Annotated in this window: 26 protein-coding genes and 3 pseudogenes (1 of these 29 running past the window's edge); 21 read left to right on the top strand and 8 right to left on the bottom strand. The window is 41.6% G+C overall.

Features of this window, described 5'->3' with window-relative positions:
• The 8 genes from NF418_RS07385 to NF418_RS07350 form a co-directional block, all read left to right on the top strand.
• A protein-coding gene (locus NF418_RS07385; RefSeq protein ID WP_256779051.1) for a lysophospholipid acyltransferase family protein crosses the window boundary here: on the top strand, positions 1 to 694 show its 3' portion. 53 nt of this gene lie to the left of the window's left edge; 694 of the gene's 747 nt are visible here — the last part of the coding sequence; the start codon falls outside the window, past its left edge; it ends in the stop codon at positions 692 to 694.
• A 65-nt stretch (positions 695 to 759) separates the two neighbouring features.
• On the top strand, positions 760 to 1422 hold the full coding sequence (locus NF418_RS07380) for a helix-hairpin-helix domain-containing protein (protein WP_256779050.1): 663 nt from the start codon (positions 760 to 762) through the stop codon (positions 1420 to 1422).
• Positions 1406 to 3643 carry a DNA internalization-related competence protein ComEC/Rec2 gene (locus NF418_RS07375; protein WP_256779049.1) on the top strand — a complete coding sequence of 746 codons (2238 nt, stop codon included), beginning with the start codon at positions 1406 to 1408 and terminating at the stop codon, positions 3641 to 3643. The genes NF418_RS07380 and NF418_RS07375 overlap by 17 nt, the downstream gene beginning before the upstream one ends.
• 170 nt (positions 3644 to 3813) lie before the next feature.
• Entirely contained in the window at positions 3814 to 9591 is a 5778-nt protein-coding gene (locus NF418_RS07370; protein WP_256779048.1) for a ZmpA/ZmpB/ZmpC family metallo-endopeptidase, read from the top strand.
• 303 nt (positions 9592 to 9894) lie between these two features.
• Positions 9895 to 10815 (top strand): LysR family transcriptional regulator, encoded by a 921-nt coding sequence (locus NF418_RS07365; RefSeq protein ID WP_256779047.1) that lies wholly within the window; start codon positions 9895 to 9897, stop codon positions 10813 to 10815.
• A gap of 213 nt (positions 10816 to 11028) precedes the next feature.
• Positions 11029 to 12060 (top strand): DNA polymerase III subunit delta, encoded by a 1032-nt coding sequence (gene holA / locus NF418_RS07360; protein WP_256779046.1) that lies wholly within the window; start codon positions 11029 to 11031, stop codon positions 12058 to 12060.
• A 91-nt stretch (positions 12061 to 12151) separates the two neighbouring features.
• Positions 12152 to 12757, top strand: a complete 606-nt coding sequence (sodA, locus tag NF418_RS07355; protein ID WP_256779045.1) for a superoxide dismutase SodA — start codon at positions 12152 to 12154, stop codon at positions 12755 to 12757.
• A 308-nt stretch (positions 12758 to 13065) separates the two neighbouring features.
• Positions 13066 to 27852: a MucBP domain-containing protein gene (locus NF418_RS07350; RefSeq protein WP_306172692.1), complete on the top strand. Its 14787-nt coding sequence runs from the start codon at positions 13066 to 13068 to the stop codon at positions 27850 to 27852.
• Between the two features lie 492 nt (positions 27853 to 28344).
• Here the strand turns inward: NF418_RS07350 and NF418_RS07335 are convergent.
• A pseudogene (locus tag NF418_RS07335) lies at positions 28345 to 28589 on the bottom strand (IS3 family transposase); the annotation flags it as partial.
• 441 nt (positions 28590 to 29030) lie between these two features.
• On the opposite strand from NF418_RS07335, the gene rplS reads away from it, so the two are divergent.
• Positions 29031 to 29378, top strand: coding sequence for a 50S ribosomal protein L19 (gene rplS, locus NF418_RS07325; RefSeq protein WP_011921928.1), 348 nt, complete (start codon positions 29031 to 29033; stop codon positions 29376 to 29378).
• A 386-nt stretch (positions 29379 to 29764) separates the two neighbouring features.
• Here the strand turns inward: rplS and NF418_RS07320 are convergent, their stop codons facing one another.
• From NF418_RS07320 to NF418_RS07300, 5 genes are all read right to left on the bottom strand, one after another.
• Positions 29765 to 30628, bottom strand: a complete 864-nt coding sequence (locus tag NF418_RS07320) for an acyltransferase (RefSeq protein ID WP_256779044.1) — start codon at positions 30626 to 30628, stop codon at positions 29765 to 29767.
• Between the two features lie 10 nt (positions 30629 to 30638).
• Complete coding sequence (locus NF418_RS07315; RefSeq protein ID WP_256779043.1) at positions 30639 to 31643, bottom strand: sugar transferase; 1005 nt, start codon at positions 31641 to 31643, stop codon at positions 30639 to 30641.
• A gap of 762 nt (positions 31644 to 32405) precedes the next feature.
• Complete coding sequence (locus NF418_RS07310) at positions 32406 to 33359, bottom strand: polysaccharide pyruvyl transferase family protein (protein ID WP_256779042.1); 954 nt, start codon at positions 33357 to 33359, stop codon at positions 32406 to 32408.
• 33 nt (positions 33360 to 33392) lie between these two features.
• Positions 33393 to 35714 carry a glycosyltransferase gene (locus NF418_RS07305; RefSeq protein WP_256779041.1) on the bottom strand — a complete coding sequence of 774 codons (2322 nt, stop codon included), beginning with the start codon at positions 35712 to 35714 and terminating at the stop codon, positions 33393 to 33395.
• Positions 35715 to 35719: 5 nt separating this feature from the next.
• Positions 35720 to 38938, bottom strand: coding sequence for an SP_1767 family glycosyltransferase (locus NF418_RS07300; RefSeq protein ID WP_256779040.1), 3219 nt, complete (start codon positions 38936 to 38938; stop codon positions 35720 to 35722).
• A 91-nt stretch (positions 38939 to 39029) separates the two neighbouring features.
• Between NF418_RS07300 and secY2 the strand changes: the two genes are divergently transcribed.
• The 10 genes and pseudogenes from secY2 to NF418_RS10595 form a co-directional block, all read left to right on the top strand.
• A complete protein-coding gene (gene secY2, locus NF418_RS07295; protein ID WP_256779039.1) occupies positions 39030 to 40241 on the top strand; it encodes an accessory Sec system protein translocase subunit SecY2 in 1212 nt (403 codons plus the stop codon).
• A 6-nt stretch (positions 40242 to 40247) separates the two neighbouring features.
• Positions 40248 to 41792, top strand: coding sequence for an accessory Sec system protein Asp1 (asp1, locus tag NF418_RS07290; RefSeq protein ID WP_256779038.1), 1545 nt, complete (start codon positions 40248 to 40250; stop codon positions 41790 to 41792).
• A complete protein-coding gene (gene asp2 / locus NF418_RS07285) occupies positions 41793 to 43466 on the top strand; it encodes an accessory Sec system protein Asp2 (RefSeq protein ID WP_256779037.1) in 1674 nt (557 codons plus the stop codon). It abuts the gene before it with no gap.
• Entirely contained in the window at positions 43456 to 44358 is a 903-nt protein-coding gene (asp3, locus tag NF418_RS07280) for an accessory Sec system protein Asp3 (RefSeq protein ID WP_256779036.1), read from the top strand. The genes asp2 and asp3 overlap by 11 nt, the downstream gene beginning before the upstream one ends.
• A gap of 1 nt (position 44359) precedes the next feature.
• On the top strand, positions 44360 to 46732 hold the full coding sequence (secA2, locus tag NF418_RS07275) for an accessory Sec system translocase SecA2 (RefSeq protein ID WP_256779035.1): 2373 nt from the start codon (positions 44360 to 44362) through the stop codon (positions 46730 to 46732).
• Positions 46733 to 46747: 15 nt separating this feature from the next.
• On the top strand, positions 46748 to 48250 hold the full coding sequence (gene gtfA / locus NF418_RS07270) for an accessory Sec system glycosyltransferase GtfA (protein WP_256779034.1): 1503 nt from the start codon (positions 46748 to 46750) through the stop codon (positions 48248 to 48250).
• On the top strand, positions 48247 to 49572 hold the full coding sequence (gene gtfB / locus NF418_RS07265) for an accessory Sec system glycosylation chaperone GtfB (RefSeq protein WP_256779033.1): 1326 nt from the start codon (positions 48247 to 48249) through the stop codon (positions 49570 to 49572). Before gtfA ends, gtfB begins: the two co-directional genes overlap by 4 nt.
• Before the next feature lie 8 nt (positions 49573 to 49580).
• Positions 49581 to 49757: a hypothetical protein gene (locus NF418_RS07260; protein WP_256779032.1), complete on the top strand. Its 177-nt coding sequence runs from the start codon at positions 49581 to 49583 to the stop codon at positions 49755 to 49757.
• A gap of 35 nt (positions 49758 to 49792) precedes the next feature.
• Complete coding sequence (locus NF418_RS07255; RefSeq protein WP_256779031.1) at positions 49793 to 49993, top strand: hypothetical protein; 201 nt, start codon at positions 49793 to 49795, stop codon at positions 49991 to 49993.
• A gap of 345 nt (positions 49994 to 50338) precedes the next feature.
• Positions 50339 to 50578: pseudogene (locus tag NF418_RS10595) on the top strand (accessory Sec-dependent serine-rich glycoprotein adhesin); the annotation flags it as partial.
• 194 nt (positions 50579 to 50772) lie between these two features.
• Here NF418_RS10595 and NF418_RS10590 read toward each other — a convergent pair.
• Entirely contained in the window at positions 50773 to 51033 is a 261-nt protein-coding gene (locus NF418_RS10590) for a hypothetical protein (RefSeq protein WP_306172691.1), read from the bottom strand.
• 159 nt (positions 51034 to 51192) lie between these two features.
• A complete protein-coding gene (locus tag NF418_RS10585; protein ID WP_306172690.1) occupies positions 51193 to 51351 on the bottom strand; it encodes a hypothetical protein in 159 nt (52 codons plus the stop codon).
• A 1903-nt stretch (positions 51352 to 53254) separates the two neighbouring features.
• On the opposite strand from NF418_RS10585, the pseudogene NF418_RS10580 reads away from it, so the two are divergent.
• Positions 53255 to 56080 (top strand): annotated as a pseudogene (locus NF418_RS10580) (hypothetical protein); the annotation flags it as partial.
• 138 nt (positions 56081 to 56218) lie between these two features.
• Positions 56219 to 57343 (top strand): LPXTG cell wall anchor domain-containing protein, encoded by a 1125-nt coding sequence (locus NF418_RS10775; RefSeq protein ID WP_444861124.1) that lies wholly within the window; start codon positions 56219 to 56221, stop codon positions 57341 to 57343.
• The last annotated feature ends 328 nt before the right edge of the window (positions 57344 to 57671 follow it).

Genomic DNA, 57671 nt, shown 5'->3' with positions numbered 1-57671 from the left:
TGGCAATATTCACTATCATGATAGAGAAAAGATTTTGCCACAGGAGGAAAATTATATCCTCATCGCCCCGCACAAAACCTTCTGGGATCCAGTCTTTCTTGGCTACGCAGCTGCTCCCAAGCAGTTCATCTTTATGGCCAAAAAAGAACTCTTCAAGGACCGCGGTTTTGGCTGGTGGATTTCAAAATGTGGCGCCTTTCCAATTGACCGTGACAATCCTGGCATGGCAGCCATCAAGTATCCAGTCAACATGTTGAAAAAAAGTGATCGTTCGCTGGTCATGTTTCCTTCAGGAAGTCGTCATTCATCTGAACTCAAAGGTGGTGTGGCGGTCATTGCCAAGTCAGCCAAGGTCAAACTCATGCCTGCAACCTACGTAGGTCCCATGACTATTAAGGGGCTCTTAGCTGGTGAGCGAATCGATGTGGCTTTTGGAAATCCTATCGATGTTTCGGACATCAAGCGTGTGGATGATGCAGGTACGGCGGAAGTGACTAGTCGAATCGAAGCGGAATTCAAGCGATTGGATAACCACGCAGCTTCTTTCCAAACCAAGAAAAAACCAAATATCTTGACTTACATTTACCGTGTTCCTGTGCTCTTACTAGTTGCGCTTGTCCTAGGCTTGACCTATGTCTTTAGCTATATCGCCAGCTTTTTCTGGCAACCAAGCACTCAGTTGGATAAAAAATAGGATTAAAACTCGCAGAAAGCGGGTTTTTTTGTATTTTTTGCGAACTATATAGGTGGAGGTAACTTATGGATACGATTAAAACCTATATAGAAATGCTTAAAGGATACAAGTGGCAGATTGCCCTGCCCGCAGTGGCTGGCTTGCTAATGGCGACGTTCTTAATATTCAGCCAACCAGCCAAGTCTGATCAGACGGGTCTGACAGATTTTTCCCAGACTGAACAAACTTCGAGCAGTCAGGAGCAGCTTGAAGAAGTCAGTACAGAAGCAAGTGAAGAGCCCACCCAGCTAGTCATTGATGTCAAAGGAGCGGTGGAAAAACCAGGGCTGTATACCTTAGAAGCTGGTGCGCGTGTCAATGATGCAGTAGAGGCAGCTGGCGGCTTGACCAGTCAGGCAGATCCCAAGTCTATCAATCTGGCTCAGAAGCTCAGCGACGAAGCGGTAGTCTATGTGGCCAGCAAGGATGAAAATATCTCGGTGGTGGCCAGCACGACTGCCAGCTCTGCTATGTCCCAAGACGAAAAAAATACCAGTCTAGTCAATCTCAATACGGCGACCGAGGCGGACCTACAGACCATTTCGGGCATCGGTGCCAAGCGAGCGGCGGACATTATCGCCTATCGCGAGGCCAACGGCGGCTTCAAGTCGGTCGATGACCTCAACAATGTTTCGGGCATTGGCGACAAGACCATGGAAAGCATTCGACCTTATGTCACGGTCGATTAAGCCCCCCTGCCAGCCCATTCACCTGGCAATCTTGGCGGTGGCGGCCTATTTTGCAGTCCACTCTTTTTCCCTCTTGACAATGGGCCTGCTGAGTTTGTTGTTGCTGGTCTTTGGATTTAGGCAAGGTAAGGCAGTGTTCATCAAGACGCTGCCGCTTCTAGCCCTGTGCGGTCTGTTTTTCGGATGCCAAAAGGTCCAATGGGAGCGGGCAGACCAGTCAGCCCCAGAGCAACTCACAACTGTGCAGGTCATTCCAGATACCATAGACATCAATGGCGACAGCTTGTCTTTTCGTGGTCGGGCTGACGGACAAACCTATCAAGTTTTCTACAAATTAGCCAGTCAGGAGGAGCAAGCTTATTTTCAAAAGCTGGCAGACCTGGTCCAGCTAGAAGTGGAAGCAGAGGTCAGCCTGCCAGCTGGTCAGCGGAATTTCAAGGGCTTTGACTATCAGACCTATCTGAAAACACAGGGGATATATCGGACTGTCAAGCTAACGGCGATTAAGAAGATTGTTCCTATCCAGTCTTGGAATGTTTTTGACTGGCTATCAAGCTGGCGGAGGCAGGCCTTGGTCTATATCAAAACCAATTTTCCAGCACCTATGAGTCACTACATGACAGGGCTCTTGTTTGGGGACTTGGATAGTGAGTTTGACCAGATGAGTGACCTCTATTCCAGTCTAGGTATCATTCATCTCTTTGCCCTGTCTGGTATGCAGGTGGGCTTTTTCATCGACAAGTTTCGTTGGATTTTGCTGCGTCTGGGCTTGACCAAGGAAACAGTGGATAAGTTACAAATTCCCTTTTCCCTTGTCTATGCTGGTTTGACAGGCTTTTCTGTGTCGGTGGTACGGTCCTTGGTCCAAAAAATTCTGGGTAATCTAGGCTTGCGGAAGTTGGATAATTTTGCGGTGACGGTCTTTATCTGTCTGTTGATACTGCCCCGATTTTTACTGACAGCAGGAGGAGTGCTGACTTTTACTTATGCTTTCTTGCTGACGGTCTTTGATTTTGAGGATTTGGGGCAGGTCAAAAAGGCTGCGGTGGAGAGCCTCAGTATTTCACTGGGAATTTTGCCGGTGCTTATGACCTATTTCTATGCCTTTCAGCCTCTATCTATCCTCTTGACCTTTGTCTTTTCCTTTGTCTTTGATGTCCTACTCTTGCCAGGTTTGTCAGTCATTTTTCTCCTGTCGCCAGTTGTCAAGATGACCTGGGTCAACGGATTTTTTGTCTTTATGGAAAAAATCATTGTCTGGGTGGCGGATTTGGGATTGCGACCGTGGATACTGGGCCAGCCGTCTGGGATAATTCTTGTTCTCTTGCTGGTCTGTCTCTTCTTACTTTATGATTTTCACAGGAAGAAAAACTGGCTCCTGGGACTAAGCTTGGTCCTCGCTCTGCTATTTTTCATGACCAAACACCCGCTGGAAAACGAGGTGACGGTGGTGGACATCGGGCAGGGGGACAGCATCTTTTTGCGGGATTTGCGGGGGCGGACGGTTCTGATTGATGTGGGCGGACGAGTCGATTTCGCGGCCAAGGAAGCGTGGCAGGAGCGGTCTCGGCAGGCAAATGCAGAGCGGACTTTGATTCCCTATCTGCATAGTCGAGGTGTGGACAGGATTGATAGTCTAGTGCTGACCCACACAGACACAGACCATGTGGGCGATGTGCTGGAAGTGGCTAAGCAGGTACAAATTGGTCGGATTGTCGTGTCGCCGGGAAGTCTGACGGTGCCTGACTTTGTAGCAACCTTGAAAGAAATCAATGTGCCTGTCCATGTGGTAAAAGTGGGCGATCGCTTGCCAATTTTTGACTCCTATCTGGAAGTCCTCTATCCAGATGGGACAGGAGACGGTGGTAATAATGACTCTATTGTTCTTTACGGTCGCTTGCTGAAAACTAATTTTCTCTTTACAGGGGACTTGGAGCAGGGGGAGTTGGACTTGATAGATTCCTATCCCAACTTACCTGTTGATGTACTCAAGGCTGGTCACCACGGATCCAAAGGGTCTTCCTATCCTCAATTTCTAGACCATATCGGTGCCAAGATTGCTCTGGTATCTGCAGGAGAAAACAATCGTTACAAACACCCCCACCAAGAAACCTTGGACCGTTTTGACAGCCGGAATATCCAATTCTATCGCACCGATCAGCAAGGAGCTATTCGCTTTAGAGGTTGGAAGGAGTGGAAGATTGAGACGGTGAGGGAGTGAAGTTCGAACTGTTTACTACAATAAAATTATTTTTATAAGTTTCCTAACGCCATTTGTTGGGAAATTTTTTTTGTGCGGTAAAATTGACAGCGTATTCTTTGCATTTCATTCTTCTTACTTATATAATTGTAGTAGAGTTTTTATTTAGCTCAAAAGGAGACTATATTTTAATGAATTTGAATTTTTTACAAAAAAAGCAGCATTTTGGCATACGTAAGTTTTCTATAGGTGTCGTATCTGTTGCCTTAGCAATTAGCTTTAGTGTTGCTGGAGGGCAGGTTGCAGCTGCCCAAGAGGCAAGCCAAACTCCTGTTAGTAGCCAGCAAATGAGTCAGGCAGTAACAGATGATTCAGGTCAAGACCAAACAAGTAATCAGGTTTCAGAGATGGTGGGAACTCAGTTGACAGAACCAGTTCTCACAGAGACTTTGTCTCCAGTAGTTCAGTCTACTCAAACTGATTCTATCGTCTCACAGACCCCAGTTATCCAAGAAAATCAATCAACAACACTCAATCAAGAAAAGGCAAACTCAGTTCAATCCCTGTCGGAAGAGAATGTAAGTGAACCTAGTGTAGGGACAGAAAGTCCTCAAAAAGTTGTTGAAACCCCGATCCAATCTTCTGTAGAGCCAACTACAACAGATCGGGTAGCAGAAACGGCAGCAGTAGGCTCTGCTCCGACCGACCAGCTAGCAGAAGAAGTAGTCCAACCTGTACTTCGTTCAGTACCCATGGCTCGTAGTGTAGCTGCCAATGAAGTTGCTAAATTGCCACTAGATGACCAAGGGGAGCTTATGACCTCTGTCAATGGACAAACAGTTCAGCAGTTTCAAGTGGTTTATTCGGATGGTAGTAGTCAGATAGTCCCTGCGACGACTCAGCCAAGGACAAGTCAGACCAGCGAGGCAGTTACGCAGCAGGTTGCTTCGCTGAAGAATGACTTTGTGGCTGTGACCTACGAATCGCTCTATCCCCACTTGTCTCATCAGGAAAGTTTTCTTGAAAAAACTGCTCTAGAGACAGCCATTCGGAAGGAAAATGGGGGAAGTGCTCTGTCAGCTGACCAGCTGCAGTCTCTCAAGCAGACAGCCTATATGGATATGCTGGATATGAGAGAGAGTTTTGAGCGAGTAAAAGCTAAGATTGAAACGACTCTGACAGGTATTTTTGAGAAATCAAGTCAGGTCAATGTAGAGGATATCCGTCGTAATAAGGAGAAGATTTTAGCAGGTCTTTCCTATCTGGATCGTCAATATTCCTTTGAATTTGGTCAACATCAGGCCCAAGATTTAATCTTGTATCACCCTCAGTTTTTTGGTGGTGGAGGCACCCCCTTAAATACACTTAGTATTTTGAACACTTTAACCTATCGTGATTTGACCTTAGGACAGTCAGCGACTACTTACCAAACCAAACTAGCTCCAATTACAAATCAAGCTGATATTTTCTCCTTTGTGGAGAAGGGAGTAAGCTTGTTTGAACCAGGCAAAACAGGGGAGCAATGGTTTAAGGAGACTAGCAGGGCTCATCTGGCAGAGTCCCAATCTCCATATGGCAATTCCTCGCTCTATCAGAAATTAAAGAGCAATGTACGTCTGAACAACCATTTCATTCCTCTCCTGACCCTACCTACTGATCTTGTATATGCCATTAGCACTTCAAACACAGTCAACTACGGTTTAACGGAATCCTATGTCCGAGCAGGTGACCAGACAGGCTTGGCAACATTTAAAGCTAACTTACAATCCTATGCTGATGATCAGGAAAGCTTTTTGAAATTCTGGCATCGCATCAGTCAGAACAGGGATATTCTAGCCAATCACGAACCGATTATTGTGGTTGACAGTCCGCAGAAACTAGGGACAGCTGCTCAGCGTGTTCAAGAACTTTATTCACCAAAATATGGTTCAGGAGTTTTAGAAGGGGTCGAGAAATTCATTAGACCGCTCAACCTTTATGCCAACTTTTTACAAGCTGATGGTCAGGCCAATGGAAAGACTTCCATTAATCTCTTTTTGAAAAAATCCCTGTCTGAGGCAGGTCAGTCTGTCTATACCCATGAATTGACCCATATGTTTGATAAGAACGTTTGGTTAAATGGCTATGATAGACGAGCTGGCCAGTTACAAGAAGTTTTTGCCAGAGGAATGTTTGAGTCCATGGATGTTGCTAAAACACCCTATCAAGACCCAAGCTTTATTATCAATACAGCCTATCGTATGGGGGAGAATCGGACACAAAATGCTAGTCCAGACCGTTTCCAAACAAGTGATGACCTCAAGACCTATATGCAGGGTATCTTGGACGTCTTGTACACTTTAGACTACGCAGAAGCTCAGTCTATCTTGGGGCAGATACCTGAAGACAGGGCGGTCCTACTTAATCAGCTGAGCCTTGTCGCAAGTGCTAATGGTGGTCAGACAGATCAAGCTCAACCAATTTCGAGAGATTTAGCAGCAGGTTTGCAATCTGTCCATGATTTTGTAGATAAGCAATTGATTTCAGGTCGCTACAAGTTTGATGGTCTCAATACCACAGGAACAGCTCGGACTAATTCTTACTACACCATTCCTCTCTTTGAGCCTGTCTATGCAGGTCTGCAAAACAATGCAGGAACAGTAGGTGACATTAGTTTTAGAAGAAATGCCTATGATATTCTGGGAGAATATGGTTATGAAAAAGGAATGGTAGCCTATGTTTCTGGCCAATATGTCAATGATCAGGCAGCTTTGAATGCCATTATGCCAGAATATGGAGGAGACCTAGCAACCTTTAAGAAGGCCATGTTTGACCGTCGCATTGCCAAGGTTACTGAGCTAAAATCCACTAGTGTAGCCAGCGATTTCACTGCTATTCAGAGTTTGATGGATGTGGCCATTGCCAAAGATTTGCAACAGATGAAACTTAATGCAACCAACAGGGTAGCCTTGTCAACTAGAGTTTCAGCTGTTCAAGAATTGAAAAAGAGCATCTTCCAGGCTTATTTGAAGGATACAGATGACTTCCGTTCAAGTATTTATCAAGAAGTTCAGGCGCGTGACCTCTATGTTACTCAAGGGGATGAACAATCCAGAGACGGTCAAGGAACGGAAGCTAATCCATATCATAGCTTGACTTATGCACTTTCTCAAGCTAGGGATGGTGATACCATCAAATTGGTAAGTGATGTTCAACATCGTCAAGAAACGCCTTTCCTTATCAATAAGGCGGTCACAATTGATGGTCAAGGGCATCGCCTCACCTTCCGAGGTCCAAATGTAGAATTGGGTAATGATGTAACCTTTGCCAACATGACGCTGAATATGATTGTGGATGCCAGTCAACAAGCAACAATCTATGCCAATGGTTACCATTTGACCTTTGATAGAGTTTCTACAACCATAAGTCAAGCTCAAAGCAATCTCCGTCCAAGCCTGGTTGCCGGCTCTCGTACGGGCGATCCAGCAGGAAATCATGGGCAAATCACTATTACCAACGGAAGTTCAGATACACGATTTAACACAATCTACGCAGGAAATGCAGATTCAGCAAGCAACATTCCTGTGACGATTTCAATCCTGTCGGATTTTGTCAATGCCGATCAAGGTATTAAACTGTCAGGTGTTAATGGGGAGCTTGTTGAGGGACCAGTGTCTGTTATTTCAAAATCTAGTAGTTTGAAATCCATAGATGGAAGTGCGAGTTTAGACAATACTGTTACCATTGATACTGCACGTGTTTATGGTCTTAACTTACAAAATATCCAAAGTCTCTCACTAGTTAATCGGGCAGACGTGACCTTGTCTGAACAAGTAACTGAGATTTCAACTGGTGTAGAACTTGCATCTGGCACGCAGTTGAACATTGCCAATGATCCAGTAACGCTTGGAGAGCTATCTGGTCAAGGAAAGGTTATTGTCCCAGCTACAGCTAGCCTAGCAGTAACAGGTAGCATTGAAGGTACTGTTGAAGTACTTGTTAGAGGATTTGAGCATAATCTAAGTCCTCATGTGAATAAGGTATTCGTGACTGCTGAAGGTGGCTTTGCAGATACTGTTCGAATTGCCTTGGAAAACCAATCGGACCGTTTTAGCTTGAGCAATGAGGGAATCTCCTATCGTTTAACAGAGTCGACACAGACACCACAAGATATCCAAATCAACCTCCGTTTCAAAGATGGTGAAACGGTTGTCAAGGAAGAAAGCTTGACCTTGCCAGCCGGTTCCTCTGTGACAGATTTGGCTGCTCGTTTGCCTCAACCAGCCCAAGGACATTATGAAATTGCATCAAGTTTTGACCAGACTCAATTAAACAATATCCAAACTTCTAAGACAATTGAGATTCCATTGGAATTGGTCAAAGTATTCGATAAAACTGCTATTACTACTCTTGAATTGGTGACTTCACCGACCAAACTTGACTATCGCCCAGCAGACACGATAGACTTGTCAGGTCTTCAAGTGAGACTGGTGGACAATCAAGGTCTGTCCAAAACTATTACTCCAGACCAATTTGGTGAGTACGGTGTGGAATTGGTGCCTGTTAATCTGACACCACAAGTGACCGGTCTTCAAGTTCGTAAGGACAATCATGAGTTGGCTATCCCAATTCGGGTTAACCCATGGAAAGCAGATGTCTATGCAGTTACTGTTGGGGAGAAGCATGTTTATGAGACGGATGATAATCTGACTGCGGTAGAAACTGCTATTTTGGCCAAGGTTCAGGTTGATGCCCAAGCAGGTCCTGTTGAAAAGAGCTTTGTAAACCCTCTTCCAACTACTCTTGGCGAACACAGCATACCAGTCCTTGTCAAATATGATGATGGTAGTCAGAAGCGAGTATTTGTTCAGGTAGTTGTTCAACACACAGCTAATGGTGAAGGCGTAACACATGAATTGCCGCAAGGTGTTCTTCCACCGCTAGAAACAGCCAAAGGTGAAGGCGTTACACATGAATTGCCGCAAGGTGTTCTTCCACCGTTAGAAACAGCCAAAGGCGAAGGCGTAACACATGAATTGCCGCAAGGTGTCCTTCCACCATTAGAAACAGCCAAAGGCGAAGGTGTCACACATGAATTGCCGCAAGGTGTCCTTCCACCGTTAGAAACAGCTAAAGGCGAAGGCGTTACACATGAATTGCCAGAAGGAGTTCTTCCACCGTTAGAAACAGCTAAAGGTGAAGGCGTTACCCATGAATTGCCGCAAGGAGTTCTTCCACCGCTAGAAACAGCCAAAGGTGAAGGCGTTACACATGAATTGCCAGAAGGAGTTCTTCCACCGCTAGAAACAGCCAAAGGTGAAGGCTTTACCCATGAACTGCCAGAGGGAGTTCTTCCACCGCTAGAAACAGCTAAAGGCGAAGGCGTTACACATGAATTGCCGCAAGGTGTCCTTCCACCGTTAGAAACAGCCAAAGGCGAAAGCGTTACCCATGAATTGCCACAAGGTGTTCTTCCACTGCTAGAAACAGCTAAAGGCGAAGGTGTTACCCATGAATTGCCACAAGGTGTTCTTCCGCCGTTAGAAACAGCTAAAGGCGAAGGTGTTACCCATGAATTGCCGCAAGGTGTCCTCCCACCGCTAGAAACAGCCAAAGGCGAAGGTGTCACACACGAATTGCCACAAGGCGTTCTTCCACCGCTAGTAACAGCTAAAGGGGAATCATTACTCTTTGATAGACCGATACTGACGGTTGATGAGATGGTGAGACGATTGACTACAGGGCAGAGTTTGTCGAAAGGAATTCTGGTAGATATTGAGAATAGTTCAAATCCAGCTGCAAAAGAAAAGGTAGCCCCAGTATTTTCAGTAAGATCTAGAATAGGGACGAATGGACAGTTACCTGCTACGGGTGATAAAAATAATAATCTAGCCTTGCTTGGCATCCTGTCCGCAATCTGTCAAATCATATTTTTGAAGGTTCGAAGAAAGTCTGATCTAGCTATTTTTACAGATAGGAAGAAAAAGTAGGACTTGTTGCGAAATCTGATTTTAAAGTGAAATCTAGTTTTGACTAGGTTTCACTTTTTTTGTCGTATCGTACCTGGTACTATTCATTATGAGTACATCTATGGAAAATTTCTGCTGTACTGTCTAGTTTGGGAAGGGGTCTAATCTCAGGTATGTTCTCAAGGTAGGAGATTAGTTCCATACTGGTAAAAATAGTAATCTGATTCAATACATACAATACATCAATTTTTTGAAAAGTACGTTGATATATTATATAATTATTAGTAGTAATGAGTGATAGAAAAAATATTGGAGGAGAGTGCAATGGGAATGGATGTTGTTCAGATGAAATACTTTAAGGCAATTGTTGATTCCAATTGTAATCTTTCGTTAGCTGCACGAAAGATACATATTAGTCAATCAGCACTTAGCCAGTTCGTCACACAGTTCGAGCAAGCGGAAGGTGTGCAGTTGTTTACCAGAAAAAATGGTAGGTTAGTTTCTCTAACGGATATTGGAGAAACAGTTTTTCGCTATGCAACAGAAATTGTTTCACTTTATCAAAAAATGCAGGAACAGATTGAAAAAGCTTCGAGGAAAAATTGTCCGACCATTCGATTTGGTGTTCCTTCTGTATATTTACGAGCATATTTTTCATCGTCTTTTCTAAATTTTTTTAAGGATTATCCTGGTATAAATGTACAAATATCAGAGGGGAGTAGCTTAGTCCTGAGGGAACGTTTTTTAGAGAATGAGCTAGAGTTTGTTGTGTTGACTGAACCAGTTCAGCTGGATAAGAGATATTATGAAAAACAACATATCCTAGAGGATGAGTACATTGTAGTTGTTTCTTTAGACCACCCCTTAGCGGAATTAGGTCTGTTAGAATGGAAAGATTTGCTTCCGTATAACATTACCACTTTGGATCAACATTATTCATGTTATCAAGCAATCGTAAAGAAGGTAAAAAAAGAGCGATTGGATTTGACCATGTCCTGTCTATCCTCCTCGTGGGATTTTATTATCGAAATGACCAAGGCAGGAGGCATGGTTGCCATCCTGCCTAGACCGATTGAAAATTTTATTGATAAAGCTTTTCATAGAGTCATTCGTTTTAGAGATCCCTTAAAGTTTGGTATCAGTATTTGTAGATCGAAGACTTCTAAAAACAATCATTTTGAATCCCTGGTTTTTGATGAATTTTTGAGGGGCTACGAACTTATGAGTGAAGATAGTCAGGGATAGAGTTGAATTATAGCTGTTTTTTGAACATCTGGATGAATTGGCTCATGTATTATAGAGAATACATCAGGTGCTAGGTTTATTGGCACCTGTTTTTTATGGAAGGCACAAGAATATTGTGATTATTTGAAAAAAATCAAACAGTATATTTTTACAAATCTCTTGTTTTCTAATTCTATTTCAAATGGTATAATTTATTAAGAATTAGAGGTATACATGTTAGTTATTGGACAGATTGAGACATTAAAAAAAGATAAGTTAGGTCCCTTGACCGTTCTATGCGGTGAGGATGTTGGACAATATCAGATTGCAAAGGATCTATTGTTGCGACAGATTGATTTCGATCCTTCAGTTCTTGCATTTGCCTATTTTGACATGTCAGAAGCTGACTACCGTCAGGTAGATTTGGATTTGGTTTCTCTCCCATTTTTCTCAGACGAAAAAGTTGTCATACTGGATTATTTTTCTGATTTGACTACAGACAAGAAGCGACATTTGACGGACGAAGAGCTCAAGCAGTTTGAGGCCTATTTGGAAAAACCAGTTGACACAACACGTTTGATTATCCTAGCCCCAGGAAAGCTGGATAGCAAGCGTCGCTTGGTAAAACTCATCAAGCGAGATGGTCTGGTCTTGGAAGCTAATCCCTTGAAGGAAGCGGACTTGCGACAGTATTTCCAGAAGGAGCTTGGTCGACTAGGTTTGAATATGGATGGAGATGTCTTTCAATATCTCCTTGGAAAATCAAATTTTGAGTTTGCTGAAATCAGTAAAAATCTAGCCTTCTTGCAGTCTTATAAAGGACAAGAGTTGATTACTATGGCAGATATTGATGCTGCTATTCCAAAGACCTTACAGGATAATATTTTTGACTTGACACAAATGGTACTCCAGTCCAAAATGGATGAGGCCCGTCAGCTTGTGCGTGATTTACGATTACAGGGTGAAGATGAAATCAAACTAATCGCCATAATGTTGACCCAATTTCGGACGTATTTACAGGTCCAGATTCTTCATGAACAGGGCAAGAGTGAGTCGCAAATGGTGGCAGAATTGTCAGAAATCATGGGACGGAAAGTCAATCCTTATCAGATCAAATTTGCTCTGCGCGATTCACGCTATTTATCCATTGGATTTTTGAAAAAAGTTGTTCGATTATTGATAGAAACGGATTATCAAATCAAGACAGGACGGTTTGATAAGGATTACTTGTTTGATCTTACATTGTTAAAAATTGCAACGAGTTAAGTGTCTGTTTAGTAGTTTCAGACAAAAAAATTGAAAAGGCTCTCAAATTGGAGTAAAATAAGAATATCAATTAGTATAGGAGAACAAAGAAATGGCAATTATTTTACCAGACCTACCATACGCATACGATGCCTTGGAACCACATATTGATGCAGAAACAATGACCCTTCACCACGACAAGCACCATGCAACTTATGTTGCAAATGCTAATGCAGCCCTTGAAAAACACCCAGAAATCGGTGAAGACTTGGTAGCACTATTGTCAGATGTGGAGCAAATTCCAGCTGATATCCGTCAAGCCCTTATCAACAACGGTGGCGGTCACCTTAACCATGCACTTTTCTGGGAATTACTTTCACCAGAAAAAACAGAAATTTCAGCTGAATTAGCAGCAGATATTGATGCGACCTTCGGTTCATTTGATGCCTTCAAAGATGCCTTCACGACTGCAGCAACAACTCGCTTTGGTTCAGGCTGGGCTTTCTTGGTTGTCAATAAAGAAGGCAAATTGGAAGTTATCTCAACTGCTAACCAAGATACCCCAATCATGCAAGGCTTGAAACCAATCTTGGCATTGGACGTTTGGGAACATGCATACTACCTCAACTACCGAAACGTTCGTCCGAACTACATCAAAGCCTTCTTTGAAGTAATCAACTGGAATAAGGTTGATGAGCTTTATAAAGCTGCCAAATAATAACGTGCTCTTCCTAGAGGAAGAGTTTTTTTTTTTTTTTGAGTCATTTCGAGCTTTCTTTTATAACAGAAGTTGAGATTCCATTTTTCTAGAATTATTAACTTGTTCCATGTATATTAGAACAATTGGAACCGAATTTGAAATAATGTTCACATTTTCTACCCATTTCTGAATAAATGTAATTAAATGCTTGAAAAATAATGTTTTAATGGTAAAATATCATTATTAGATTTGGATAAAGTCAATTTTTAGTTTAGTAGATTTTTTGCATAATCTTGGTCTAATCTATCAAGATATAGGAGGAAAGCATGCATAAAGTTAATCGAAAATCGTTCAATTGGTACGGAATGAGACAACATTTTTCAATTCGTAAATACCATTTTGGAGCTGCCAGTGTCTTACTTGGTATGTCTTTGGCTCTGGGTGCTGGAGTACAGGTGGCACAAGCTGAAACAAATGCTGCAGCATCTGAAACAGCGACTGTAGCTTCAACAACAGCAACATCAACCAGCTCAGAAGCTACTGTTGCAGAAACAGTAGCAACAGCGACTGAAACTGCTACAACTTCGACAGCAGCCTCATCTACAGAAGCTTCAACTACTGAAACAGTAGCAACTGCTACAAGTACAGAACGTACTGCAACTATCAACTACATTGTTCAATATGTGTTGGAAGATGGTACTGTAGTACAAGCAGATGTTAAAACAACAATTGTAAATACAACTGAAGCAACTGCTAAAACAAACTTAGATGTAGCGATATCAGTACCTGCAGGTTACGAATTGGCAACAGGTCAAACAGCGGCTGTGACTCAAGAAGTAACAGAAGGTGCTGCAAACGTGGTTACTGTAAAAGTTGCTAAGACAGCTGAAGTAACAACTACAACAGCAACTATGGAGTCAGCTACAACAACCACTGCAACAAGTGAAACAGCAACAGCCTCAAGTGAAGTAGTTGCTGAAGCAGTAAAAACTCCAGCAACTGTTGAAGAAGCGAAAGTTGTTCTTGAACAAGTCATCTCTGAAGCAGAAGTATTGGCTAATGAAGCTGAACGTCTTGTTGCAGCATCAGATAGCGACAACACTGCTTTGAAATCCGCAGCTGCAGCAACAAAATTGACTGCTACAGAAGCAACAGCAATATTGAACGCTTCAGCAGCAACACTTGATTCTGTAAATGCACAAATTGATGCCATTCGGATAAATGTAGAGGTTTTAGTTTTTGAACTAAGGAAGTTTTTAGCAACAGATTCCATTCAAATAGCATTAAATACTACTGGAACTGCCAGCGCATCCAATCTTGTGACAGGCACTTTTAAAAAAGGAAATGAGGTGCTAATTACCTCTCAGTCAAGTAATGATGAAATGAAAGTTTCAGTACAGGGGACAGATGTAAAATATGATAATATGCGTATTGAGTATATTATCGAAGAAGATGGCGTACAAATCCAATTACCCGCAAGCGGTTCCTTAATTAAACTTTCCGGCTTTAACAATGCAGTACCTGTCTACAATGCAACGTCAAATAGTTACACATTGCAGGTAGGTAATTTGATATCAGGTTCTGATATTACCATACCATTGTCGTTCGTCGCACCAAACGGTACCGTTAATGGTAAATCAATAAAAGTTATAGCGAAGGTACTGGATTCAAGTGGTCTTGTTTATGGTACTGGTGAAAAAACAGTAACTTGGAATGCCATTGAAACTGCAACAATTACTTCTACAATTGCTCAAAATACATTTGGATTTGCAGATGATGGTTCAGCAATCGCTGGAATACGTGACCAAAATGGGGTTGTTCAAGCACGTTCAGCACGTTCCTATGTTTTAACTTTAGATGAAACAACCAAATCAGCCATTAAGGCAATCACGGATGTGTCAGGTGTTAATATCACAACGGCTGGGTCATTGCCAAAGGATTCTGTAGTTCGAGTATACTATGATAAAGATAATTTCAAACCCGTCACTAGTGGCAATGTGTCGCTAACAAGGGGAACAAACCAATCTGGACGTATTATTAATGAAACCGAAGGGTATATTGAATATCCAATTGGTCCTTCAGGTACTCTACATGAGATTGAACAAGAAGTTAAGGGATTTTATCTCGTTTATACAGGGAATGCGGAGACTATTCCTGATACTGTATTAACGACTCGAGTTATTGAAGGAGGAACTAATCAAGTATTAGCAGAGACAACATCGAGTCATACAAATTCATGGGTCACGAGAGAAGTTCCAACAGGTGTTATTGGAGTCAATACTCGAATTGATACGGGGTATACTCTGAACTATGCAGCAGGGACAACCACAGGAATCTCCATGGCTGATAATGCGGCTGGACGAAACGATAATAGCAGTACGACTTCTTTCGGTACTTCATATAAAGGTGAGTCAATGGGTACTGAAGTGACTAAACCATTGGCAACTGGTCAAACGACTCAATTTCGCAGAGGAACTCGTGATACGGGTATCGTGAATACCGTTGATCGTGTATCGGTTGATGTTGCGAAGCAACAAGATGGAGATATGCTAGATTACTTTACCAAGACAAATGTTGTAATTGGTAATGTCGATGTCCTAACTTTGATGGATAATAGAGATGCAATTGTGTATTACATCAATAATTCTGGTGTTCGGATAAATCTTGGTAGTCTAGGCGATTTTGCAAATGAAACAGGGGTTACGAGTAATAGAAAATCTGTTAGTATATCAGATACGGTAGCAACTGTTGGTATTGATTTTACTGGAACATCGGGTGCTTTTTATCAGTCACTTGATATTGAGATGATTCAGTTATCTGAAAGCATCGATTATAAAGTTACTGATGTGGCGACTGGCCATAAGGTAACGGATAGGACCATAGTTACTCCTGAACTCAATGATTATAGCTACACGGCACAATTGATTCAACGTCAGTCACCTACAGATGAAGCAGTGACCTGGAAGTCAGCTTTTGCAGGATATGCTCAAGAGCAAGTAACAATTAATACACGAATTAGACAGCGTGGTGCTAATAGTACAAACCTTTATGATGGTGATAAAGCGAATTTTACAGGTTCTCTCGAGACTAGTCGAACAGCAGGACTTGTAAATAATATTCCTCTTAATGAAAATGCCTATGTGTATGTTGCTATGGTCGAGGGGCTATCAGTTGATAGTATTGTTCCTGGAACACAGTTATCTACAGATCAATCCACCTATCAAAAATCAATTATTCAAGTTGATGGTCAAAATTATGTAGTTTATAAGATTCCGTTTAAAGAGGGTGTAACATCAGTAATCCCTGGTCAAGCATCTGTGACTGTTAACTATACCATGAATAGTACATATTTTTATGGTAGTCAATCAGATAGTAAGACAACCAACATTTATTATGGATTATCATTTGATAGCATTCCAAGCTTTGTTCATACGGGCGGAACTGATGCATTGGATTTAGATAATGATGGAGATGGTGCAGAGACGGTTTATACTAAGGATGCCACTACTATCATTGGAACTCAGGGGCAGATAACTGGTAAGTCTCCTAAATCCCTTTTTGTATATGATAAATCAAACTATCAAGAAGGCTATTTGTTTGATACGACAGGGGTAGTTGCCGGAGATCCTGTCACTATTCAGGCCCATATTCAGAATAGATCTGATGTAGCTTATAGTGATATGACGGTTATTACAGTCTTGTCAAATACAGAAGATGAGGTTTTTGATGGCTCAAGTTCTCGTGGTAGTCAATTTACCCCTACTTTGAACGGACCTGTCACAGCTCCAGCAGGTTGGAAGGTTTATTATACTACTGACCAACAAGATCCAGGTGAAGCTGGTAATGATTTGACGGGATGGACCGATACGATTACAGACTATTCAACGGTCACTGCCCTTAAATTTGTATCTGATCCTGGAACGACTCTCTCTATTGGTCAAACAATTGCGTTTGAATATGGTTTAGATACTCCTTCAAGTGCAAAATCTGGTCAGCAATTTACGACAACATCAGCGATTGCAATCAATGGTCAGAGTAACTTCTTGGAGGGATATCGCTCGACTGTAGAAATTCTTCGTACATATGGTTCAGTAGTAGTGAAGTATGTAGATATTGATGGAAACTCTCTCCAAGCTGATGTGATCGATATGCCAACTACTAGCCTGACTGGTACAGAGTATGATACTGCTGAACATGCTACAGCGACTATCGTAAGTGGAGGCAAGACATATGAATTAGTTCCTGCTGGTACTTATCCAGTTGGAACTGTGAGTGATAATTCTAATCTTGAAGCGCATACAGATACAACGAATACTTCAGGAATCGAACCAACGACTGGTGAAGTAGGAATTGGCGAGAAGGTTGTAACCTATGTCTATAAAGAGGTTACAGGTTCGGTAGTTGTGAAGTATGTCGATGAAGTTGGCAATCCAATTTCTGGAACAACCGATAAAGGCGTAGTTACACCAAGTACAGTTATTGATACCCCAGAGTCATCAGTTGGGACGGCTTATGATACGGCAACGGATAACAAACCGACTGAAATTACAGTAACAACTGATAGTGGTGAAACGAGACTTTATCGTTTTAAAGAAGTTCAAGTAGGTTCTGCGTCTAAAACTGGTGTGGTTGAGAAAGGTGAGAAGGTTGTCACCTATGTTTATGAACTTGTTACAGGTAATGTAAAAGTTAACTATCAAACACTGGATGGGGAAGAGATTATTCCATCAGTAAATGATGAGATTGATGCTCCAGTTGGTCAAGCATACGACACCAAAGATCAGATTAAAGAGACTATCACAACAGCAGATGGCCGAGTATATAGACGTGTCCCTAGAGCAATTGAGGGAGCAGAAACTGGTAAAGTTATTGAAGGTACAACTGAGGTTACCTATTTCTATGAACTATTAAAAGGTGATGTTCTTGTCAATTATGAGAATACTGAAGGCAAGGTAATCGCACCTCAAGTAGTAGATACCAATGATGCCAATACCGGGTCGGAATACTCTACTACTGATCATAAGCCAAACAAAATCATTGAAGATGCCACTGGAGATGTCTATTACATCTTGCCAACAGATGAAGTAAAAGCAGGCTCGGCATCCGAGACAGGTAAAGTGACACCAGAAACTCAAGAAGTCACTTACATCTACCAAAAAGCTGGTAACGTTGTTGTAAACTACACACTCGCTGATGGTACAGTTATCAAAGATCCTGTTAACGATGAAATAAATCAAAAACCAGGTACTGAGTACAACACAACAGATAACAAACCAGAAACTATCACAACAACTGATGGTAAAGTATATGCTCTTGTTCCAGCAGGTGACTACCCAGTTGGTACAGTAGCAGCAGATAGCAACTTGGCTTCAGGCGCAACTCCAACAGGTACTGTTGAAGCAGGCGTAACTAAAGAAGTAACTTACGTTTACCAAGAAGTGAAATCTGACGTAGTTGTAGAATACTACAACACAGCTGGTGAAGTTATTGCAGCAACTGTAGTTGATGAAGATGACAAGTCTGTTGGTACTGTCTACAACACAGATGAAGACAATCGTCCAGAAACTATCACAACAGCAGATGGCACAGTTTACTACTACAAAGAAGTGAAAGACTCTTCTGCACCAACAACTGGTAAAGTAGCAGAAACTACAACAACAGTTCAGTACGTTTACGAAAAAGCAGGCTCAGTCAATGTTAACTATGTAGATGTAAATGGTACTGAAATCAAGGCAGATGTATTGGATGTTGAAAACGGACAACCAGGTTCTAACTACGATACACTTGCGGACAACCGTCCAGATACAATTGTTGCTACAGATGGTAAGACCTATAAACTTGTTCCAGAAGGTGACTACCCAGCTGGTACAGTAGCAGCAGACAGCAACCTGGCTTCGGGGGATGCTCCAACTGGTGCAGTTGAAGCAGGACTAACTAAAGAAGTCACTTACGTTTACCAAGAAGTAAAAGGTAACGTTATCGTTAACTACGTTGATGAAAATGGTAACCGAATCTCTGGTATTACTGATGCAGGCACAGAAACTGCAAGCACAGTTGAAGACACACCAGAAAGCTCAACAGGCACTGAGTACAATACGACTGACCTTCGTCCAAACACCATCACAACTGCAGACGGTAAGATCTACAAACTTGTTCCATCTGCTATCCCAGCAAACGAAACAGGTAAGGTTGTAGAAGGTACGACAGAAGTAACCTATGTGTACAAATTGGTACAAGGTGATGTTGTTGTTCACTATGTAGATACAGAAGGCAACACAATCGCTAAAGATGTGACAGATACTAAAGTGTCTGACACAGGTACAGCTTACGATACAACAGATAACAAACCAAACAAAATCGTTAATGACGAAACAGGCGATGTATACTATATCTTGCCAACTGATGAAGTAAAAGCAGGTGATAAGGAAACTGGTAAAGTTGTGGAAGGTACGACTGAAGTTACATACATCTACCAAAAAGCTGGTAATGTTGTCGTGAACTACACATTGGCTGATGGTACAGTCATCAAAGATCCAGTTAACGATGAGACTAACCAAGAGCCAGGTTACGACTACAACACAGCAGATAACAAGCTAGAAACCATCACAACAACTGATGGCAAAGTCTACAAACTTGTTCCAACAGCAACAATCGGTAACGAAACTGGTGATGTTGAAGCTGGTAAGACTATCGAAGTAACTTACATCTACGAAGAAGTTAAGTCTGACGTTGTAGTTGAGTACTACGATACAGAAGGCAACTCAATTTCAGGTACTGAAACAGATAACGCAACATCTGTAGTGGATACAGAAGACGCTTCAGTTGGTACAGCCTACAATACAGACGATAAGAAACCAGCAACGATCACAGCAGCGGACGGCACAGTTTACTACTACAAAGAAGTGAAAGATACTTCTGCACCAACAACAGGTAATGTAGCAGAAACGACTACAACTGTTCAGTATGTTTACGAAAAAGCTGGTGACGTTATTGTTCACTACATTACGACAGACGGTACTCCTATTTCAGGTGTAACCAATACTGGTTCAGTAATAGCAAGTACTGTTGATGATACTGTAAATGGTAAACCAGGTTCGACTTACGATACAAGTGACCTACGCCCAACAACCATCACTACTGATGAAGGTAAGACCTATGAGTTGGTCCCAGCAGCAACAATCGGTAACGAAACTGGTGACGTTGAAGCTGGTAAGACAACAGAAGTCACTTATGTCTACAAAGAAGTGAAAGGTTCAGTCGTTGTTAACTATGTGACAACTGATGGCACTGTTCTTCAAGCGCCTGTGACAGACACACCAGAAACTTCAACAGGTACAGGCTACGACACAACTGATGTTAAACCAGAAACAATCACAACTGCTGATGGTAAGACATACAAACTTGTTCCAACCCTTACTCAAGGTTCTGAAACAGGTGACGTTGTTCCAGGTGTAACGGAAGTAACTTATGTGTACGAAGAAGTCAAGGGTGATGTTGTTGTTAACTATGTAAACACTGCTGGCGAAGTCATTGCTTCACAAGTAGTTGATACGAAGACAACTTCAACAGGTACAGACTACGACACAACTGATAACAAGCCAGCTAAGATCACAACTGAAGATGGCACAGTTTACTACTACAAAGAAGTAGATGCAACTTCAGCTGCTGAAACTGGTAAAGTTGTAGAAGGTACTACTGAAATCACTTACGTTTACGAGCAAGCTGGTTCTGTAACAGTTAACTATGTAACAACTGACGGTACAGTAATCAAATCTCCAGTTAAGGATGAAGAGAATGCTGAACCAGGTAAGACATACTCAACTGAAGACAACAAACCAACTACAATCACAACAGAAGACGGTAAGACTTACAAGCTTGTTCCAAACGCAACTACAGGCGAAGAAAACGGAACAATCACTTCTGGTGAAGACAAGCAAGTCACTTACGTTTACGAAGAAGTGAAAGGTAACGTTGTTGTTGAGTACTACAACACTGCAGGTGAGAAGATTGCTACTGATGTTGAGGACACTCCTGCATCATCAACAGGTACAGCCTACACAACTCTTGATAACAAACCAGCGACTATCACAGCAGCTGACGGTACAGTTTACTACTACAAAGAAGTGAAAGACTCTTCTGCACCAACAACTGGTAAAGTAGCAGAAACAACAACAACTGTTCAATACGTTTACGAACAAGCTGGTAACGTAGTTGTTAACTACATCACTGAAGATGGCACACCACTCTTTGGTACAACAAATACTGGTGCTACAACAGCAAGCACAGTTGATGATACTAAAGATGGTAAACCAGGTTCAACATACGATACAACTGACTTGAAACCAACAACAATTACTACTGATGATGGTAAAACTTATGAGTTGGTTCCAGCATCTACAGTTGGTGATGAAACTGGTACTGTAGAAGCAGGTGTAACTAAAGAAGTAACTTATGTCTACAAAGAAGTGAAAGGTTCAGTTGTTGTAAATTACATCTCAACAACTGGTGAAGAATTACAAGCACAAGTAGTAGATACACCAGAATCTTCAACAGGTACAGGCTACGACACAACAGATGTGAAACCAGAAACCATCACAACTAAAGATGGTCGCACATTCAAGTTGGTTCCTAAAATGACTCAAGGTTCTGAAACAGGTGATGTTGTTCCAGGTGTAACGGAAGTAACTTATGTGTACGAAGAAGTTAAGGGTGACGTTGTTGTTAACTATGTAAACACTGATGGCAAAGTCATTGCTTCACAAGTAGTGGATACGAAGACAACTTCAACAGGTACAGACTACGACACAACTGATAACAAACCAGCTAAGATCACAACTGAAGATGGTACAGTTTACTACTACAAAGAAGTAGACGCAGCTTCAGCTACTGAGACTGGTAAAGTTGTAGAAGGCACTACTGAAATCACTTACGTTTACGAGCAAGCTGGTTCTGTAACAGTTAACTATGTAACAACTGACGGTACAGTAATCAAATCTCCAGTTAAGGATGAAGAGAATGCTGAACCAGGTAAGACATACTCAACTGAAGACAACAAACCAACTACTATCACAACAGAAGACGGTAAGACTTACAAGCTTGTTCCAAACGCAACTACAGGCGAAGAAAACGGAACAATCACTTCTGGTGAAGACAAGCAAGTCACTTACGTTTACGAAGAAGTGAAAGGTAACGTTGTTGTTGAGTACTACAACACTGCTGGTGAGAAGATTGCTACTGAAGTTGAGGACACTCCTACATCATCACCAGGCACAGCCTACACAACTCTTGATAACAAACCAGAAACTATTACTGCAACTGACGGTACAGTTTACTACTACAAAGAAGTGAAATCTGACTCAGCAGCTGAAACTGGTGATGTTGTTGAAGGTACTACAACAGTTAAGTATGTTTACGAACAAGCTGGTAACGTAGTTGTTAACTACATCACTGAAGATGGTACAGTTATCAAGCAACCTGTGAATGATGAAACAAATGCAGCTCCAGGTAGTGAGTACAACACAACAGATAACAAACCAACTACTATCACTACAGAAGATGGTAAGACTTACGAGTTGATCCCAACAGCTACAATCGGTACTGAAGAAGGTACAGTTGAAGCAGGTAAGACAACAGAAGTCACTTATGTCTACAAAGAAGTGAAAGGTTCAGTTGTTGTTAACTATGTAACTACTGATGGTACAGTTATCCAAGCTCCTGTAACAGACACACCAGAAACTTCAACAGGTACTCCATATGATACAACTGATGTTATGCCAGGAACTATCACTACAGAAGATGGTAAGACATACAAACTTGTTCCAAGCCTCACTAAAGGTTCTGAAACAGGTGACGTTGTTCCAGGTGTAACTCAAGTAACTTATGTTTACGAAGAAGTGAAAGGCGATGTTGTTGTTAACTATGTAAACACTGCTGGCGAAGTCATTGCTTCACAAGTAGTGGATACGAAGACAACTTCAACAGGTACAGCCTACGACACAACTGATAACAAACCAGCTAAGATCACAACTGAAGATGGTACAGTTTACTACTACAAAGAAGTAGACGCAACTTCAGCTACTGAAACTGGTAAGGTTGTGGAAGGCACTACTGAAATCACTTACGTTTACGAGCAAGCTGGTTCTGTAACAGTTAACTATGTAACAACTGACGGTACAGTTATCAAATCTCCAGTTAAGGATGAAGAGAATGCTGAACCAGGTAAGACATACTCAACTGAAGACAACAAACCATCAACAATCACTACTGAAGACGGTAAGACTTACAAGCTTGTTCCAAACGCAACTACAGGCGAAGAAAATGGAACAATCACTTCTGGTGAAGACAAGCAAGTCACTTACGTTTACGAAGAAGTGAAAGGTAACGTTGTTGTTAACTACATCACAACTGACGGTACAGTGATCAAGCAACCAGTTGAAGACACACCATCTACATCAACAGGTACACCGTACGACACAACAGACAACAAACCAACAACAATCACAACAGAAGACGGTAAGACATACCGTATCGTGCCAACTCTTACACAAGGTAAGGAGACTGGTGACGTTGTAGAAGGTACAACATCAATCACTTATGTATACGAAGAAGTGAAAGGTGACGTTGTAGTTGAGTACTACGATACAGAAGGTAACTTGATTTCAGGTCTATCTGACTCAGGTGAAGCTGTAGATACTAAAGAAGTTGATACTCCATCAACATCAACAGGTACAGCATACAACACTGACGAAGACCACAAACCAAACACTATCACAACAGCAGACGGTACAGTTTACTACTACAAAGAAGTGAAAGACACTTCAGCTTCAACAACAGGTGAAGTTGTAGAAGGTACAACAACTGTTCAATACGTTTACGAAAAAGCTGGAAATGTTATCGTTCACTACATCACAGAAGATGGAACAGTGATCAAGGCTACTGTAACAGACGAAGAAAACGCTGAACCAGGTAAGTCTTACACAACAACAGATAACAAACCAACTACTATCACAACAGAAGATGGAACAGTTTACGAATTGGTTCCAAGTGCAACTATCGGTACTGAAAATGGTGAAGTTGAATCTGGTAAGACTACTGAAGTAACTTATGTTTACCGTAAAGTTGAAACTCCAGCAGCTAAGACTGGTAATGTTGTGGTTGAATATTACAATACTGCAGGTGAGAAAATCGCTTCTGATGTTGTAGATACACCAGAAACAACAACTGGAACTGTCTATGAAACATTTGATTTCAAACCAGTAACAATCACAAAAGATGGAGTGACATACTTCTACAAAGAAGTGAAAGACACATCAGCTGCTGAGAAAGGTACTGTTGTTGAAGGTACTACAACTGTTCAATACGTTTACGAGCCAGCAGGTTCAGTAACAGTTAACTATGTAACAACTGATGGTACAGTAATCAAATCTCCAGTTAAGGATGAAGAGAATGCTGAATCAGGTAAGACATACTCAACTGAAGACAACAAGCCAACTACAATCACAACTGAAGATGGTAAGACTTACAAACTTGTTCCAAGCTTGACTACTGGTGAAGAAAATGGATCAGTAACTTCAGGCGAAGACAAGCAAGTAACTTACGTTTACGAAGAAGTGAAAGGTGACGTTGTTGTTAACTACATCGACACTGAAGGCAATGTCATCAAAGCACCTGTAACAGATACACCATCTACATCAACAGGTACATCTTACGATACAACAGATAACAAGCCAGAAACAATCACAACTGAAGATGGTACTGAGTACAAACTTGTTCCAGTATTGACTAAGGGTGAAGAAAATGGTTCTGTTGTAGAAGGTACAACGCAAGTAACTTATGTTTACCAAAAAGTAACAACTCCAGCTCCAAATCCAAACGGTAGCGTTGTCGTTAACTATGTGAACACAAATGGTGAAACAATTGCCACATCAGTAAACGACACAACTGATGCGGCTCTTGATACAACTTACGATACAACAGATTTCAAACCAGCAGTTATCAAACACAATGGTGTTACATACTTCTACAAAGAAGTGAAAGCTGGCGATAACGAGTCTGGTAAAGTTGTAGAAGGTACTACAGAAGTAACTTACGTTTACGAGCCAGCAGGTTCAGTAACAGTTAACTATGTAACAACAGACGGTACAGTAATCAAATCTCCAGTTAAGGACGAAGAGAACGCTGAACCAGGTAAGACATACACAACTGAAGATAACAAGCCAACTACAATCACTACTGAAGATGGTAAGACATATAAACTTGTTCCAAGCTTGACTACTGGTGAAGAAAATGGATCAGTAACTCCAGGCGAAGACAAGCAAGTAACTTACGTATACGAAGAAGTGAAAGGTAACGTTGTTGTTAACTACATCGACACTGAAGGCAATGTCATCAAAGCATCTGTAACAGATACACCACCTACATCAACAGGTACATCTTTCGATACAACAGATAACAAGCCAGAAACAATCACAACTGATGATGGTACGGAGTACAAACTTGTTCCAGTATTGACTAAGGGTGAAGAAAATGGTTCTGTTGTAGAGGGTACAACGCAAGTAACTTACGTATACCGTAAAGTATCTAGTGCAGTTAAATCTCCTGTAACCAACCACGTTGATGAGAATGGTAAGTCTATTTCACCTCAAGAAGATGGCACTAAACCAAATACATCAATTCCAGGTTATGAGTTTACAGGTAAGACTACTGTTGACGAAGATGGCAATGTGACTCACGTTTACCGTAAAGTAACACCTAAAGGTACAGTTGTCGTGAACTATATCACTGAAGATGGTACAGTTATCTCAACTCCAGTAACAGATACACCATCATCAGATGTAGACACACCATACGACACAACAGATAATAAGCCAGGTACAATCACATTTAACGGTGAAGAATACGAACTTGTTCGAGTTGACGGTACTGAAAATGGTACAGTAGTCGAAGGTGAAACTGTAGTAACTTACGTATACCGTAAAGTAACACCTGCTACGAAAGTAGTAACTAACCACGTTGACGAAGAAGGCAATGTTATCTCACCACAAGAAGATGGCACTACACCAAACAAAGGTACGTCAATCCCAGGTTACGAGTTCACAGGTAAGACAACTACTGATGAGAATGGTAATACAACCCACGTTTACCGCAAAGTAACACCTACTAAGAAAGTAGTAACTAACCACGTTGACGAGGAAGGTAATGTTATCTCACCACAAGAAGATGGCACAACACCTAACAAGTCAATTCCAGGATACGAGTTCACAGGTAAGACAACTACAGATGAGAACGGCAATACAACCCACGTTTACCGCAAAGTAACACCTACTAAGAAAGTAGTAACTAACCACGTTGACGAGGAAGGTAAGTCTATTTCACCACAAGAAGATGGCACTAAACCAAATACATCAATTCCAGGCTATGAGTTTACAGGTAAGACTACTGTTGACGAAGACGGCAATGTGACTCACGTTTACCGTAAAGTAACACCTAAAGGTACAGTTGTCGTGAACTATATTACTGAAGATGGTACAGTAATCGCTACTCCAGTAACAGATACACCATCATCAGATGTAGACAAACCATACGACACAACCGATAACAAGCCTGGTACAATCACATTTAATGGTGAAGAATACGAACTTGTTCGTGTTGACGGTACTGAAAATGGTACAGTAGTCGAAGGTGAAACTGTAGTAACTTACGTATACCGTAAAGTAACACCTGCTACGAAAGTAGTAACTAACCACGTTGACGAAGAAGGCAATGTCATCTCACCACAAGAAGATGGCACAACACCAGACAAGTCAATCCCAGGATACGAGTTTACAGGTAAGACAACTATCGATAAAGATGGCAATGTAACTCACATTTACCGTAAAGTATCTCCTAAGGGTACAGTAGTCGTGAACTATGTTACTGAAGATGGTACAGTAATCGCTACTCCTGTTACAGATACACCATCATCAGATGTAGATACACCATACGATACAACAGATAACAAGCCAGATACAATCACATTTAATGGTGAAGAATACGAACTTGTTCGTGTTGACGGTACTGAAAATGGTAAAGTTGTCGAAGGTGAAACTGTAGTAACATACGTATACCGTAAAGTAACACCTGCTACGAAAGTAGTAACCAAGCACGTTGATGAAAATGGTAACCCAATTGCACCACAAGAAGATGGTACAACACCTAACAAGTCAATTCCAGGTTACGAGTTCACAGGTAAGACAACTACAGATGAGAATGGCAATACAACCCACGTTTACCGTAAAGTATCTCCTAAGGGTACTGTAGTCGTGAACTATGTCACTGAAGATGGTACAGTAATCGCTACTCCAGTAACAGATACACCATCATCAGATGTAAACACACCATACGACACAACAGATAACAAACCAGGTACAATCACATTTAACGGTGAAGAATACGAACTTGTTCGAGTTGACGGTACTGAAAACGGTACAGTAGTCGAAGGTGAAACTGTAGTAACTTACGTATACCGTAAAGTAACACCTGCTACGAAAGTAGTAACCAACCACGTTGACGAAAATGGCAATGTTATCTCACCACAAGAAGATGGCACTACACCAAACAAAGGTAATTCAATTCCAGGTTACGTCTATGTGAAGACTACAACTGACAGTGATGGTAATACAACTCACGTTTACCGTAAAGTTGTTACAAACCATGTAGATGAAGAAGGAAATGTCATCGCACCACAGGAAGATGGCACTACTCCGGATCATTCTATCCCAGGATATGAGTTTACAGGTAAAACGATCACTCTTCCAAATGGAGATACGATCCATGTTTACCGTAAGATTCCTACAAATCCTACAAATCCAATAACACCACAACCAGGTACTCCTGAGCCAGGAACTCCAAATCCAGGTCGTCCAGGTACTCCTGTAACTCCAGAGCCAGGTCGTCCAGGAACTCCAGTTCCATCAGCTCCTGCTAAACCAGGACAACCAGCAACTCCAAAAGCAGGTAAAGCCCAATTGCCAAACACAGGTGAAACTTCATCTGCGACAGGTGTGCTTGGTGCAGCTATGCTTGTAGCAGCTCTTGCTATTGCAGGTAAGCGTCGTCGTAACAACGAAGACTAATTGCTAGATAGTTAGAAATCCATTTCTATAAGCACAAAAAAAGTTCCAAAGTCATTCTGACTCTGGAACTTTTTTGTATTTATCGAATTCTAAACTCATGCCAGATTTCAAGTTGAAAGTTCCCAGCTCTACTAGACTGTAGTAGGTAGAAGTCAGCAAACACTATGAGAGATCGAATGGCGGAGCCCACTGAAAATAGTAAGCTCTACTGGTCCACATATACTAATTAAATGAAAAGGCAACAGTTTTATGTACAAAATTTATAAGGTGTTTTTATAAAAGATTGCACTTTTCGTCATGGGTGTTTGGTAAATAAGATTGCTGTGGATGCGACGTTGATTCCACCTTTGAATACAATCCTTGGTATTAAGTGGTAATTTTTCCAGACTGCAGGAGGCTTTTTTGGTTGATAGACACCAGTTTGAAGGAGCAATTGGTACTCTCAGCACCGTACCTAGACTAATTTTTGAAGAAAAAAGCTTTGATTTTTTATTCAAGTTCTACTTCAGATATTGGCTCTACAGTTTCGTAGTAATAGCTAGAATGAGTAATCTTCAAGCAACGACACATGGCTGAAATTCTGTATTTGTCCTTGTTAGCAGTGATTATTTCCAATTTCGTGCCATAATCACTTCTGCTTGTTTCAGGATGTCTAATTGAATTTCCAGCTCTATATTTCCTTTTCTGAATCCTATCAACTCACCTTGTTCATTTGTTAGGTGATCGACAGTTTTGAAGTAACGGCGATTTTTTAGACATATCTATTCTCCTATTTTCTTTAGTGTAGAATACTTTATAAATTATGTCTAGTTTAGTGTAACCTATTCGGGACGGTTCTTTTCCTAGCTTAGCAGCCATAGCTGGGAAGGGCCTTAACTGTTCAATTCCCGTTTGAATATCGTTGTGGACAGAGAGAGGCAAGTGTTTGTTTTCATTGTTAGCTATCCACTTGTCCCATAGTAAGTTCTACCTTATTTTTTTATCTCAGTCTAATTTCCAGTTTTGGCGTTAGACTAGAACTTACTTTGAGAATTTAAGGGTAAAAATAATTTGAGTATTTTTCTTTACAAGAGAAGAGGATTTTAGTATAATTTATTTTGTGTGTAATGGACGCACAAAAATACAGTTTATCCGCTGGGTTTAAAAGCACCTAAGATTGACAAAGATAGGAGAATAAAATGAATCCATTGATCCAAAGTTTGACAGAAGGTCAACTTCGTACTGACATCCCTTCATTCCGTCCTGGTGACACTGTACGTGTTCACGCTAAGGTTGTCGAAGGTAACCGCGAACGTATCCAGATTTTCGAGGGTGTTGTTATCTCTCGTAAAGGCCAAGGCATCTCAGAAATGTACACTGTACGTAAAATCTCTGGTGGTGTAGGTGTTGAACGTACATTCCCGATCCACACTCCACGTGTTGATAAGATTGAAGTAGTACGTTACGGTAAAGTACGTCGTGCTAAATTGTACTACCTACGTGCATTGCAAGGTAAAGCAGCGCGTATCAAAGAAATCCGTCGTTAATTTAGTCTGTTTGACTACTTAATTCGGATTACATAACAACGAATGTTGTAATTGATTGAAGAAACACCTATTTTGGATGATATTCTTCAATCTTTTTTATTTGCTCAATTTGTAAAATTTATCTAGACAGAAAAGCCATTTATGTTAGTCTCAGAAAAACAACCAGATTTGTCTGATAGGAACTAACATAAATGACCTATAACCATTTACTACAAAGCCCTCACTAGGATATTACACCTAGTGGGGGCTTAATGTTTGATGTCATTATTTTGTTGGGGGGCAAGCTATCATGGATGTCTTTCCCTCTACAAGCAAGTATTATAAGAATGATAAACGACTATAAATATAGTAAACAAGAATGATAATAAATATAAGTGGAACTCGCCTTAGGTATTCGCCTCTCTAAAAAAGGAATCGATATGCCCTAACATGTCTTCCGGCCGGTTAGTTGAGAATGAGATTGATGTGAACTCTGGTCGATGGGCCAGAGAATCAAAAGCGACAATAGGAATACCGAGCTGATGTGCTTGTTCTACAGCAGATTTTTCTTCAGGACCATAATTGATATCTAAGTATATATCAGTCATGGAGAGAATGTTTTGGTCAATATCTTTATCATGGATATTACTATAAATATTGATATTTGGATATTGCCGAAAACTGTCTAAATAAGGGGATATGTAGACACTGGCAACAATATGGAAGGCCACATGAGGAAGATTTTCTGCCAAGTAAGCTAGATGTTCAAGTCTATCTGAAGCAGTGAAGGTAGTCACATGGTATTGGAATTGCTTTCGGTTGCGAATGGTAAACTGGTTCTTGGTGGTAACAATACTATTAGCAGGTATATCCTTACTAATGGTGCAACCAGCACCAATAATTGTGTTATCGCCGATGGTCACGCCTTTGAGAATAACCGAATTGGCACCAATCCAACAATTCTTACCAATTCTGATCGGAGCAGACTTGAAGGCTAGTTTTTCGATATGGTAATTAGAAAATTTATGATCGAAGTCATAGAGTTTTACACCGTCGCCAAACATGGTATCGTCTCCAATCTCAATTCGATGGTGGCAGCGAAGAACGGCATTGCTATTGAAAAAGACTCGTTTACCAACAATCAAATTGGCTTGAGGTACGACTTCAACCGTCGCAAAGTTTCTGAATGTTAATCTACCATCTATTTGAATATGGGCACCAGGGGAAATCTCATTGATAGAAAATTGGCCAAGTTCAATATTTGGGTGCATAGTTTTTCCTTTACTTTGTGGTTAAAACAGCATGGACGGCATCGATAAGTAATTTCTTTGAGTAGTATCCATCGGTTAATAGATTTCGATAGTTGAGAACGTGTGTGACAAGATTTCTATAATCTTCTTCCGTCACACGCTCAACGACTTGGTTGGCTTCCTCAAGGCTAGATACTACAAAACCTAATTGGTTATCTTTAATAATATGTGCATTGGACAGGGTTTCAGGCACAATGACAGGGATGCCAGCAGCTAAGTAGGTGGATAATTTATAAGAAACGTTGATATTATAATAGTCAGCATCAAGTCCTTGAGCCCAGACTAGACCAAAACCACCTGTTTCATTGAGTGCTCGAAGGAGGTATTCTCCATGGTGCCAGCCTTTGTAATGAACTTGACCATATGGATTGGCGGGGTGTTCATTTGAGAATAGATTGAGGGGGACAGGATGGCTCCACTCGTTGACAAATGGAAATCGTTGTGGATTGCCCGCAAAACTAATCTCTCGTCTATATGGAGGAATGTTAATCCAAGCTTTAGTTGTGTGGTCCCACATTTCTTGTATGAGGGTCTTTTTCACAGTCAAGCCTTCCTTGTAGAGAATATCCAGCATGGCTTGTGACGGAGCAATAATCAGGTCAGCTAGGTTGTACATTTCGATAATTTTAGGCATCAGATAGGCATTGCTACTGAACATGAGGGCGGGATTATCGTGAATGAAAATAATAATTTTGAGGTTGGTATAAATCTTCAGGCGTCTGATGTATTCAAGGTCAAAATGGGTGCCATTCCAACTTGGTGCTTGAAAGATTACTATGTCTCCATTGCCAACTGCGGCATTCATACCGTCAAATCGGATAGCGAGCTTGTCAGGTGTTTCTCCGTCAGCATTAAAAAAATAGATGCCGATTTCTTTCATGTCAAGTTGTTTAGCAATGTTGCAGACCATATTTTGGGCCATTAGTGCAACGCTTAGTGCTGATTGACCGTAAAGGTTGGTAATATGTACTTTCATATCTGTCTTTTTCCTAATTGGTATGGTGGTTGGGGAACATGGAGTGTAGATCATCTAAGAAGTGCGGTAGATTGCTTATTGGATAAAGATGATCAGCCCATTCTTTTCTATGAGCAGTCTCTTCATAGGCAAAGATGGGGCCCCTTTTTTCTTTCATGATAGCAAGGATATTTTCCAATTCTGGTCCATGATTAATATCGAGGTAGAAGTCAATGTTTTCTAGCATTTCCTTCAAATTAAAAGGATTGTAGTTGGGATAGAGGCTACAGTTTTTATCATACTGTAAATCTACAATTTCTAGGATAAAGGACGTTGGAGTAGCAATTTGGAAAGGAACCTATGGCGGAGATGGGATTATGGTCATCAAATATGACCTAACTGCCATATAGGGCAAGAAATAACTTTAACTATGTTCAACTGCAACAATACTAATTCCCAGGGACATAATCCAATAACCTAGCAACGGATACCCAGTAAGAGGCTAAGATATCAGCAAAAGCGGCATCATTGCTCTAATATGGATAAAAATCCTTGTGTTCTATTTGTAAAAAACATTTCCCAAAACTAGAACCTATAAGCGTAATTCAGAATTCTGTCCTAGAAGAGTTTGTCAGCTAAACAGTTCTTTTTTTCAAATGCAGTCAATGTTCCTTCAACTATACTGTCTATATTAAGTGAAAAGGATCTCTCGATTAAAAGGACTTCACTCGTGGTCATAGGTTCATACTTCAATGGGGTGAGTTGATAGATAAACTGCCTTTTTTAAACTCCAAATTGTGAAAAACCTGCATGGAGGCCAGTTGCGATATTTTGCAATAATTCTGGGTCGTGCAAAAATTCCTCAACTGTTTGTCCATTAAGGTAACCATGTTGACTTTTGAAACCTGTAAATTCCTGACAACGGTTTTCCAAATCTTCCCGAAGAGAAAGATAAGTGGTTGGATTTTGTAGTGGATTGTTGACGTTGTATTCAGTATCTAAAAACTCTTGAATGGTCATGTGATTTGCCAATTCTCTTAGGCTATCAAAACGTGACGCATCAAATCCAGGTTCTTCTAACATTAATACATTGGTTTCTAGAGCTAGGCATGGTAAGGTGGCATGAAGTCGCGTAGTAATTACTGAATGAGCGGACTGATAGAGGTACAAAAAATATTGGGCGAGCTTCATCTTTCTGCTGGTTGACATGAATTTATGGTTAACATAAGGATGAAGTCTTATTACTGGACGATCTGTTTGGCTCTTGATTTTGTGATAGACTTGATCAGGGACATCAACTGCTAAGATATAGTCACGTTTTTTTACAGTTTCCTCTTTTTGAAGAGTGAGGGTTAAACAGCCAGAGAAGTAGGAGTCAACTCCAAGTGAGGCCAAGAAGTCACTAGTATCTTTGCTACGACCACCAACAGGTTGGTATTTTTTGAAAAATTCTATATTTTCCGAGCTAGAAAATATTGGCTTAACATGATCCACGATATACATGGAAATGAGTAGGGGATGAATTTGTGATTGCTTTATTGGGAAATGGTGAGGTTGGTGGGTGTACCAGCCATTCATAATAAGTTTGATTTCCTCATCTGTATCTGGTACAAAATAGTTAATATAATCTCTATTAATGAAGTAATCAACCTTTGGTAAAAATTTGAGTGCAGCAAGTGACTGGATTTCGTCACCGATATTTTGAGTATTGTATTCGAATAGGGCAAATTTGGTCATGATGATTGAGTGCTTTCTGTTGGATAAGTTTTATTATTTTTCTGCAAATTCAATTTTTTGCAGTACAGTATGGTATTGAATGGAGTCGGTTAATTGATAGATTTCCATTAAATGTTTATATTCAGACAATATATTTAGGTAACGTTGGCGGATGTCTTTGAGAGGGAGTTGAGCAAGTAGACAGTCTGCTATTTTAGATTCATAGATTGGTATAAAGTCATCTATCCAACTGAGATTAAAACCAGAAGTCATAATACTATTTTTTCGTTTTCGATAGATGTATAAATTTTTATTGACTTGAACAATCTTATTGGCTTTTAAAAAGAGTTTGTGAGTTGTAGCCTCGTCATCGAATTTTCGCCCGACAGGGAATACTACATTTTGAAAACAAGATTTCTTAATCAGTTTACAAACGGTTACTATATAATTTGAGTTATTATATTTTCCCCAATGGGTTTGTCGGATTACGGCTTCTTGTGGGCTGACGACTTCAAAATTGGTGTGGTGGTCAATATCAAATACGTGAAATTTTCCATCGCTTTCGTCGTACCTAAAGTAGTGTCCCATTGCTATATCGGCCTGCTCTTCTTTACAATGTCGATAAAGCGTTGCGATAAGATCCTTCTCTATCAGGTCATCACCATCTATCAAGGTGAGGTATTCTCCACTTGCATGCATTACTCCAAGGTTTTTAGCCTCGGATGCACCCCCGTTCTCCTTGTGAATGACCTTGATACGGTTATCTTGTCTTGCTAGTTCATCACAGATTTCTGCTGTCCTATCTGTTGAACCATCGTTTACAATAATAACTTCCAGATGTTGATATGTTTGGTTCAAGATACTTTGAATACATTCCTCAATATAGGGAGCGACATTGTAGGCAGTAACAATGGCACTCACAAGTTCAGGCGCCTGTTCTCGATACATATATTCTGCCGAAGATAGATAGTAGATGGAAGGTGAAGAGTATGCATCAGACAGCAACAAGTTGCCAGTATAAGTATGGATTGTTTTAGAGAAATGATCTGTAGTAAATAGTTTTCCCCATAGGTGTTCAATATACATTTCTTGTTTATGATCCAAACTCTGTAATGTTTCATGTTTGATGATTCCCTCAGGCTGAAGTGGATGGTGGAAGTAAAAAACACCGTCGTTGGAATTGAAGATAAAGTAGTTGGCCAAGGTGATATCTGCTTTTTCCAACTCAGCTTTTTCTACCAGTCGTTTGATATAATCTTCCTCAATGAGATCGACTTCACGGATGAAAAGAATATAAGTTGCGGTCGTCTCTTGCACTATTGATTGGTATCTTTTAGTCCGAGTTTCGTTTGAGGGGGTTAACAGTCGGATACGCCCGTCATTTTTTTCATAGTCCCTGGCAATTTGTAAGCAAGCAAGTGTAGGGGCATCAAGTGTAAGGATGACTTCTATATTGAAGTAAGATTGGCGGATAATACTATCAATGCATTCTTTAATATGTTGGTCTTGATCATGGATATCTAGGACAACGGCGACTTTTGGCTGATGGGAGGAAATTAAATCATAATATTCCATACGGTAGCGGCGGTATTCATCAATGTAGGGGGAGAGATAGTCGAATGTCTGATGTTTGTTATTCCAAGGTTTGGTCTTTCCAGAACCAGAAAAATGAAGAATAATGCCATCTTGTTCATTGATTTCAGGCCACATAAGACGCCAGTTTGTAAAATTGTAAACATAGCTGAATAGTACACAATCGTCTTTAAAAATCATATTGAGTATGTCTTGGTCGCCGAAACGAAGTTCTGGACTTTTGGAGACTGCTGTTTCTAAGAGCAGTTTGTCTAGTTGTTCTGAACGTAGTTTTTGTAAGTTAAATAGAAGGACCCCCGCATTGAAATAATTATGATGATCCTCAAGTCCAATCGAATGGACATGCTCTGGGCAACCCGCATAGATATCAATTTCTCTTGAAACGCCTAATGAAGCAGTTGATAGATCTGTATTCCAAAGTGTACGAATTTCCCCACGTATCAAAACATCCACATCAAGATATAAGATCTTATTGACATCTGGCAATAATTCTGCTAATAAAAAACGATAGTAGGTTGAAATATGTAGCCCATCTTTTGCCGGTTTGATTTTTTCGAGGTACTGATTTTCTATTTTTACAAATTGAATGGTTGTGTTTTGGAAGTGAGTCATCAGTTGCTCAAGATTACGCTTATATTCTGCTTCTATTTCTTGATGCAGTATGTAAATCTTGATAGAGCTTTCTGTATTGTGTTTTAGGATTGAATAGATGGCTGTTCCTACGTAATCCGCATATTTTCCAGCAACAGAAAAAGCGATATGTATTGGGCTAGAATTGTGCATAGGATTTACCTTTCGGATATTTTTAAGATAATTTGTGAAGTATAAGATGTATCTTCAATTGACAAGATATCTTGGTCAAAATTATGCTCTGCGGTATGTTTATGACTGAATTTTATTTTTTCAGTAGCCTGTAACTTATACCATTCGTATTCTGAATCAATATGACCGATATCAATGATCTGATAGCCTTCTTGTGACAACTGATAGGCCAACACTTTTGCTGTTGGACCTAACATGACGAGGATGAGTTTGTCTTTTCCATGTTCTCTTATGGCTTGTTTGATCGCTTCCAAGTGCTCATAGGCATTGCGAGAAGGGCATATGATGCGTTGGATAGAAGTTGCTTCTTGGAAGAGGTCGTTTCCAACACCGGAGCGAGAAAATTCTCCCTCAACGATGAGAATATCCTTATCTTGCCAGATTTTTTTCAACTGCGTGAAATAATGACTGGAAGGTTCCTTATCAATCAAATCCATATAGGGTCTTGAAATAAAGGTAGAGCCATACCAATCGGCTTGGCAGATATCTTGGTAGTAGGATTTATAATAGTCTAGATGGCCTGTCCAAAAATCGCGAGCAGCTTGATTGTAGCGTTCAAGATGGTCAAAAACGTCTGAAAGACAGACCATAAAATTCGGTTGACTATCCAGGGAAAGAATATGTTTTAATTCTTCTGCAAGCTGAGGGTGGTAGTCTTGATAGGGGATGCTATTGCCGGCAATGATATCCATTTCACCGTCACCGAATCGAGCAAGGGAAGATTGGTGTCTTAAGAGATAGTCAATGGTTTCAGAAATCCCCAAGACTGTTGGATGATTAGTGGTAGTTTCCCCATATTCTTTAGTGGCTAATCTTTCTAATGCTAGTGCCATTTCTTGCACCTGGCTGAAAGTGACCTGTCCTTGTTGTCCATGTTGGGTTTGTGGCAAGGAGTAGACTGGCTTATTAAGGGCATTGAATCGTTCAATTATACTTTCAACTTCTCCATCGTAATTGATGTCTAGTAAGACACTTGATTGTTGAACTAAGTCGTCAACTACACAGCTTAGACCAATCAGATTGGAAGCAAGGACCAGGTTATCATAACGCAATAAGCTAGCCAGTCGGTCGGATACCATGACAGGTGATGCGATGATAAAGGTCCATTGAGGAAGGTTCTCCAAGAGAAACTCAATTCCTTCTAGCCCTTCGCTGTAGGTGTAGATAAAGGCAGTAGGTTTAGGTTTCTCTACCTGAAGTTTTTCCATACGTGGGAGAGGATCCTGTTTTTGGATGTCGGTCCACTCCAAGTCATGATAAAACCACCACAAATCTCTAAACAAGGATTGCGTATAGATACTCCAAGGTTTTCTTTCGGTCAAATAGTGGATAATGGCTGGATAGGTTGGATAATCGAGTGGATAGTCTGAAAACATTTGGTGTATGGTGACGAAATTATAAGTATTCTCAAGGGCTAGCCAGCGGTCTTTGAAAACCATGTTTAGAATGCTTTGATCATCTTGTATAACCTTATCATGCCATTCATTTGTCATTTCAATCAAATGTTTTGTCATGTTTTCTTCTTTCCATTGTTTGTTATCAATGAGGAGAACACCGGAGTTAAAGACGTGTTCGTTGAAATAGACCTGACCACCTAAATCTTTGACGGCTGCCAGAGGATAGCCTTGCATATCCATAGTAAAAAGTGGTGTTAAGTCTTGAGACACAACAAGGTCGCAATCCACATATAGTACCCGCTCCTCTGTAACTAATTGTGGGATAAAATAGCGAAGAAAGACAGTATAGCTAATATTGGTTTGGTAGCCTTCTAAAATCTGACTATTGACACGACCATTGATAATTTTGGAATCCAGCGGAGCTAGTTTTTTATTTAAGCCTGTAAACCATTCTGAGGGGAAATCACTATTGATAAGGTAGAAGGTTACGTTTCTATTATGGTAGCAGATGGATTTAATAGTGGTTAAAACTTGTGTATTGTAGGCATAATTAGCGGCTAATACGATCGTTTTCTTGACAGGTGTCTCTTTTTGACTGGTTTGTAGATGCTTCAAGGACTCTATCATTTGATCAACTCGATCTAGCGCATAAACTGTTGCAGGGCAATCAGGGCTAGTAGTTGTTGTAAAGGCTAGCATCGGAATATTTCGATCCTTGATTTTTTGGATAATATCAAGCTGCTTGTTGCCATAGTTGATATCAAGATAAATCTGGCAATCTTCAATGAGTCTATCTAAGATCGGACCGACGATAGACTGATAGAGGCGGACATTATCGTAGATATTTAGTTTGAGTAGAGGCAACCCCATGTTCGTATATGCTGCGATGTGGAAAGTGATATCTGGACAAGCTTGAACAAGCGTTTCAATCTGTTCAAGTGATTCTGAGTTAGTAAAAGTAAAGGCGTTGAAATTTGTCTGGAGCTGTTGGAAATCTTCTAGCTCAATACCTGCCAAATTAGACCAGTCCGTCATAGCAAATGTCCACCAGAGGTCGCGGTAGCGGTGTGAGCTGTAGGTGTTCCAAGGCTTATGTCGGGTAGTAAAGTGGATGATTCGTGGAAATGCTTCCGATTGGTTAAAATGATTGCTCCAATTGCTATAGAAGGCTACCAAATCATGACCGACTTGTAGGTTCTCTCTTCTGTCAAGTTCGAGCCAGTTATTGGCAAAGACCTTGTTGAAGACTGTCTGATCTCCATTGAAAAGGTAATCAGGTTCTGCTTCTTTTTTTGCTTGTTCTGACTGAGTTGTTTGAATAAGTTGGTCAAGAATATGTTCCTTACGCCATTTCTTATTATCGATGACGAGGACACCTGAGTTAAACTCAATTCCTGAAGGATCTAAAATGGCAGCCAATGGGTAGCCCTTTAAGTCTAAGGAATAGAGAGAGTCAAGGGACTGACAAACTAAGGTATCGCTGTCTAGGTAAAGTACCCGGTCTTCTGGAATGTATTTGGGGATAAAGTAACGAGCATAAGCCATATGATTGATGTGGTCATGGGTCGGCCATTCTTGTGTTAACTCACTATCAAACAGGCGGATGTCATGAATCTCGCTATCAAATTGTGATGCTATTTTTCGGATGGAAATAAACCATTCCTGAGGGATGTCCTGGTTAAAAATATATACTCTACACTGGCGATTAAAGTGAAAAATAGATTTGAGACAGGTGGTTAATTGGAGTAGATATTCTTTGTCTCCGGCTAAGCAAATAATTTTTTTCATGATTAATCCTTTTTAAACGTTTTGAAAAATGATATTATAGTAGTTATAAATTATTATACAGGAATGTGCTTTAAATAGGAAGAGGTCTTTTTTGAATAGATTGATACATAAGTTTTATAGGTATAAAAAATTTATACTTACTTTCACAATCATACTTGTATTTATTTTGGGAAGACGTTTGCTCTTGCCTCTGGTTGACACGGAAAAAGTCTTATCTGCAAACCAAGGGTTCATAGTAACTGATTATTCTACAACAAGTCTATTTGTTTTGGGGCTTGGTCCTTGGATGTATGCAACGATTTTGATGAGCCTATTCAACATAAGGAAGGCAAAAGCAGTATCTCCTCAGGTAATAAATGCTAGAAAAAATGCTCTTCAATTGCTGATTGCAACTATTCAAGGGCTTGGTTTGGCAATTAGTTTCTCCTATCAAGAGGGAGGGGGAAATACGACCCTGATGATTTTTATGGTCACCCTGATTACTGTGGCAGGGGCTTTTGTAGTTGGTTGGCTTATTGATACCAATGCTGCCTACGGTATTGGTGGCTCGGCTCTGATTGTCTTGGTAAATATTATTTTAGGTCAATTTTCAACATTTCCAATTGTTTTAGATTTGATAGGAACTTATCTGACCCCCTATCTCTGGTTTTGGTTCTTTTGGATTTTACTGACGATTTATATCATTGTTATTTTTGAAAAAGCAGAATATCGAATACCCGTTCAACGTGTCTCAATAAAAAACCACTTGGCAGATGAGGCCTACATGCCTATTAAGCTCTTTATATCGGGTGGAATGCCCTTCATGTATGCCTTTACTTTATTGGGTTTTCCGCCCTACCTACTTTTATTCCTTTCTTTCCTTTTCCCCCAGTTTAAATCAACACTGTCGGGTTGGACCAGATTCTTTTCAATTATGGAGTGGGAGGGGATTATTGTTTATTTGGTCATACTTTATGTACTAACTATTTCATTTGCCTATATCAATCTCAGTCCAAGGGATAAGGCAGATGAAATGAGACAGTCAGGTGACTTTATATCTGATGTACGACCAGGAAAAGAAACAGTTGACTATTTATCACATGTTGTTGGTTGTTTGGGGCATTTTAATGCTATTTATTTAATCATCATGTCAGGGATTCCCTTGTTTATCGCGATGATTCATCCGGAATTACGGGCTATCGCAGGATTACCTGGTGTTATTATGATGACTGCGGGTATTATTTTGGGGATTTTGTTAGAATTTAAAATCATGCTATTGAAGAAAAGGTATCGACCGCTTTTTGATAGTAGTGAGGAAGGTTAGAAGGTCATGTTTTATTTTATTCCGTCTTGGTATCCTGAAGATCGAACTTGGTACGATAATACTAGGATATGGTATAGGGGCAGTATGGCATCATATTTTGATGACAGTATCAATCAGATGAGAATGTTTCAGGCAGCAGGTCAGGACATGAGATTGGTTTGTCTGAACTATATGCCCAATTTACGCTACTTTTTACATCGCTATGATTTGTTAGAGGTAGATACTTTTTCTATCTTCGATGCTATTCAAGGGATTGAAGTAGAGCAAAATCAAGTCATTGATTATTTGGATCTGGACTGGCCGCAGGGCATTGAATTTATCAATACTCCCTTCTTAGTAATGGCACGCTTAAATGGAGAGTTATATGCTCAAATTGAGTTTGGTGAAGAAGGTCAGATGATCTGGATAGATTTTTTTAAACAAGGGCTTATCCATAAAAAGTTGATCTTTGATGATAGAGGTTTTCTGTCTAGTGTTATTTTTCACAGTCATGGTCAACCCTATTATCAAGACTACCTCGGTTTAGACGGTTGCTATCGTTTGCGCGAGTATCTTCATCCCGAAAATAGGGCTGTCCATGTGCATCCTAAGTTGAGAGGTCATTACAAGCAGCCTGTTTATGAAAATATGGGAGCTGTTATCCAAGAAGTTGCGGCTTCCTATTTTGAGAAACAAACATTGGGAACTTTGGTTGTAGCCGCAGATAGTCGCCACCAAGAGATCATTCAAAAGGTCAAAGGTAATCACAAACTCATTCTTTCCTTCTTCAAAAAAAGATACGATAGGGATCCGTTGTCTCATCAGGCTACTCTTGTAAAAGATTCGGCGTCTTTAGTTATAGCCGATCGTTTGGGGACCAAGGAGGAGTTGAAGTCAATGACAGGAGTACCTGTACAACAAATCTCCTTGTTTGATACCCGTTTAGCCTTGGGAAAAAGTCAACGGATGAAAGAGCAGCTAATCTATTTTGTTATAGACCATATTTCTCGTGAGGAAATGGAGAAGGTCCTTCTGGAGATGTTTGATTTGATGGCAGAACAGGAGGATGTTCATCTTGCCCTTGTCACCTACGAAGCCAACCCACGAGTTATTGAAGAGACAGAAGAGAGGTTGGAGGAATTTTTAGCTAGTCGTCCAGAGGATTATCTCTATCTTGAAAAAGAAGAGGTTAAACATGTCTATGAGGTCTTCGGACCAGAAAAGACTGAGAGCCGTATTTGTTTTAAAGCCCTTCATTCTGAAGTTGACATTATCAATGAGTTGGATCGGGCTAGGCTAGTCCTAGACCTGGCAGCAGAGCCGGACCTATATACTCAGATTGCAGGGATAAGTGCAGGTATTCCACAAATCAATGTCCTAGAGACAGAGTATGTTGAGCATTTGAAAAACGGCTATATTATCCAGAACAGGGACCAGGTTCGCGAGGCCTTGGAATACTATTTGATAGGATTAGTCCACTGGAATCAGGCCTTGGTATACTCAGTGCAAAAAATCACGGACTATACGAGTGGGGTCTTGGTCGAAAAAATGAAAGAAGCATTATACAAGTAAATGAAAGAAAAAATCAATATCTTACAGATAGGCTTAGAAGATTGGTCATCGCATATCGCCATTCCTGATAACATATCCTGGCATTATATAGATCCTGATGTTATCCTTCCTTTTCTAGAGGAGCGGGAGACAGTGAGTAAGCAACGAAAGCAACTCTTGAAAGAATTCAAGGTAATTTCAGAACTAAAAGAGAAGACAGAAGATGAGGATATCCAAATTCAGTACCAGATTCAGTTGGATCAATTGGAAGAGCAGTTGGAGACGTTGACCTTGGTATCTTATCAGGTCTTGATTTTGTCTGATAGAAAATACCATGCAAAAGTGATTGATTTTGGTCATGAATTTGATGCTTACCGTATTTTTTACCCTCAGGACTGGGAACCAGAACAGAAGGAACTGAGTGATTTACTGTACAAAAAAGTTGCGCATCGGTTTGAGTGGACAGGACGAAAAGAGCTTGTTCAAACGCTCTCGAAAGCACTCTTTAAGGGACAGTATGGTGCCAAGTTCAAGATTGATGAACTAGAGCTTTCTCCTCAATTTGAAGGAAAGATTTGGTATGAAGGGCAAAATTATGTTCATTTGGAGGGGGAATTTGGTAAGGATTTCCAGCAAATTGCCTTTTTCCGCTATAACCTACAAGCCTACAAAGAAATCTACTACGATATCTATTTTGAACATGGGATAGAGGGGGATTGCGACCTAGAATTGACCATTTCCTTAATCCAAGAGGGGTCAACTAACCATATAGTTCAAGAGTGGAAGTTTCAAGGTCCTCAGTTAAAAGAACAACTTTTTCTTGATTCAGTAGTGAATGGATACTTATTTTTCTCAGTTGCTGCGCGTGGTCAAGGGAAAGTAAAGCTTGGTTCCTGCCATCATCGATGGAGTCGGAATGGTCTCGGTGAATTTGTTCTAGGCGGTGAGCGTTTGGTTGACCAGCAAATGCAAGAAATTCATACCTTTTTCAATCCGATGGATTTTACTCCACCTCTTTGTGTCTACTTTTCAGGATTTCGTACAGCGGAGGGGTTTGAAGGTTACCGCCTCATCCGAAGTCTCAACAAGCCTTTTATGTTGATTTGTGATCCTCGCTTAATTGGTGGTGGTTTTTACCTAGGGAGTGATGAACTTGAGGCCAAAGTTGTTGCAAATATCCAAGAGAAGTTAGACTATCTAGGCTTTGATAATAGCCAACTTATTCTGTCGGGGATTTCCATGGGAACCTTTGGTGCCACTTATTATGGAACAAAATTATCTCCTGGGGGAATCGTCATCTCTAAACCAGTTTTGAGTTTGGGGACGGTTGCTTTAAGAGAAAAATTTGATCGTCCGGGTGGTTTTGCGACTTCCTTGGAACTCTTGCATGCACATTATGGTGATTTGACTGCTGAATCTGCCGATCGTCTTAATCAACGGTATTGGAGTCAGATGAAAGAGGGGATCTTTAAAGACACCACCATTTCGGTAGCCTACATGCGTGATGAGGATTATGACCGAACTGCCTTTGAAGAATTGGTACATTATAGTAAGATTACGGGAGCTCGGATTCATGGTAGAGGGTTTGAAGGTCGACACAATGATGGAGGAAACGCACCGACTGCCTGGTTTGAAAAACGGTATAGGGCAATGATCGAAACATTATTGGATAGGGATGCGGCAAATGAAAGTTAGAGTAAAATGGAAACATTTTTTACGTTCGGCCTACAGTTATGGCAGTGATATTCGTATCGAGGGAAATACGATATATTTTAAGAATGAGTTGATGCCACCTAGTTTTGAATTGAAACGCTGGCATTCGATAACCAATTTCCAAGGGAAACGCATTCAGCCTCAACTTCCCCTGCTGAAACATGGTAGTTCGTATAGAATCGAGGCAAGAGCTAGTGTTGAACCTAAGAATACCATGTATATACAGGTTGAGTTTTTTAATCGCTATCAAGAAAAAATCGACTTTGTGATTTTGAAAGATTTGGCTAGCCAGTTTATCTATCCTAAGGAAGCTCACTTTTACGAGATAGCTTTGATTAATGCAGGTTGTCAGCAGTTGACCTTTGAGGAACTTGTTTTGGAATCCTTGGATGAATTTCCTGAGGAAGATGCTATCTTGTTCGAAAGTTTGAATGCCTATGCTGAAAATAGCCCTCTAAACATTGTACTCTTGGAAAATAAACAAGATTTTTATATGTATAAGGGTGTGTTTCGTGAGATGGTTGATACCTGGAAAAATTTAGTTTTATTTGAAGATTCCAAGGTTGATTTGCAGGACCAGAAACACCTCAACTACTTGAAAATGTTGACAGAGCAAGCTGATTTTTCTGAACTGCGAGTTCTATCTTATGGACCAAAAGGAAATCAAGCAGCTAGGCAGTATAAGGAACATCATCCAGCCATTCATGTTTACTCAGTACCTGAGAATGTGCAAACAACTGATTGGGATGAGGTAGCTAAGGAGAGTAGTAGCTTTGCACAACGGAAATTAACCAAAGAATTAAAATTGGTTCGTTCAACCATTCATCCATTATTTTTATTGGATTTGATAGATGAGGAGGAAGTAGTAGATTAGTATGGATATTAAAAAATACTTTTCCTTGGATTATTTCCGTTTGGAAAAGTTAAGAGCTATTTACTTACAGATTGATCAACTGAAAGATGAAATGGCTGGCTTGACGGATCAAGAATTACGGGACAAGACGCAAGAATTTCGTAATCGCTTGGCTCAAGGTGAAACGGTAGATGATTTGCTCGTTGAGGCCTATGCCGTTGTTCGTGAGGCTGATAAGCGTGTGCTAGGTATGTTCCCTTATCAGGTACAGGTCATGGGGGCCATTGTTCTCCATCAAGGTAATATTGCCGAGATGAAGACAGGAGAGGGGAAAACCTTAACAGCCACCATGCCCCTCTATCTTAATGCTCTTGAAGGCAAGGGGGCCATGCTGATTACAACCAGCGCCTACTTAGCCATGCGTGATGGAGAAGAAATGGGTGACGTTTATCGTTTTCTTGGTCTATCGGTCGGTATCGGAGTTGAGAAGGATGATAAAAAGAAGGGAGCCGCTAAAAAAAGGGCAATCTACCATTCAGATATTGTCTACACAACCAACTCAGCCTTGGGCTTCGATTACCTGTTTGAAAATTTAGCCACACAGACAAAACAAAAGTTTTTAAGGCCCTTTCATTATGCCATTATTGATGAGGCGGATGCGGTGCTACTAGATACTGCACAAACCCCTTTGATCATTTCGGGTGCTCCTAGGGTACAGTCCAATCTATATGCCATTGCAGACCATTTTATTCATAGTTTAACAGAAGGTGAAAGTTATTATTATAACCGTGAATTGAGAGAAGTTTGGCTTACTCGAAAGGGGATTGCGGAGGCTGAAAGATATTTTAGCTCTAAAAATTTCTATGTGGCAAGCAATCGTGAGTTAGTTCGCCACGTTAATTTGGCACTACAAGCGCATAAGCTCTATACTCTTGGGAAAGATTATGTAGTAGAAGATGATGAAATTCGTTTGCTGGATAGAATTGATGGTCGTGTACTGCAAGGGACCAAGATACAGGGAGGTATTCATCAGGCTATTGAGCAAAAAGAAGGTGTAAAAATCACCTCAGAAATGCGGTCTATGGCCTCTATTACCTATCAAAATCTGTTCCTAATGTTTCCAAAACTGTCAGGTATGACGGGAACGGGTAAGACAGCAGAGTCCGAATTTATCGAAACCTACAATATGGAAGTTGTTCAAATTCCGACCAATAAACCGCTTGCTCGCATAGATTTTCCAGATAAGATCTATACCACTATTCCGGAAAAAATTACGGCAATCTTAGAAAAGGTTCGTAGAATTCATGCTACAGGACAGCCGATTCTGTTGGTAACCGGGTCGGTCAATTCATCAGAAATTTTCTCAGAACTACTCTTGATGGAAGGAATTCCCCATAGTCTTCTAAATGCCTACAATGCGGCCAAGGAAGCACAAATGATCGCTGAAGCCGGTCAGCTAGGTAGTGTGACAGTTGCGACCAGTATGGCTGGGCGGGGGACGGATATAAAATTAGGCAAGGGTGTTAAAGAATTGGGCGGTTTAGCCATTATCGGTACAGAACGGATGAAGAGTAAGCGGACAGACCTGCAATTAAGAGGTCGGTCTGGTCGTCAAGGTGATCCTGGCTTCAGCCAGTTTTATGTCTGTCTGGAAGATGACTTGATGATCGAACACGGTGGAAAATGGGTCCAGGACTATTTTAAACAGAATCGCGATAGAATTGATCCGCTGCGACCAAAGGAGCTACGTGCCAAGAAATTTGCCCGGGCCTTGAAGCACGCTCAAGATGCTAGCGATGGGAGTGGTCGCTCATCTCGGAGCATGACCCTCCAATTTGACGAAAGTGTTAAAGTACAACGTGATTTTGTCTATAAAGAACGAGATGCCATCATAGCTGGCAAGAGTGAAGCAATTGATATTTATGAGTTTGCGGATGAAATTATTGAAGAGTTTATCTCTGCGACTCCAACAATGACGGAGCATGCATTGGAGAGGTTCATATTGGATAATTTTACCTACGATTTCAGAGAATTTCCGAGAAACTTTTCATTTGCCGATGAAGACAGTGTAAGGGAACTCTTGATGAATATTGTGGAGAATGAAATCAATCGGAAAAAAGACCTGCTGAAAGATGATTTTATCCAGTTTGAACGGATTGCACTGTTGAAGGCGATTGATGAGACTTGGATTGAGGAAGTGGATTACTTGCAACAATTAAGGATTATTGCTGGTGCTCGAATCACAGCACAACGAAATCCAATTTACGAATACCACATCGAGGCCTTTACATCTTATGAAAAAATGAAGAAAGAAATTCGAGTGGCTTCTTTACGGAATTTGATGTTAAGCCAGGTGTCTTATGATAAGACAGAACTGCAAATTTATTTTGCTTGATAGAAAGGTAGGACAATGACGGTATATAATATCAATTTAGGAATTGGTTGGGCCAGTAGTGGTGTAGAATATGCCCAAGCCTATCGGGCCAATATTTTTAGAAAATTAGGTGTTGATAGTCGTTTCATTTTTACAGATTTTTTTACTCAGGACAATTTGTCTGCCCTCACTAGGAATATTGGTTTTCAGGATGAGGAAATAATCTGGCTCTATACCTATTTCACAGATCAGAAAGTTTCTCCCATTACCTATACATTGGATCAGTTGAGGCAGGATGTTAAAGGAAAAATTAGTAGAGAGGAGCGAGAAGGAAAGATCGTTCGTTTATTCTACGATGATCAGGATTTCTTTTTGACAGCATATTTGCAAAAAGAAGATGAGGATTTTGTCCACCGTGTTGAGTATGTGTCGAGTGGCATGTTGATACGAAAGGACTTCTTTACCTATTTGAGAAGTTTCAGTGAATACTACACTCCTCGTGATAATAAGGCTTTTCTCTATTTGAGACGCTACTTTAATGAAGATGGCTCGGTTGCCTATGAAGAGGTGATTGATGGCTCCAACAGTGTCTTTAGAATGTCAGATGCCATTCTAACTTCTAAGGATGAATTTGTTGCATATTTTATGCAGAAATTGGGTTTGACGGACAAGGATGTTCTCATCCTAGACCGTGCTACAGGAATTGGTCAGGCTGTATTTTCCAATAAGGGAAGAGCTCGTCTGGGGGTTGTCATTCATGCGGAGCATTACAGTCCTAATAACCAAACGGAAACAACCATTCTTTGGAATAACTTTTATGATTATCAGTTTGTTCACGCAGATACGGTTGATTTCTTTATCACTTCTACTCAGCGTCAAAAAGAGGTGTTGGAAGAGCAATTTTCTACCTATGTTGGCCGTGTGCCTCGTGTAGTTGCCATTCCTGTCGGGAGTATTGATCAGGTGAGAAAGGGTGAAAATAGAAGGCCTTACTCCATTATCACAGCTTCCCGTCTAGCTACGGAGAAACATGTAGATTGGCTAACAAGAGCAGTGGTCCTGGCTAAGAAAGAATTGCCAGAGTTATCTTTTGATATTTATGGCAGTGGTGGGGAGTCCGGTAAGATTTCTGCTATCATCAAGGAACATCAAGCCGAAGACTATATTGTCTTGAAAGGTCATCATGATTTGACAGAGGTTTACAAGGATTATGAATTGTATCTGACCGCTTCCAAGAGTGAGGGCTTTGGTTTAACTCTCCTAGAAGCTATCGGTTCAGGTTTGCCCTTGATTGGATTTGATGCTCCATATGGTAATCAGACCTTTATTCGTCATGGCAAAAATGGTTACCTTCTTCCATTCCCTACGGTTGAAGATGAGCAGAAGATTGTAGAAGATTACTATCATGCCTTGATAGAATTTTTCAGCCAAAAAGATCGTCAGGCTATGCAAGATATTTCATATGAATTGGCAGCTGACTTTTTAACGTCGGAAATTGAACAAAAATGGCTTGACCTAATAGAGGAGGTACGTGCGTGATTCATTTATTCGATTCCTATCATCAATCCAGTTGGGACCTACATTATTCACTCCTATGTTCGGGTTATGCTAACCCAACCATAGTTTTACAGGATGATGGTTTTTTACTTGAGGATGTGACAACACCTTTTCGATTTTTTACTGGTTATGATGAAGTTCAAGGTTTACCACTTTATTTCAATCAGGTCAAGACGCCAGATTTTTGGGAAATTCGTGGGGATAATAGTAAGGCTGAGGTCTATCATTTTGCTAACAAACGTGCCCATATTCACTATGCAAACCCAAGTCATAAGCGGCTAGTTAAGGCAGTGGATTGGTTTGATGAAGCTGGTCGTATCCTTGTGACAGATCGTTACAATGACAAGGGGTTACGATTTGGTCAGACTAGTTACGACCGTCAAGGTCAGGCGACTCAGACTAGTTATTATTCTGTTGATGGGCAGGAGGTCTTGATTGAGAACCATGGCACTGGTGATTTGATTTTGAATTACCAAGGTCAGATTCATTTTTTCAAGAATAAGCATAGCTGGATTGAATTTTACCTCAAAGAAGCTGGCTTTGATTTGGATCGTATTGTTTACAATACCTTGGCTCTGCCATTTCTAACTGCATTTTATCTTGAAGAAGAGGGAGAGGACTTGTTATTCTGGCAGGAGCCAATTACGGATGAAATTCCTGGGAACATGCGCTTGTTGTTGGAAAAACAGAGTAAGCGTCCAACCAAGATTCTTGTACAAGATAAGAAAACATATGAGCGGTTGTTAGCTTTGGTAACTGATGAGCAGAAGGATAGCATCGCTTACTTGGGCTATCTATATCCCTTGAAAGAGAAGCGTGACTTGCAACCTGAGGCACTGATTTTAACCAACTCAGATCAGCTAGAACAGTTGGACAAGTTGGTAAGTGGTTTGCCAGGATTACATTTTCATATTGGTGCAATCACGGAGATGTCCAGTCGTTTGATGGAAATGGGACGACATAAAAATGTTACCCTCTACCCAAATATGTCTTTGGATTTGGCGCGTGAGCTTTACCAAAGGGTCAGCATCTATCTGGATATCAACCATGGCAACGAAATCCTATCGGCTGTTAGAACGGCCTTTGAATGGCGTTTGGTCATCTTCAGTTTTGAGGAGACCATACACAATCCTTCTTACGTAGCTGGCGAAAACAGATATTCTTCTGCAAGAGTGGAGGAAATGATGTGGAAACTGCAAGGCTTATTGGATAATCAAGCTGGTTTACAAGATCGTTTACTAGCGGCTCAAGAAATGGAAGCCAATATCACGACTGTTGAGAACTATCAGCAGCTGATAGGTTAGGAGGGGCTATGAAAAATGAACACCCTTTGAAAGCACGCATTGAGCAACGTATTGCCGAGGAACGATATGTGATTCCCAAAGAGAGAAAAAGAAGTCAATTAAATTTTAATATCATTATCATCATCTCGGTTTTAATCAGTCTTGGATTGATTGTCTATCAGATTATTCAATACTTTTTTTTCTAGAAAACAGATAAAAATATGATTCCAAAGGGGGTCCTATGACCTTTTTAAAAGCATATTTTTTTACAGTCGTTGAGTTTCCTTATAGCAAAAAGAATCGAACATCAGGCTGCTTGTACAGTCAGTGGGGGCAAGGTGGAGATGATACTTGCAAAGCATCTAACTTCTACCAAATATTAGTAGAATTTTTGTTTTTAAGAGTCTTAAGCAAATTTTTAGTAACTTTTGCTATATTTTAGGTTGATCAATTCATTTAGTATGAAATTATGTAATATTTTTCATTTTTATTTGAAGAAAATCATTGAAAAATTAGAAAAATATTTGATGTATTTTCTTAGTTGTGATAAAATTATAGCAATTGATTTATTTTTGGCGTATACAAAAAATTAATGGTATATGCTGTGGGGTATTGTCATTTAGTTTATCTTTTTTTACTATTGCGAGCGTGGAAACTTCGTTTCTGCATTTCCAAGCTCCAGTATTCCACTGGATTGCTAGAACTTACTTAGCTGTTCGGTACAGTCTGGACTTGGTTGTCTTGTACTAAAAGTAAATTAACTGACATGGATTAAATAGGAGCATTCATGAATTCAAAACGGTTTAATAAAAATTTTGATGAGATAGATCGTAAAAGTAAAGTTAAGATGCACAAATCAGGTAAGAACTGGGTTCGGACAGTTATGTCTCAATTGAACTTACTTCGTGTTATTCGAGGTCAGGGCCAAGCTACCATTTCCTTACCTGTTATCGAAAATAGTGAGCGCCTGGATCGTCAACGTATGGACTACCTCAAAGCAGTACTTGCTTCAGGAGCTGCTATTACAGGTACTGCCGTAACGACAGCTTTTGCGGAAGAGCAAGTGATGGTGATGGAGCAAGAGGCAGAGGGTAATGCTGATACGGTTGTTAACCAGGATTATGTGGTTATCGAAACCGTTTCAACGGAGATTGTGGATGAAACCAGTCTGTCCATTTCTGAGTCACTAGTTGGTTCACTCAGTCATTCCCTTTCACTCAGTCAGTCGCTAGCCTCGTCCTTGAGCGAATCACTCAGTTTGAGCGAGTTGGAGAGCCACTCTTCATCCATTAGCGCCAGTGAGTCAGCTTCATTCAGTGCAAGTGAATCTAGTTCGATGAGTGCCAGCGAGTCACATTCTACCTCCTTGAGTACTAGTGAGTCTGTTTCCTTGTCCTTGTCTTCATCTGAATCATCCGTTTCGGATAAACAGGTTTCAGAGAGCCAAACTAGTTCAGACTCTATCCGTTCTACAAGTAGCACAAGTACCACTAGTCAGACATCGACTGAGGAAACCTCGGTTTCGACTTCGACATCAGAAGTTTCTGAAACCAGTTCATCATCAACTTCTTCTGAAACAGAATCTAGTCTTGCTTCGGCAACGAGTAGCCAGCCAGCTCCACTCAATACATTCGGAGTTGGTCAAGGTTTGTCGCTTCTCAACAGTACAGTAGCAGGAACAGCGACAGCAAGTTCTGAAGTGACGACAGCATTGTTGGCGGCAAGCTTGGATAGTTCTTCTTCCAGCCAGTCGGAAACGTCAAAATCAACCACTACAACAACAGACCGTGTTGTCGACATTAATTACTCTGTAAAATATGTAGAAGTTGGTACAGGCAAGGTCGTTAAAATTGTTGAAAAAACCCTCTCAGTGAATACGGCAGAAGAAGTCGCACTAGAAATTGTTGAAGAAACAGCTGAACTCCCAGAGGGCTATGTATTGAGCAGTAGCCAATCTGAACAAATTCGCCAGGCTCTGATTAGCTCACAAGACAATGTCCTTACTTTCTATGTGGAAAAAGATTTGACATTAGAAAGCAGTGCTAAAATTGAACTTCAGCAGCTGTTCGCAGAAGGTCGGGTATTAGCAGGCTATACAAATACCGTTCTTTCCAAGGGTGAATCATCTGAGAGTGTCCAAACTTCATTATCAACTCTCGTTGAGGAGTTGCAAGTTGCAGAAACAGCGCTTTTGACAGCAGACGTTTCAGATGCGCACTATAGTCAACTTGCTACTGAGCTACGGACAGATATTCTATCTCTTGCACAAGCCTTGATGGCTTATACAGGTGATGATAGCATTGCGGTTGCTCTTAACCTGACTAGCTCAAGCACATTGAAAGTAGGCGAAGGGGAAGGGGTATTAGTCGATACACTTTCTACGGCAAGCCCGGCTATGACAGATGCCAATGGGGCGAAAATTTCGAATCCAACGAATTCGACAGGTTTTACCCCATCCTCTGAATCAGAACGTTTTACGTTCAATTATTCCAAACTAAATTGGTTCGGTGATCAATTAACGGATAAAACAATTAAAGAGAATTACTATTTCCGTTACTCTTTGGATTATGATTCATCGACAACTACAACTTATTTAGAACTTGTCAATAAGACAACCAATACAGTTGTTGAGAGGCATACTTTAGACAAGGGGCAAACAGCTACTTTTACATATTTCCAAAATTATTCTGGTGCGGATAATAAACCGTTAACGATTACCTACGGTGATAGCACTTCGTCATCAACGACAACAGGTGAACTTCAATTACAGTATAACGGTGGAACGCTCACTAATACCTTAGTTCCGACCTATCAATTATATACGACTTACTATAAAACTACTGATGGAACAACTATTGCAACCTACTCAATGATGGGTATTGGTGGTCAAATTGCTACGCCATCTGTTAAACGTGATTTTGTAGGCTATGATTATGCAAGAACAACAGGTGGTAATGCGGTACGCCTTTATTCTCCAGGAACGATTTATAATGATGGTGCGATTTCTACATCGTATATTAAACGTCTGGCAGAAGTTGTAGATGAGAACGGTAGCGTTGTTAAGACTGTATGGGTAAAAGATCCAACCTACACCGGTACAGTTGACTATAATTCTGCGGATACAACTGGATTCTTTAAGGTGATGGAGACGGAAGTTCTAGCCCCTCAAAGTTACAATACAAGTTTACTAGTACCAACAGGGTCAATAGTGAGCAGTACAGAGGCCGCTCAAATAACAGCAAATGCAGAGGCGAAGAAAGTTGATAATGACATTTTCGTCGTGGTCTATGAGGATAGCACATTACAAGTACGGTATGGATTTTCTGGATATAGATATGACCAATACGGAAATAACTATGGTTCAGCAGTTCATGTCCAAACAATTCTAAAACCGACGCATCCGGAGTATGCCCCGAACTATACGGACTCTAACGGTAATGTTGTAAACCCTAATACAAGGGGGACCCATGTACAATTATTCAATGCATTAATCGATAAAACTACGAATATAACAACACACTGGTATACAGTTGATACATCTGAGTCTACATCATTATCTAAATCTAATTCTTTATCGCAATCAGAATCTGCTTCAACCAGCGCATCGACTTCCGCAAGTACGAGTGCCAGTGAATATGCCTCTACCTCAGCAAGTACGTCAGCAAGCGAATCCGCGTCGACCAGTGCGTCAACATCGGCAAGTATGAGTGCCAGCGAGTCAGCATCGACCAGTGCGTCAACATCGGCAAGTACAAGTGCTTCTGAGTCAGCCTCGACTAGTGCCTCGACATCAGCGTCTGAGTCAGCATCAACCTCAGCGTCAGAATCAGCATCAACCTCAGCGTCAGAATCAGCATCGACCTCAGCGTCAGAGTCAGCATCGACTAGTGCGTCTACTTCAGCAAGTACGTCAGCTAGTGAGTCGGCATCGACTAGTGCATCAACCTCAGCAAGCACTTCAGCCAGCGAGTCAGCGTCGACCAGTGCCTCGACTTCAGCAAGTACATCAGCCAGCGAGTCAGCATCAACCTCAGCATCTGAGTCAGCCAGCACCTCAGCGTCAGAGTCAGCGTCGACCAGTGCGTCAACATCAGCAAGTACGTCTGCTAGCGAGTCCGCTTCGACTAGTGCGTCAACCTCAGCAAGTACGTCAGCTTCCGAGTCCGCCTCGACCAGTGCGTCAACCTCCGCAAGCACGTCGGCTTCAGAATCCGCCTCAACTAGTGCGTCAACCTCAGCGAGCACAAGTGCTTCCGAGTCAGCATCTATGAGTGCGTCTACTTCAGCAAGTACGTCAGCTTCTGAGTCCGCCTCGACCAGTGCGTCAACCTCAGCAAGCACATCAGCTTCAGAGTCCGCGTCGACCAGTGCGTCTACCTCAGCAAGTACATCGGCTTCAGAGTCCGCATCGACTAGTGCATCTACTTCAGCAAGTACGTCCGCTTCAGAGTCTGCGTCAACTAGTGCGTCTACCTCAGCAAGTACGTCAGCCAGCGCGTCTGCATCAACCAGCGCGTCCACCTCGGCAAGTACGTCGGCCAGCGAGTCCGCATCAACCAGTGCGTCCACCTCGGCAAGTACTTCAGCTTCAGAGTCTGCATCAACCAGTGCGTCCACCTCAGCAAGTGCGTCAGCCTCAGAGTCCGCGTCAACTAGTGCATCTACCTCAGCAAGTACATCGGCTTCAGAGTCCGCATCGACTAGTGCATCTACTTCAGCAAGTACGTCAGCCAGCGAGTCCGCATCGACTAGTGCATCAACTTCAGCAAGTACGTCGGCAAGCGAGTCTGCGTCAATGAGTGCGTCTACCTCAGCAAGTACTTCGGCTTCAGAGTCCGCGTCGACTAGTGCGTCTACCTCAGCAAGTACGTCAGCCTCAGAGTCAGCGTCCATGAGTGCATCTACTTCAGCAAGCACATCAGCTTCAGAGTCAGCGTCGACCAGTGCGTCTACCTCAGCAAGTACGTCAGCCTCAGAGTCAGCGTCCATGAGTGCATCTACTTCAGCAAGCACATCAGCTTCAGAGTCAGCATCAATGAGTGCGTCCACCTCAGCAAGTACGTCAGCCAGCGCGTCTGCGTCAACTAGCGCGTCTACCTCAGCAAGTACGTCGGCCAGCGAGTCCGCGTCCACCAGTGCGTCTACCTCAGCAAGTACTTCGGCTTCAGAGTCCGCATCAACCAGTGCGTCAACTTCAGCAAGTACGTCTGCTAGTGAGTCTGCGTCGACTAGTTCATCTACTTCAGCAAGTACTTCGGCCAGCGAGTCCGCGTCCATGAGTGCATCTACTTCAGCAAGTACTTCGGCTTCAGAGTCCGCGTCGACCAGTGCGTCAACTTCAGCAAGTACTTCGGCTTCAGAGTCCGCATCAACCAGTGCGTCTACTTCAGCAAGTACGTCTGCTAGTGAGTCTGCGTCGACTAGTGCATCTACTTCAGCAAGTACATCAGCCAGCGCGTCTGCGTCAATGAGTGCGTCTACTTCGGCAAGTACATCAGCCAGCGAGTCTGCGTCTACCAGTGCATCTACCTCAGCAAGTACGTCTGCTAGTGAGTCCGCGTCGACTAGTGCGTCTACTTCGGCAAGTACATCAGCCAGCGAGTCAGCGTCGACCAGTGCATCTACCTCAGTAAGTACATCAGCCAGCGAGTCAGCGTCGACTAGTGCGTCTACTTCGGCAAGTACATCGGCTTCAGAGTCCGCATCAATGAGTGCGTCTACCTCAGCAAGTACATCAGCCAGCGCGTCTGCGTCAATGAGTGCATCTACTTCAGCAAGTACATCGGCTTCAGAGTCCGCATCGACTAGTGCATCTACTTCAGCAAGTACGTCCGCTTCAGAGTCTGCGTCAACTAGTGCGTCTACCTCAGCAAGTACGTCAGCCAGCGAGTCTGCATCAACCAGCGCGTCCACCTCGGCAAGTACGTCGGCCAGCGAGTCCGCATCAACCAGTGCGTCCACCTCGGCAAGTACTTCAGCTTCAGAGTCTGCATCAACCAGTGCGTCCACCTCAGCAAGTACGTCAGCCAGCGAGTCTGCATCAACCAGTGCATCTACCTCAGCAAGTACGTCCGCTTCAGAGTCTGCGTCAACTAGTGCGTCTACCTCAGCAAGTACGTCAGCCAGCGAGTCTGCATCAATCAGTGCATCTACCTCAGCAAGTACGTCCGCTTCAGAGTCTGCGTCAACTAGTGCATCTACCTCAGCAAGTACGTCCGCTTCAGAGTCCGCATCGACTAGTGCATCTACTTCAGCAAGTACGTCGGCAAGCGAGTCTGCGTCAATGAGTGCATCTACTTCAGCAAGTACGTCGGCAAGCGAGTCTGCGTCAATGAGTGCATCTACTTCAGCAAGTACGTCGGCAAGCGAGTCTGCGTCAATGAGTGCATCTACCTCAGCAAGTACGTCTGCTAGTGCGTCTGCGTCGACCAGTGCGTCTACCTCAGCAAGTACGTCGGCAAGCGAGTCAGCGTCGACCAGTGCATCTACCTCAGCAAGTACTTCGGCTTCAGAGTCCGCGTCAACCAGTGCGTCTACCTCAGCAAGTACGTCGGCAAGTGAGTCCGCATCAACCAGTGCGTCTACTTCAGCAAGTACGTCGGCAAGTGAGTCTGCGTCGACCAGTGCATCTACCTCAGCAAGCACATCAGCTAGCGAGTCAGCGTCAATGAGTGCGTCTACTTCAGCAAGTACGTCGGCTTCAGAGTCAGCATCAATGAGTGCGTCTACCTCAGCAAGTACGTCAGCTTCAGAGTCAGCATCAATGAGTGCGTCAACTTCAGCAAGTACCTCAGCCTCAGAGTCAGCGTCGACCAGTGCGTCTACTTCAGCAAGTACAAGTGCCAGCGAGTCAGCGTCAATGAGTGCATCTACCTCAGCAAGTACGTCAGCCAGCGAGTCCGCGTCGACCAGTGCGTCTACCTCAGCAAGTACGTCAGCTTCAGAGTCCGCATCAACCAGTGCATCAACATCGGCAAGTACAAGCGCTTCCGAGTCAGCTTCGACTAGTGCGTCAACATCCGCAAGCACGTCAGCGTCAGAGTCAGCATCAACCTCAGCGTCAGAATCAGCATCGACCTCAGCGTCAGAGTCAGCATCGACCTCAGCATCAGAGTCAGCATCGACCTCAGCGTCAGAGTCAGCATCGACCTCAGCGTCAGAATCAGCAAGTACATCAGCCAGCGAGTCAGCGTCGACCAGTGCGTCAACATCAGCAAGTACGTCTGCCAGCGAGTCCGCGTCGACCAGTGCATCAACTTCAGCAAGTACGTCAGCTTCTGAGTCAGCTTCGACCAGTGCGTCAACATCTGCAAGTATGAGTGCTTCCGAGTCCGCCTCGACTAGTGCGTCTACTTCAGCAAGCACGTCAGCTAGTGAGTCCGCTTCAATGAGTGCATCAACCTCAGCAAGTGAATCCGCGTCGACCAGTGCGTCTACTTCCGCAAGTACAAGTGCCAGCGAGTCGGCTTCGACTAGTGCGTCAACATCCGCAAGTATGAGTGCAAGCGAGTCCGCGTCGACGAGTGCGTCAACTTCAGCAAGTATGAGTGCTAGCGAGTCGGCTTCGACCAGTGCGTCAACTTCCGCAAGTACATCAGCATCTGAGTCCGCCTCAACTAGTGCATCGACCAGCACCTCGACTTCTGAATCAACAAGTCCAAAACATACAAGACTACCAAGCACAGGTGAAGAGAGGATAGAAGTAGCGGGAGCAGTTAGCACTGCAATGTTACTAGGTGCCTTTGCTCTTACAGCAAGACGTCGTCGTAAAAAAGACGAAGAAACTGAATAGTTAGAGACCGATAATGTCGGTAATCTAAAAATTATTTTGTGAAACTCTGTAATTTAGTAGTGATTCAACTCATTACGATGATTACAGAGTTTTTTTTATACGATTGTCATTAGAATTCTAAAGTATTATTTTTTAATACTTTGTTCCTTTTGTTTAGGCTATTCAAAATGAATTTGTTCCGCTTACAATATTCAAAATAAGCGTAACCGCCCAATAACAAAGTATATTGAAAAGGCTCCAAAGTCCTATTGACTCTGGAACCTTTTTCTATTTACATGCTCTCTTAATTTTTTCCTTCCATGGCAAATAAGCCTCCAGCACCTCCTTT

This window comes from Streptococcus suis (genome assembly GCF_024509555.1).
In the GTDB taxonomy this organism is placed as follows: domain Bacteria; phylum Bacillota; class Bacilli; order Lactobacillales; family Streptococcaceae; genus Streptococcus; species Streptococcus suis_AD.
This window is presented reverse-complemented; position numbering and strand designations above follow the sequence as displayed.

What these genes read in the sequence shown, in the direction of transcription:
- NF418_RS07380 (WP_256779050.1), top strand. Translation starts at nt 760, where the DNA reads ATGGATACGATTAAAACCTATATAGAAATGCTTAAAGGATACAAGTGG.
- NF418_RS07375 (WP_256779049.1), top strand. Translation starts at nt 1,406, where the DNA reads ATGTCACGGTCGATTAAGCCCCCCTGCCAGCCCATTCACCTGGCAATC.
- NF418_RS07370 (WP_256779048.1), top strand. Translation starts at nt 3,814, where the DNA reads ATGAATTTGAATTTTTTACAAAAAAAGCAGCATTTTGGCATACGTAAG.
- NF418_RS07365 (WP_256779047.1), top strand. Translation starts at nt 9,895, where the DNA reads ATGGGAATGGATGTTGTTCAGATGAAATACTTTAAGGCAATTGTTGAT.
- holA (WP_256779046.1), top strand. Translation starts at nt 11,029, where the DNA reads ATGTTAGTTATTGGACAGATTGAGACATTAAAAAAAGATAAGTTAGGT.
- sodA (WP_256779045.1), top strand. Translation starts at nt 12,152, where the DNA reads ATGGCAATTATTTTACCAGACCTACCATACGCATACGATGCCTTGGAA.
- NF418_RS07350 (WP_306172692.1), top strand. Translation starts at nt 13,066, where the DNA reads ATGCATAAAGTTAATCGAAAATCGTTCAATTGGTACGGAATGAGACAA.
- rplS (WP_011921928.1), top strand. Translation starts at nt 29,031, where the DNA reads ATGAATCCATTGATCCAAAGTTTGACAGAAGGTCAACTTCGTACTGAC.
- NF418_RS07320 (WP_256779044.1), bottom strand. Translation starts at nt 30,628, where the DNA reads ATGCACCCAAATATTGAACTTGGCCAATTTTCTATCAATGAGATTTCC.
- NF418_RS07315 (WP_256779043.1), bottom strand. Translation starts at nt 31,643, where the DNA reads ATGAAAGTACATATTACCAACCTTTACGGTCAATCAGCACTAAGCGTT.
- NF418_RS07310 (WP_256779042.1), bottom strand. Translation starts at nt 33,359, where the DNA reads ATGACCAAATTTGCCCTATTCGAATACAATACTCAAAATATCGGTGAC.
- NF418_RS07305 (WP_256779041.1), bottom strand. Translation starts at nt 35,714, where the DNA reads ATGCACAATTCTAGCCCAATACATATCGCTTTTTCTGTTGCTGGAAAA.
- NF418_RS07300 (WP_256779040.1), bottom strand. Translation starts at nt 38,938, where the DNA reads ATGAAAAAAATTATTTGCTTAGCCGGAGACAAAGAATATCTACTCCAA.
- asp1 (WP_256779038.1), top strand. Translation starts at nt 40,248, where the DNA reads ATGTTTTATTTTATTCCGTCTTGGTATCCTGAAGATCGAACTTGGTAC.
- asp2 (WP_256779037.1), top strand. Translation starts at nt 41,793, where the DNA reads ATGAAAGAAAAAATCAATATCTTACAGATAGGCTTAGAAGATTGGTCA.
- asp3 (WP_256779036.1), top strand. Translation starts at nt 43,456, where the DNA reads ATGAAAGTTAGAGTAAAATGGAAACATTTTTTACGTTCGGCCTACAGT.
- secA2 (WP_256779035.1), top strand. Translation starts at nt 44,360, where the DNA reads ATGGATATTAAAAAATACTTTTCCTTGGATTATTTCCGTTTGGAAAAG.
- gtfA (WP_256779034.1), top strand. Translation starts at nt 46,748, where the DNA reads ATGACGGTATATAATATCAATTTAGGAATTGGTTGGGCCAGTAGTGGT.
- NF418_RS07260 (WP_256779032.1), top strand. Translation starts at nt 49,581, where the DNA reads ATGAAAAATGAACACCCTTTGAAAGCACGCATTGAGCAACGTATTGCC.
- NF418_RS07255 (WP_256779031.1), top strand. Translation starts at nt 49,793, where the DNA reads ATGACCTTTTTAAAAGCATATTTTTTTACAGTCGTTGAGTTTCCTTAT.
- NF418_RS10585 (WP_306172690.1), bottom strand. Translation starts at nt 51,351, where the DNA reads ATGTCGACAACACGGTCTGTTGTTGTAGTGGTTGATTTTGACGTTTCC.
- NF418_RS10775 (WP_444861124.1), top strand. Translation starts at nt 56,219, where the DNA reads ATGAGTGCGTCTACTTCAGCAAGTACGTCGGCTTCAGAGTCAGCATCA.